Origin of the sequence: Streptomyces sp. ICBB 8177, assembly GCF_003144095.1 — a bacterium.
GTDB lineage: Bacteria > Actinomycetota > Actinomycetes > Streptomycetales > Streptomycetaceae > Streptantibioticus_D.
Map to the genome: position 1 here is coordinate 32,325 of NZ_NSKH01000024.1, position 57,671 is coordinate 89,995.

46 protein-coding genes, 2 pseudogenes and 1 riboswitch (1 of these 49 only partly in view) are annotated in these 57,671 nt (G+C 74.1%); of the genes and pseudogenes, 28 read left to right on the forward strand and 20 right to left on the reverse strand.

The genetic code is table 11. The features are described from left to right. The 4 genes and pseudogenes from CK485_RS26375 to CK485_RS26385 all read left to right on the forward strand — a co-directional run. A partial coding sequence (locus tag CK485_RS26375) for a condensation domain-containing protein (protein ID WP_146214597.1) occupies positions 1 to 2,428 on the forward strand: 2,428 nt, incomplete at its 5' end. Beyond that, complete coding sequence (locus tag CK485_RS26380) at positions 2,425 to 10,032, forward strand: non-ribosomal peptide synthetase (protein ID WP_109454452.1); 7,608 nt, start codon at positions 2,425 to 2,427, stop codon at positions 10,030 to 10,032. The genes CK485_RS26375 and CK485_RS26380, both read left to right, overlap by 4 nt. A 276-nt stretch (positions 10,033 to 10,308) precedes the next feature. After that, on the forward strand, positions 10,309 to 10,485 hold the full coding sequence (locus CK485_RS28855) for a hypothetical protein (RefSeq protein ID WP_158288247.1): 177 nt from the start codon (positions 10,309 to 10,311) through the stop codon (positions 10,483 to 10,485). 323 nt (positions 10,486 to 10,808) lie between these two features. Further along, positions 10,809 to 10,964 (forward strand): annotated as a pseudogene (locus CK485_RS26385) (radical SAM protein); the annotation flags it as partial. Here the strand turns inward: CK485_RS26385 and CK485_RS26390 are convergent. After that, on the reverse strand, positions 10,942 to 12,417 hold the full coding sequence (locus CK485_RS26390; protein ID WP_109454453.1) for a tetratricopeptide repeat protein: 1,476 nt from the start codon (positions 12,415 to 12,417) through the stop codon (positions 10,942 to 10,944). The pseudogene CK485_RS26385 and the gene CK485_RS26390 sit on opposite strands and share 23 nt — an antisense overlap. A 209-nt stretch (positions 12,418 to 12,626) precedes the next feature. On the opposite strand from CK485_RS26390, the gene CK485_RS26395 reads away from it, so the two are divergent. From CK485_RS26395 to CK485_RS26405, 3 genes are all read left to right on the forward strand, one after another. Next, positions 12,627 to 13,469, forward strand: a complete 843-nt coding sequence (locus tag CK485_RS26395; RefSeq protein WP_109454454.1) for a neprosin family prolyl endopeptidase — start codon at positions 12,627 to 12,629, stop codon at positions 13,467 to 13,469. Between the two features lie 211 nt (positions 13,470 to 13,680). Further along, positions 13,681 to 14,487 (forward strand): alpha/beta hydrolase, encoded by an 807-nt coding sequence (locus CK485_RS26400; protein WP_109454455.1) that lies wholly within the window; start codon positions 13,681 to 13,683, stop codon positions 14,485 to 14,487. Next, positions 14,477 to 15,748 carry a cytochrome P450 gene (locus CK485_RS26405; RefSeq protein WP_109454456.1) on the forward strand — a complete coding sequence of 424 codons (1,272 nt, stop codon included), beginning with the start codon at positions 14,477 to 14,479 and terminating at the stop codon, positions 15,746 to 15,748. The genes CK485_RS26400 and CK485_RS26405 overlap by 11 nt, the downstream gene beginning before the upstream one ends. 28 nt (positions 15,749 to 15,776) lie before the next feature. On the opposite strand, the gene CK485_RS26410 is transcribed toward CK485_RS26405, so the two are convergent. Continuing rightward, positions 15,777 to 16,676: a sigma-70 family RNA polymerase sigma factor gene (locus CK485_RS26410; RefSeq protein ID WP_109454457.1), complete on the reverse strand. Its 900-nt coding sequence runs from the start codon at positions 16,674 to 16,676 to the stop codon at positions 15,777 to 15,779. Positions 16,677 to 16,904: 228 nt separating this feature from the next. Between CK485_RS26410 and CK485_RS26415 the strand changes: the two genes are divergently transcribed. Together CK485_RS26415 and CK485_RS26420 are read left to right on the forward strand one after the other, a co-directional pair. Further along, positions 16,905 to 17,978 carry an alkene reductase gene (locus CK485_RS26415; RefSeq protein ID WP_241968626.1) on the forward strand — a complete coding sequence of 358 codons (1,074 nt, stop codon included), beginning with the start codon at positions 16,905 to 16,907 and terminating at the stop codon, positions 17,976 to 17,978. A gap of 41 nt (positions 17,979 to 18,019) precedes the next feature. After that, complete coding sequence (locus tag CK485_RS26420) at positions 18,020 to 18,853, forward strand: alpha/beta hydrolase (protein ID WP_109454459.1); 834 nt, start codon at positions 18,020 to 18,022, stop codon at positions 18,851 to 18,853. 58 nt (positions 18,854 to 18,911) lie between these two features. Here the strand turns inward: CK485_RS26420 and CK485_RS26425 are convergent. The 4 genes and pseudogenes from CK485_RS26425 to CK485_RS26440 all read right to left on the reverse strand — a co-directional run. Continuing rightward, positions 18,912 to 19,331 (reverse strand): annotated as a pseudogene (locus CK485_RS26425) (MgtC/SapB family protein); the annotation flags it as partial. 35 nt (positions 19,332 to 19,366) lie between these two features. Next, positions 19,367 to 21,019, reverse strand: coding sequence for an NRAMP family divalent metal transporter (locus CK485_RS26430; RefSeq protein WP_109454460.1), 1,653 nt, complete (start codon positions 21,017 to 21,019; stop codon positions 19,367 to 19,369). Between the two features lie 328 nt (positions 21,020 to 21,347). Continuing rightward, positions 21,348 to 21,521: riboswitch (M-box (ykoK) riboswitch) on the reverse strand. A 108-nt stretch (positions 21,522 to 21,629) separates the two neighbouring features. Further along, positions 21,630 to 22,376: a class I SAM-dependent methyltransferase gene (locus tag CK485_RS26435; protein WP_109454461.1), complete on the reverse strand. Its 747-nt coding sequence runs from the start codon at positions 22,374 to 22,376 to the stop codon at positions 21,630 to 21,632. Positions 22,377 to 22,381: 5 nt separating this feature from the next. Beyond that, positions 22,382 to 23,356, reverse strand: a complete 975-nt coding sequence (locus tag CK485_RS26440; RefSeq protein WP_109454462.1) for a threonine/serine dehydratase — start codon at positions 23,354 to 23,356, stop codon at positions 22,382 to 22,384. 267 nt (positions 23,357 to 23,623) lie between these two features. Between CK485_RS26440 and CK485_RS26445 the strand changes: the two genes are divergently transcribed. The 3 genes from CK485_RS26445 (at position 23,624) to CK485_RS26455 (ending at position 25,894) form a co-directional block, all read left to right on the forward strand. Continuing rightward, positions 23,624 to 24,175, forward strand: a complete 552-nt coding sequence (locus CK485_RS26445; RefSeq protein ID WP_109454463.1) for an inorganic diphosphatase — start codon at positions 23,624 to 23,626, stop codon at positions 24,173 to 24,175. Between the two features lie 155 nt (positions 24,176 to 24,330). Continuing rightward, positions 24,331 to 24,492, forward strand: a complete 162-nt coding sequence (locus tag CK485_RS26450; RefSeq protein ID WP_146214589.1) for a YqaE/Pmp3 family membrane protein — start codon at positions 24,331 to 24,333, stop codon at positions 24,490 to 24,492. A gap of 76 nt (positions 24,493 to 24,568) precedes the next feature. Continuing rightward, complete coding sequence (locus tag CK485_RS26455; RefSeq protein WP_109454465.1) at positions 24,569 to 25,894, forward strand: geranylgeranyl reductase family protein; 1,326 nt, start codon at positions 24,569 to 24,571, stop codon at positions 25,892 to 25,894. A gap of 30 nt (positions 25,895 to 25,924) precedes the next feature. Here the strand turns inward: CK485_RS26455 and CK485_RS26460 are convergent, their stop codons facing one another. Continuing rightward, positions 25,925 to 26,947 carry an acetamidase/formamidase family protein gene (locus CK485_RS26460; protein ID WP_109454466.1) on the reverse strand — a complete coding sequence of 341 codons (1,023 nt, stop codon included), beginning with the start codon at positions 26,945 to 26,947 and terminating at the stop codon, positions 25,925 to 25,927. 147 nt (positions 26,948 to 27,094) lie between these two features. Beyond that, complete coding sequence (locus tag CK485_RS26465) at positions 27,095 to 27,364, reverse strand: hypothetical protein (RefSeq protein ID WP_109454467.1); 270 nt, start codon at positions 27,362 to 27,364, stop codon at positions 27,095 to 27,097. A gap of 373 nt (positions 27,365 to 27,737) precedes the next feature. Here CK485_RS26465 and CK485_RS26470 point away from each other — a divergent pair, with 373 nt between their 5' ends. Beyond that, entirely contained in the window at positions 27,738 to 29,144 is a 1,407-nt protein-coding gene (locus CK485_RS26470) for a hypothetical protein (RefSeq protein ID WP_199239536.1), read from the forward strand. Positions 29,145 to 29,216: 72 nt separating this feature from the next. Here CK485_RS26470 and CK485_RS26475 read toward each other — a convergent pair whose 3' ends face one another. The 3 genes from CK485_RS26475 to CK485_RS26485 all read right to left on the reverse strand — a co-directional run bounded on the left by CK485_RS26475 (position 29,217) and on the right by CK485_RS26485 (position 32,827). Further along, positions 29,217 to 30,434, reverse strand: coding sequence for a S53 family peptidase (locus CK485_RS26475; RefSeq protein WP_109454468.1), 1,218 nt, complete (start codon positions 30,432 to 30,434; stop codon positions 29,217 to 29,219). Between the two features lie 213 nt (positions 30,435 to 30,647). Next, positions 30,648 to 32,234 carry a glycerol-3-phosphate dehydrogenase/oxidase gene (locus CK485_RS26480; RefSeq protein ID WP_109454469.1) on the reverse strand — a complete coding sequence of 529 codons (1,587 nt, stop codon included), beginning with the start codon at positions 32,232 to 32,234 and terminating at the stop codon, positions 30,648 to 30,650. Continuing rightward, on the reverse strand, positions 32,231 to 32,827 hold the full coding sequence (locus tag CK485_RS26485; protein ID WP_109454470.1) for a TetR/AcrR family transcriptional regulator: 597 nt from the start codon (positions 32,825 to 32,827) through the stop codon (positions 32,231 to 32,233). Before CK485_RS26485 ends, CK485_RS26480 begins: the two co-directional genes overlap by 4 nt. Positions 32,828 to 32,931: 104 nt before the next feature. Here CK485_RS26485 and CK485_RS26490 point away from each other — a divergent pair, with 104 nt between their 5' ends. The 6 genes from CK485_RS26490 (at position 32,932) to CK485_RS26515 (ending at position 39,350) form a co-directional block, all read left to right on the forward strand. Next, complete coding sequence (locus CK485_RS26490; protein ID WP_109454771.1) at positions 32,932 to 34,524, forward strand: FAD-binding oxidoreductase; 1,593 nt, start codon at positions 32,932 to 32,934, stop codon at positions 34,522 to 34,524. Between the two features lie 118 nt (positions 34,525 to 34,642). Beyond that, positions 34,643 to 35,524 (forward strand): YegS/Rv2252/BmrU family lipid kinase, encoded by an 882-nt coding sequence (locus tag CK485_RS26495; protein ID WP_109454471.1) that lies wholly within the window; start codon positions 34,643 to 34,645, stop codon positions 35,522 to 35,524. Positions 35,525 to 36,057: 533 nt separating this feature from the next. Then, positions 36,058 to 37,704 (forward strand): LCP family protein, encoded by a 1,647-nt coding sequence (locus CK485_RS26500; protein WP_109454472.1) that lies wholly within the window; start codon positions 36,058 to 36,060, stop codon positions 37,702 to 37,704. A gap of 48 nt (positions 37,705 to 37,752) precedes the next feature. Beyond that, positions 37,753 to 38,091: a metalloregulator ArsR/SmtB family transcription factor gene (locus CK485_RS26505; RefSeq protein ID WP_109454473.1), complete on the forward strand. Its 339-nt coding sequence runs from the start codon at positions 37,753 to 37,755 to the stop codon at positions 38,089 to 38,091. An 88-nt stretch (positions 38,092 to 38,179) separates the two neighbouring features. Next, positions 38,180 to 38,698: a GNAT family N-acetyltransferase gene (locus CK485_RS26510; RefSeq protein ID WP_109454474.1), complete on the forward strand. Its 519-nt coding sequence runs from the start codon at positions 38,180 to 38,182 to the stop codon at positions 38,696 to 38,698. An 88-nt stretch (positions 38,699 to 38,786) separates the two neighbouring features. Then, a complete protein-coding gene (locus tag CK485_RS26515; RefSeq protein WP_109454475.1) occupies positions 38,787 to 39,350 on the forward strand; it encodes a hypothetical protein in 564 nt (187 codons plus the stop codon). A gap of 43 nt (positions 39,351 to 39,393) precedes the next feature. Here CK485_RS26515 and CK485_RS26520 read toward each other — a convergent pair whose 3' ends face one another. Both CK485_RS26520 and CK485_RS26525 read right to left on the reverse strand, forming a co-directional pair. Further along, complete coding sequence (locus tag CK485_RS26520; RefSeq protein ID WP_158288248.1) at positions 39,394 to 40,317, reverse strand: PD40 domain-containing protein; 924 nt, start codon at positions 40,315 to 40,317, stop codon at positions 39,394 to 39,396. Between the two features lie 222 nt (positions 40,318 to 40,539). Then, the gene (locus tag CK485_RS26525; protein WP_109454772.1) at positions 40,540 to 41,463 is read right to left on the reverse strand and encodes a DMT family transporter; all 924 of its coding nucleotides are present in this window, start codon (positions 41,461 to 41,463) and stop codon (positions 40,540 to 40,542) included. A gap of 423 nt (positions 41,464 to 41,886) precedes the next feature. Here CK485_RS26525 and CK485_RS26530 point away from each other — a divergent pair, with 423 nt between their 5' ends. Then, a complete protein-coding gene (locus tag CK485_RS26530) occupies positions 41,887 to 42,744 on the forward strand; it encodes an SDR family NAD(P)-dependent oxidoreductase (protein WP_109454477.1) in 858 nt (285 codons plus the stop codon). Between the two features lie 18 nt (positions 42,745 to 42,762). On the opposite strand, the gene CK485_RS26535 is transcribed toward CK485_RS26530, so the two are convergent. Beyond that, positions 42,763 to 43,935, reverse strand: a complete 1,173-nt coding sequence (locus tag CK485_RS26535) for a galactosyldiacylglycerol synthase (RefSeq protein ID WP_241968627.1) — start codon at positions 43,933 to 43,935, stop codon at positions 42,763 to 42,765. 187 nt (positions 43,936 to 44,122) lie between these two features. Here CK485_RS26535 and CK485_RS26540 point away from each other — a divergent pair, with 187 nt between their 5' ends. Then, positions 44,123 to 44,818 (forward strand): polysaccharide deacetylase family protein, encoded by a 696-nt coding sequence (locus tag CK485_RS26540; protein WP_241968663.1) that lies wholly within the window; start codon positions 44,123 to 44,125, stop codon positions 44,816 to 44,818. Between the two features lie 267 nt (positions 44,819 to 45,085). Here CK485_RS26540 and CK485_RS26545 read toward each other — a convergent pair whose 3' ends face one another. Then, on the reverse strand, positions 45,086 to 46,114 hold the full coding sequence (locus tag CK485_RS26545) for an aldo/keto reductase (protein ID WP_109454773.1): 1,029 nt from the start codon (positions 46,112 to 46,114) through the stop codon (positions 45,086 to 45,088). A 114-nt stretch (positions 46,115 to 46,228) separates the two neighbouring features. Here CK485_RS26545 and CK485_RS26550 point away from each other — a divergent pair, with 114 nt between their 5' ends. Next, positions 46,229 to 47,167 carry an AraC family transcriptional regulator gene (locus CK485_RS26550; RefSeq protein ID WP_109454480.1) on the forward strand — a complete coding sequence of 313 codons (939 nt, stop codon included), beginning with the start codon at positions 46,229 to 46,231 and terminating at the stop codon, positions 47,165 to 47,167. 135 nt (positions 47,168 to 47,302) lie between these two features. Then, positions 47,303 to 47,830: a hypothetical protein gene (locus CK485_RS26555; RefSeq protein ID WP_146214590.1), complete on the forward strand. Its 528-nt coding sequence runs from the start codon at positions 47,303 to 47,305 to the stop codon at positions 47,828 to 47,830. A gap of 5 nt (positions 47,831 to 47,835) precedes the next feature. Here CK485_RS26555 and CK485_RS26560 read toward each other — a convergent pair whose 3' ends face one another. Both CK485_RS26560 and CK485_RS26565 read right to left on the reverse strand, forming a co-directional pair. Beyond that, positions 47,836 to 48,885, reverse strand: a complete 1,050-nt coding sequence (locus tag CK485_RS26560; protein ID WP_109454482.1) for a glutathione S-transferase C-terminal domain-containing protein — start codon at positions 48,883 to 48,885, stop codon at positions 47,836 to 47,838. 179 nt (positions 48,886 to 49,064) lie between these two features. After that, a complete protein-coding gene (locus CK485_RS26565; RefSeq protein WP_109454483.1) occupies positions 49,065 to 49,271 on the reverse strand; it encodes a cold-shock protein in 207 nt (68 codons plus the stop codon). Positions 49,272 to 49,514: 243 nt separating this feature from the next. Between CK485_RS26565 and CK485_RS26570 the strand changes: the two genes are divergently transcribed. Beyond that, a complete protein-coding gene (locus tag CK485_RS26570) occupies positions 49,515 to 50,003 on the forward strand; it encodes a nuclear transport factor 2 family protein (protein WP_109454484.1) in 489 nt (162 codons plus the stop codon). A gap of 31 nt (positions 50,004 to 50,034) precedes the next feature. Here the strand turns inward: CK485_RS26570 and CK485_RS26575 are convergent, their stop codons facing one another. From CK485_RS26575 to CK485_RS26585, 3 genes are all read right to left on the reverse strand, one after another. Then, positions 50,035 to 50,895 carry a LytR C-terminal domain-containing protein gene (locus CK485_RS26575; RefSeq protein ID WP_109454485.1) on the reverse strand — a complete coding sequence of 287 codons (861 nt, stop codon included), beginning with the start codon at positions 50,893 to 50,895 and terminating at the stop codon, positions 50,035 to 50,037. 91 nt (positions 50,896 to 50,986) lie between these two features. Then, the gene (locus CK485_RS26580; RefSeq protein ID WP_109454486.1) at positions 50,987 to 52,399 is read right to left on the reverse strand and encodes a HAMP domain-containing sensor histidine kinase; all 1,413 of its coding nucleotides are present in this window, start codon (positions 52,397 to 52,399) and stop codon (positions 50,987 to 50,989) included. Continuing rightward, positions 52,396 to 53,127 (reverse strand): response regulator transcription factor, encoded by a 732-nt coding sequence (locus CK485_RS26585; RefSeq protein WP_109454487.1) that lies wholly within the window; start codon positions 53,125 to 53,127, stop codon positions 52,396 to 52,398. Before CK485_RS26585 ends, CK485_RS26580 begins: the two co-directional genes overlap by 4 nt. 141 nt (positions 53,128 to 53,268) lie before the next feature. Here CK485_RS26585 and CK485_RS29885 point away from each other — a divergent pair, with 141 nt between their 5' ends. From CK485_RS29885 to CK485_RS26610, 4 genes are all read left to right on the forward strand, one after another. Next, complete coding sequence (locus CK485_RS29885) at positions 53,269 to 53,820, forward strand: hypothetical protein (protein WP_241968628.1); 552 nt, start codon at positions 53,269 to 53,271, stop codon at positions 53,818 to 53,820. Positions 53,821 to 53,999: 179 nt separating this feature from the next. Further along, positions 54,000 to 54,824, forward strand: coding sequence for a CAP domain-containing protein (locus tag CK485_RS26600; RefSeq protein ID WP_109454490.1), 825 nt, complete (start codon positions 54,000 to 54,002; stop codon positions 54,822 to 54,824). A gap of 372 nt (positions 54,825 to 55,196) precedes the next feature. Continuing rightward, the gene (locus CK485_RS28860; protein ID WP_158288249.1) at positions 55,197 to 56,660 is read left to right on the forward strand and encodes a hypothetical protein; all 1,464 of its coding nucleotides are present in this window, start codon (positions 55,197 to 55,199) and stop codon (positions 56,658 to 56,660) included. Positions 56,661 to 56,809: 149 nt separating this feature from the next. After that, positions 56,810 to 57,671 carry the 5' portion of a deoxyribodipyrimidine photo-lyase gene (locus CK485_RS26610; RefSeq protein ID WP_109454491.1) on the forward strand. 515 nt of this gene lie beyond the right edge of the window, so 862 of the gene's 1,377 nt are visible here — the first part of the coding sequence; the start codon lies at positions 56,810 to 56,812; its stop codon lies beyond the right edge, outside the window.

Consider the following 57,671-nt stretch of genomic DNA (forward strand, 5'->3'; position numbering starts at 1 on the left):
CACCTGGCACACCGAAGTCCACAACCTCTACGGACCCACAGAAACCACCATCGACGCCACCGCACACCACATCACCCCACAAGACACCGGCCCCGCCATCCCCATCGGCCACCCCATCTGGAACACCCACGCCCTCATCCTCGACCACCACCTACAACCCGTACCCCCCGGCACCACCGGCGAGCTCTACCTCACCGGACCCGGACTCGCCCACCACTACCTCAACCAACCCACCCTCACCGCAACCCGCTTCATCCCCAACCCCTACGGACCACCCGGCACCCGCCTCTACCGCACCGGCGACCAAGCACGCTGGACCCACGGACACCTCCACCACACCAACCGCACCGACGACCAGATCAAACTCCGCGGCCACCGCATCGAACCCACCGAAATCACCACCACCCTCACCACCCACCCCCACATCACCACCACCCACACCCAACTCCGCGAAGACCAACCAGGGGTACGCCGCCTCGTCGCCTACGTGGTGACCCGCGACGGCCGCCCCGCCGACGCCGCCGGCCTGCGCGCCCACCTCGCCGAACGGCTGCCGGAGTACATGATCCCGTCGGCCTTCGTCACCCTCGACGCCCTCCCCCTGCTCCCCAACGGCAAGGTGGACCGCCGCGCCCTGCCCGCCCCGGACCCGGTGGCGGAACGCACCGGGGCAAGGCCGCCGCGTACCGATGCGGAGCGGGCACTGTGCGCGGCGTTCGCCGAGACCCTGGGGGTCGCGGAGGTCGGCGTGGACGACGACTTCTTCGCGCTCGGCGGCGACAGCATCATGTCGATCCAGGTGGTCAGCAGGGCACGCAAGGCGGGGCTGGTGATCACCGCGCGGGACGTGTTCACGCGTCGCACACCGGAGGCCATCGCCTCGGCGGCCGTGCCGCTCGGTGCGGAGCCTCGGGCGGAGGCGGACTCGGGGGTGGGCCAGGTGCCGTTGACGCCAATCGCGGCGTGGTTCCTGGAGCGCCCCGGGCCGCGGGACGGCTACAACCAGTCGAGTGTGCTGCGTGCGCCGGCCGGGGCGGACGAGGCGTCGATCGCGGCGGCCCTGCAAGCGCTCGTGGATCACCACGACACGTTGCGGCTGCGCGTCACCGGCTCACCCGGCGCGGGCCATGGCCTGGAGGTGCTGCCGCAGGGTGCCGTGCCCGCCCGGGACCGCCTGACCAGGGTCGATGTCGCGGGGCTCGACCGGGAAGAGGTCGATGCCGTGGTGTCCCGGGAGGCCGAGACGGCGCGGCGGAGGCTGCGTCCGTCGCAGGGCGTGGTGCTGGAGGCGGTCTGGTTCGACGCGGGGGCGTCGCGGCCGGGCCGGCTGCTGCTGGTCGTCCACCACCTGGCGGTGGACGCGGTGTCGTGGCGCATCCTCGTCGCGGACCTGGCGACGGCGTGGGAGCACGTGACGGCGGGCGGGACGGGCCCGGCGCCGTTGCCCGCGGTCCTGACCTCGTACCGCCGCTGGGCGGAACTGCTCACGGCCGAAGCGCGCGGTGACGAGCGCGCCGCTGAACTGCCGCTCTGGCTGGAGGTGTTGGGGACGGCGGACCCGCTCCTGGGCTACCGGGCGCTGGACCCGCACCAGGACACGGCGGACCGGACCAGGACGCTGCGGGTCACGCTGCCCGCGCGCTGGACGCGGCCGCTGCTGACCACGGCTCCGGCCGCCTACCGGGCGGGAGTCGACGACGTTCTGATCACGGCGCTGGCGCTCGCCGTGGTGGGCCGCAGGGCCGAGAAGTCAGGGGACGGCGGCTCGGCTGTCCTGCTGGACCTCGAAGGGCACGGCCGTGAGCAGCAGATCGCCGACGGGGTGGACCTGTCGCGCACGGTCGGCTGGTTCACCAGTGTGTACCCGGTGAGTGTCGACCCGGGTCCGGTGAGCCGGTACGAAGCACGGGCGCTCGACGGTGCCGTGGTGGACCGGGCGGTCAAACGGGTCAAGGAGCAGTTGCGCCGGATTCCCGACCGTGGGATCGGCTTCGGGCTGCTGCGTCATCTCAACCCGCGTACCGCGTCCGCCCTGCGCGGCACGGCCCCGCAGATCGGCTTTAACTACCTGGGCCGGTACGCGAATTCGCCCGGCGCGTCGGGTGACTGGCAGCCGATGCCGGACGCCGCGGGTCCGCGTGCGCAGGACCCGCAGGCGCCGGCCGCCCACGTGGTGGACATCAACGCCCACACCCGGGACCTGCCTGACGGCCCGTGCCTGGTGGCGGAGTTGACCTGGCCGGTGGATCTGCTGAAGGAGGAGGACGTGGAGGAGCTGGCCGAGGGCTGGCTGCGGGCGCTGCGTGCGGTCGCGGAGTACGCCCAGGAGCCGGACGCGGGCGGGCACACGCCGTCCGACCTGCCGTTGGTGTCGCTCAACCAGAACCAGATCGACCGACTGCGCAACAAGTGGGGTGGACGCAAGTGACCGGGTTCGAGCTCCAGGACGTGCTGCCGCTGACGCCGTTGCAGGCGGGCATGCTCTTCCACGCGCTGTACGACTCCGAGGCGGTGGACGTCTACACCGCGCAGTTCGTCTTCGACATCGAGGGCCCGGTGGACGCGGCGGCGTTGTACGCGGCGGCCAAGGGGCTGCTGCGCCGGCATGCCAGCCTGCGGGTGGGATTCCTGCACGAGGGCCTGGACGAGCCGGTGCAGGCGGTGGCCGCCGAAGTGGCGCCCGCTTTCGAGGAGCTGGACCTCGCGGCTGAGGACGACGCGGTGCGCGCCGAGCGGCTGGAGGCGTTTCTGGCCGAGGACCGGGTGCGGCGCTTCGACCTGTCCGAGCCGCCGCTGCTGCGCTTCACGCTGGTGCGGATGGGACACCATGACCACCGGCTGGTGCTGACCAACCATCACATCGTGCTGGACGGCTGGTCGATGCCGTTGCTGGTGCGGGAGTTGTTCGAGCTGTACGCGCGGGGCGGCGACGACCGCGGGATGCCTCGGGTGGCCCCGTACCGCGACTACCTGGCGTGGCTGGCCGGGCAGGACCACGCGGCGGCGACCGAGGCGTGGCGCGCGGCGCTGGCGGGGATCGAGGAGCCGACGCTGCTGTCGGGCCGCGGTCCCGCGCCGGCGGCGGGCGCGGACCTGCCGCGGCAGTTCGCGCTGGAGCTGAGCGAGGAGACCACCGCGCGGCTGCGGGAGCGGGCGCGTGGTCACCGGCTCACCCTCAACACCCTGGTGCAGGGCGCTTGGGGGATATTGCTGCACCGTCTCACCGGGCAGTCGGACGTGGTGTTCGGCACCACGGTCTCGGGGCGTCCACCGCAGGTCGCGGGCGTCGAGACGATGGTGGGCCTGTTCATCAACACCGTTCCGGTGCGCGTCGCGGTGCGCCCCGGTGACACGGTGGCGGCGCTGCTCGAGCGGTTGCAGGACGCACAGGCGGGGGTGCTGGGTGCCCAGCACGTCGGATTGACCGAGATCCGCGCGCTGACCGGGCTGGACGAGCTCTTCGACACCCTGGCCGTCTTCGAGAACTACCCCATGGACGCCGAGGCGTTGCGCCGCGCCCAGGAGGACCTGCCGGGGATGGCCATCACGGGTGTGCGCGGCACCGACGCGGCGCACTACCCGCTCACGGTGACCGTCGCACCGGGCGACGGCCTGCGGGTCACCTTCGGGTACCGCGCGGACGCCTTCGGTGAGGAACGAGTCACGGCGCTGGCAGGGCGGCTGCGGTTGCTGCTGGAGGCGTTCGCGGACGGCCTGGAGCGGCCCGTCGAGGACCTGCCGGTGCTGCTCGACGGCGAGCGTGACCGGCTGCTGGCGGCCGGGCGCGGCGCCGGTGAGCCCGATGGCGTGGCGGCTGCGAGCCTGCCGGAGCTGTTCGCGGCGCGAGTGGCCGCCCACCCGGACGCCGTGGCCGTGGGCGGCTCCGGCCGGCAGCTCACCTACGCCCAACTCGACGGCCTCAGCGCGGCGTTGGCCTCCTGCCTGACCGGGCTGGGCGTCGCGGCGGAGGACGGGGTCGCGGTGCTGGCCGGGCGGTCGGCCGCCGTGGTCACCGCGTCCCTGGCCGTCGTGCGCGCGGGCGGTGCCTACGTGCCGTTGGACCCGCGCTGGCCGGTGGAGCGCCTGCGCCAGGTCACCGCAGTCGCGAAGCCGCGCGTGCTGGTGGTCGGCGAGGACCTGGCCGGGCACGCCTGGGTGGCGGAGGCCGGCGTGCCGGTGGTGGTGGTCGACGGCGCGGGGGGTGTGGTGGCCGGCGCACCCGAGGCCCCGGGGCCGCTGCCGGACGTGCCGCCGGGTGGCGAACGGCTGGCCTACGTGATGTTCACCTCCGGGTCGACCGGCGCGCCCAAGGCGGTGGGCGTGCGCCACACGGACGTGGCCGCGCTCGCCCTGGACGGCCTGTGGGACGGCGGGGTGGCCGACGCGGTGCTGATGCACTCCGCGTACGTCTTCGACGCGTCGACCTTCGAGATCTGGGTGCCGCTGCTGCGCGGCGGCCGGGTCGTGGTGGCGCCGCCCGGGTCCCTGGAGCCGCGTGAGCTGGGCCGGATCCTGGAGAGTGAGCGGGTCACCGCGTTGTTCCTCACCACGGCGCTGTTCAACCTCGTGGTGGAGACCGATCCCCGGCTGCTGTACGGGGTGCGGCTGGTGGCCTGCGGCGGAGAGACGGCGACGGCGGGGGTGCCGCAGCGTGCGGCGGCCGCCTGCCCGGGCACGAAGGTCGTCAACGTCTACGGCCCGACCGAGACCACCACGTTCGCCACGGGTCACGTGATCGAACCTGAGGAGGACGCGCCCGGGGGGGCCACCGGGGTGCCGCCGATCGGACGGCCGCTGGACGGGGTGCGCGCGTACGTGCTCGACCGGGACCTGCGCCCGGTGCCGCCCGGTGCCGTCGGCGAATTGTACCTGTCCGGCACGGGCGTGGCGCGCGGCTACCTGGACCGCCCCGCCCTGACCGCCACCCGTTTCGTGGCCGACCCCTTCGGCAAGGCGGGGGGCCGGATGTACCGCACCGGGGACCTGGTCCGCTGGGACGAGCGCGGGCGCATCGCCTACGTGGCGCGCGCCGACGGGCAGGTCAAGCTGCGCGGCCACCGCATCGAACTCGGCGAGGTCGAGGGCGCCGTGCTGGGCGCGCCGGGGGTCGCGGCGGCGTGCGTGGTGGTGCGCGAGGACCTGGCCGGGGACCGCAGGCTGGTGGCGTACGTGGTGCGGGACGGCGGCGGCGGTCTCGACGCGGCGGCCCTCGCGGCGCACGTGGGGCGCACGCTGCCGGGCTACATGGTGCCGTCGGCGTTCGTCACGCTGGACGCCCTGCCGCTCACCCCGAACGGGAAGGTGGACCGGCGTGCGCTGCCGGTGCCGCGCGTGGCGGGCGGGCCGGGCGGGCGGCCTGCGCGCGGCGCGCGCGAGGAACTGCTCGCCGAGGTGTTCTGCGACGTGCTGGGCGCCGAACGGGTGGGCGCGCACGACGACTTCTTCGCGCTCGGCGGGCACTCGTTGCTCGCCACCCGTCTGGTCGGCCGGATCCGTGCGGTGCTGGACGTGGAGCTGGAGGTGCGCACCCTCTTCGACCACCCCACCGTCGCGTCGCTCGCCGTGGCGCTCGACGGCGCGGGCGCGGCGCGTGAGGCGCTGACCCGGCAGGAGCGGCCCGAAGTGCTGCCGCTGTCGTTCGCGCAGCGGCGCCTGTGGTTCCTGGGACGCCTCACGGGTCCTGACGCGACGTACACCATCCCGCTGGCGGTGCGGCTGGAGGGCACGCTGGACGTCGCGGCGCTGCGCGCGGCGGTCGCGGACGTGGTGGCCCGCCACGAGGCGCTGCGCACCGTCTTCCCCGAGCGGAAGGGGACGCCCGAGCAGGTGGTGCTGGCCCCGGAGCGGGTGTACCTGGACTTCGAGGTGGACGACGTCGAGGAGCCGGAGCTGGACGGCCGGATCGCCCGCGCGGTCGCCGAGCCGATCGACGTCCTCAGCCGGGTGCCGTTGCAGGCCCGCCTGCTGCGGCTGGCGGCACGCTCTCACGTACTCGTCCTGACGTTGCATCACATAGCGGCTGACGGATGGTCGCTGGGGCCGTTGGCACGTGATCTGGAGACCGCGTACCGGGCGAGACTGGAGGGCACGGCACCCGGCTGGGAGCAGCTGCCGGTCCAGTACGCGGACTACACGCTGTGGCAGCAGCGGACGCTGGGCGACGAGGCGGACGACAGCAGCCCCCTCGCACGTCAGTTGGCGTTCTGGCGCAAGGCGCTCGACGGGGTACCCGAGGTGCTGCCGCTGCCGCTGGACCGGCCGCGTCCGGCGACGCTCACCCACGCGGGCGACACCCTGTCCCTCGTGCTCGGCGAGCGGGTGCGCGAAGGGCTCGCCGCGTTGGCCCGGGACGCCGGGTGCAGCCTGTTCATGGTGTTGCAGGCAGCCGTGTCGGTCCTGCTGGCCGGGCACGGCGCGGGCGACGACATCCCGCTGGGCACGGCGGTGGCGGGGCGCGGTGACGCGGCGCTGGACGACCTGGTGGGCTTCTTCGTCAACACCCTCGTCCTGCGCACCGACCTGTCGGGCGATCCCACGTTCCGCGAACTGCTCGACCGGGTCCGGGACTTCGACCTCGCCGCCTACGCCAACGCCGACCTGCCGTTCGAGCGCCTGGTCGAGGCGCTGAACCCGGCGCGTTCCCAGAACCACCATCCGCTCTTCCAGGTCATGCTGGTGCTCCAGAACCACGACGCCGACGTCGCCCTCGACCTGCCCGGGCTCACCGCGAGCCCGGTGCGGGTGGGTACCGGCGCGGCCAAGTTCGACCTGTCCTTCGCCTTCGCCGAGACCCGGGACGCCACGGACGGGGCGCGGGTGCTGCGGGCGGACGTGGACTACTCCACGGAGCTGTTCGACCGCGCGACGGTGCGACGGCTGCTCGACCGCCTCGCCGGACTGCTGGCACAGGTGGTGCGCGATCCCGACCGGCCGGTGCGCGCCTACGATCCGCTGACGGCGCCCGAGCGCACGACACTGCTGGAGGAGTGGGGGCGCGGTCCGGTGCGCACTCCGGCGCCGTCGACGGTGCCGGAACTCTTCGCCGAGCAGGTCGCCCGCACACCGGACGCGGTCGCCGTCCGCGACGACACGGAGGAGCTGACTTACCGTCAACTACATAAGTTTGTAGGGGGTTTGGCGGGCCGCCTCGCGGCGGCGGGCGTGGGTCCGGAGGACGTGGTGGCGCTCGCGGTGCCCCGGTCGGCCCGGATGGTCGTGGCGATGCTGGCGATCCTCACGGCGGGCTCCGCCTACCAGCCGGTCGACCCGGGCTATCCCACGGCGCGCGTCGCCTTCATGCTCCAGGACGCGGCTCCGGCCCTGCTGATCACCACGTCGGCGCTGCGGGCGGAGCTGCCGACGCAAGGCGTACCCGTCATCGCACTGGACGACCCGGACACGTGGCCGAGCCCGAACGCAGCGAGCCGGGCGCGGTCGCCACTGCTGCCCGCGCACCCCGCGTACGTCATCCACACCTCCGGTTCGACCGGCAGGCCGAAGGGCGTCGTCGTCACCCACCGGGGCGTGGCCGCCATGGTGCGCACACAGGTGGAACGGCTGGGCGTCGGCGTGTCCAGCCGGGTGCTGCAACTGGCGTCGGTGAGCTTCGACGCGGCCTTCTGGGAGACCTGCATGGGGCTGCTGACCGGTGCCCGCCTCGAACTGGCTGAGCGGGAGCGGTCGTTGCCCGGCCCGGCGCTGGCCGGTCTGCTCGCCGAGCGCGGGGTCACCCATCTCACGCTTCCTCCGGCCGCGTTGGCGGTGATGCCGACCGGGGCCGGGGTGCCGGAGGGCACCACGCTGGTGCTCGCCGGAGAGGCCTGCCCGCCCGCGCTGGTCGACCAGTGGGCGCCAGGCCGCAGACTCGTCAACGCCTACGGGCCGACCGAGTCGACGGTCTGCGCGACCATGAGCCCGTACCAGACCCCCCAGGCCACACGGGCCGGCGGAGGACCGGGGCGGAGGGTGCCGATCGGGGTGCCGGTCGACAACACGCGGGTCTACGTCCTCGACGACCGGCTGCGGCTGGTGCCGCCGGGCGTCACGGGCGAGTTGTACCTCGCGGGCGACGGGCTGGCCCGCGGCTACCTGCGCCGTCCCGGCCTGACCGCCTGCCGCTTCGTGGCCGACCCGTTCGGCCCCGCCGGAGGCCGGATGTACCGCACCGGGGACGTGGTGCGCTGGAACGGCGACGGGCAGCTGGAATACCTCGCGCGCGCCGACGACCAGGTCAAGGTGCGCGGCTTCCGCGTCGAACTCGGCGAGGTCGAGGCGGCGTTGGCCTCGCTGCCGGGCGTCGGCGCGGCGTGCGCCACCGTCCGGGAGGACCGGCCGGGCGACCGCAGGCTGGTCGCGTACGTGACACCGCGCGACGAGGCGGTGGGCGGCCCGGCGGACTCCGGCGCGTTCCGCGAGGCGCTGGCCGCGGTGCTGCCGGACTTCATGGTGCCGTCCTCGTTCGTCACGCTGGACGCGCTGCCGCTCACCCCCAACGGCAAGGTCGACCGCAGGGCGCTCCCCACCCCTGGCCCCGACACCGCGGGCACGACCTCGCGCGCCCCGGCCACGGAGCGCGAGAAGGCGCTGTGCGAGCTGTTCGCGGAGGTCCTGGGCCGCGAGACGGTGGGCGTGGACGACGACTTCTTCGCGGCGGGCGGGCACTCGCTGCTCGCGGTGCGGCTGGCGCAGCGGATCGAGGCGCGGTTCGGCGTGAGGCCCGGAATGCGGGAGCTGTTCGCCGCGCCCACGGTCGACGGCGTGCGGCGGCTGCTCGACGGCGCCGCCACCTCCCACGACCCGGTGGCGGACGGGCGTGCGGCGGCCACCGTGCCGTTCGACGCGGACACCGCGGACCCGGAGCGCGACGTGACGCTACCGCCGGATGTCCGCCGGGCACCGTCGCCCCTGCTGGTCACGTCGCTCGGTGAACGGCGACCGCTGCTGACGGGCGGCTCGGGCTTCCTCGGCGCGTTCCTGCTGCGCGATCTGCTGGAGACCTCGCAGAGCCCCGTCGACTGCCTGGTGCGGGCCCGTGACGAGGCCCAGGGGCTGGAACGGCTCCGTTCCGCGCTGGAACGGTACGGCCTGTGGCGGGCGGGTTACGCCGACATGATCCGGGCCCTGCCGGGGGACCTGGCGGCGCCGGGGCTGGGGCTCACCGACCGGACCCGGACGGCGCTGCGACGCGGGCTCGGCACCGTCTTCCACAACGGCGCCCACGTCAACTTCGCCGCGCCCTACGGCGAACTGCGCGACGCCAACGTCGGCGGCACCCGGGAACTGCTGCGCCTGGTGGCCGAGTCGGACGCGAGCGGCCTGCACTACGTGTCGACCACCGGCGTCTTCGCGCCGGGCGAGCCAGGCGACGGGCCGGTGACCGAGACGACGCCGACCGGCCCGGTGAACGGGCTGCCGGACGGGTACTCGCGCAGCAAGTGGGTGGCCGACCGGATCGTGGGCCTCGCCCGCGAGCGCGGCGTCCCGGTCGCCGTCTACCGCCCCGGGCGGGTGTCGGGCGACTCGCGGACCGGGGCCTGCCAGGACCGCGACCTGTTGTGGCTGCTGATCAAGGGCTGCCTCCAGGCGGGCGCGGCGCCCCGGGGCGGGACCGAGTCGACCGGCTGGATACCGGTGGACTACGTCAGCTCCGCGATCGTGGCGCTGGCGCGCAGCGGTGCGGCGGCCGACGGCTCCGTCTTCCACCTCACCCATCCGCAACCGCCGACGCTCGACCAGGTCTTCGCGGCGGCGCGGACCATGGGGTACACCGTGCGGGAGCTGCCGCTCGACCGCTGGCGCAAGCGGATAGCCGAACAGCGGGACAACGCGGCGCAGTTGTTCCTGGGCGGCAGGCAGGAGGGGCCGGGCGACCGCGCCCACCGCGCGCACCGGTCGTTCGACTCGTCGCTGACCCACCGCGCGGTGGCGGCGTCGGGCCCGAACCTGCCCGCGCTGACGGAACGGACACTGCTGACGTACTTGTCGTACTTCGTCGGCACGGGCTTCCTGCCCGGTCCCGGGCGATCCGTGTAGGCGCGGCCTGCGCACAGGTCGTGGCCGCCCCGCTCAGCGTTCGCGGGCGGCCACGACCGCACTTCGGCCCGCCCGGACCATGGCCGCCTTCGACCCGGGCCATGGACGCCTTCGGCCGAGGTCACGGGCCACCTTCGGCCGAGGTCACGACGGCCTTCGGCCCGGGTCACCGCCGTACGGGGGCGGGCGGCGGCCTGGATCGCGGCGGGCGGGGCCGCGGGTTAGCCTGGCAGGAGGCACGCCCTCACGCGGACCGCTCCTTCCGAGGGGGACAGCATGATCGCTCTGGAGACCATCGGCGTCTCCCTGGCAGTGATCGCCTTCGTGGCCGGCACGATCGTCTTCATGATGGGCGGTCTGACCTACCGAGGCGACCGCCACCGCGACGAAGGCGACTCCGGCCGGGACGACGGCTCCACCTCGGACGCACGGCCTTCCCCTCGCGGCACCTGAGCGCGACGCCGGTCGGGCGCACGCCACGACCGCCTCGTTCCAGCCCACGCCACGACCGCCCCGCGGGACGCTTTCGCGCTCGTCCCGTTCCGGTCCGCGCCCGTGTCGACTTGACCGAGATCAAGGGCATCGTGGTCGACTAGGTGGCGCGGCCCGCGTCCGACTTCGACGTGGCCGAGGTCGGCTGGTGGATGAACGCGCGGGAGTCACGCCGCCGCCACCTCGTGCAGTCGCTGCTCCAGGCCGAGGGGCTGGCGACGGCCTCGTACCGCGAACGCTTCGGCGCAAGGCCCGAGGACGACTTCGCGGCCGAGCTGGAGCCGTGCCCGCTCGGCGTGTGCGACTGCCACATCGGCTACGTGCACCTGGAATCGCTGCCGTTGTACGACGTCTTCGCGGGCGGTGTGCTGGAACGCGTGCCACGGGACTGGCCGCGACGGGTGGGCGTGGCCGGCGTCACCGCACCGGCCGGGAGGTGACGGGCGGCGGGGCGGGGGCGGGGCCGAGGGTCGTGGTGCCGGGGCGGGCCAGGCCGGTCAGGCCGCGCCGGTAGGCGGCGATGGCGTCCTCCAGGCGGCCCTGCCGCTCCAGCAGGTCGCCCAGCAGTCGCGCGGTGTCGGCGAGATCGCCCGCGGCGTCGGCCTCCTCCTGGAGCGGCAGCGCGGCCCGGTAGTGCCGTTCCGCGTCGGCCAGGTCACCTCGCTGCTCGCGGATCAGGCCGAGCAGCCGGTGCGCGGCGGCGGCGTGCACGGCGCCGTGGCCGGGACCGAGCCCGTCGAGCAGCGCGGTGAGGAGGTGCTCCGCGTCGGCGCCGTGGCCGCGCCTGAAGCGCACGTCGGCGAGTTCGACCTCGACCTGGGCGGCGTAGAACGCGGCGCCCGTGGAGCGCAACATCCCCAGCGCGCGCGTCAGTTCGTCCTCCGCCTCGGCCAGGCGGCCGTGCTGCGTGTGCAGATAGCCGCGCATCCAGTGGCACTGGGCCAGTTCGGCCCGGATCTGCCACTGCTCGTAGACCTCCTGCGCCTTGACGAGGTACGCCTCGGCCTCGTCGAACCGTCCCCCGCCGGCCAGGGTGCGGGCCACCGAGCGGTGCAGTCCGGCGACCGCCACGGGGTCGGCGACGCGGGGCGCGAGGTCGAGGGCGAGATCGGCGGCCTTGGCGGCGCGTTCCAGGGCACCCATGTCGAGGTACGGGGTGATGATCGTGGCGTAGAGCAGGAGCAGCGCGGCCGGGTCGGGGAGCCCACCGCCGTTCAGCTCGTCGATGGTCTGCTCCAGCAGGTAGCAGGAGTAGCGGATGTCGCCGCCGAGCTGGTGCGCGATGGCCTGGCCTCGGATGGCCCGGACGCGGGCGGGCAGCGGCTGGTCGGCCAGCAGGGCCAGGGCGCGGTCGAAGCACTCGCGGGCCTCGGCGAGCCCGCCCCGGCGCAGCATGCAGTGTCCCAGGGCGACGTTGATGTCGGCCTGGATGTCGGGGAGTCCGTGGCGCGCAGCGCGTTCGAGGAGGTCTACGAGGGTCTGCTCCGCGCGATCGCCCGAGCCCTCGTCGGCCAGGCGGTCCGCCTCGCCGAGGCCTTCGCGCAGCTCGGCGCGCAGGCCCGCGGGGACGCCTTCGGCGAGCTGTTCGTAGGTCGTCCCGAGCCGTTCGGCCAGATAGCGCAGGGCGGTCTGCGAGGCGCGGGCCTTGCCCGCCTCCACGGTCGAGACGTAGGCGGCGGTGTACCGCGTCCCGGCGAGCTGACGCTGCGTCAATTCTTGTTCACTGCGCAGGCGTTGGATGCGGGCGCCGATCTCCTTGGCGCTGGACCGCGCGTCGGCGGACGGCGCGCCGGAGGGTGTACCGGATGGTGTGCGGGGCCGCGTCCCGGACGGAGCGCCGGATCGCGCCTGGGAGCGCCAGTCCTCGCCGCAGTCCCCGCTTCCCGTGGACATGGCCACCCCTCCCCTTCCCGGCCGGGCCTGTGCGGACCGGAGTCCCAGCGGAAACCTTGTCAGCCGCCGCCTTCCGGTCTAGCTTAACTCCCTATGTAAGTGAAGTTAGTTGAGCACTTACATCCGCTTTCCGGCGCGTCCGGTCACCGCCCGCCCGGCGCCTGACCCGCCGCCCTCCTCTCCCCCCATCCGACCGACGGAGACCCCTCATGCGCATACGCACTCGCCTCACGGTGGGGCTGACCGCCGCCGCTGCCGCGCTCACCCTGCTGACCGGCCCGTTCGCGCAGGCCGCGCCCCGGCCACTGCCCTCCGCTCCCCCGGCCGCCGGGGCGGTCAGCGCGGGGACGGACAACCCGACGTGCTGGTACGGCGCTTGCTACGACTACGTCTACGGTCGCCAGATCACGGACGCGACCGGTGCGAGCGTCCGCATGGAGATCGCCGAGCCAGTGGTCGACCCCGGCCGGCAGGACGAGCACTCGCTCCAGGAGCTGGCCCTGCAGAACACCGGACAGACCTCCACCGTGGAGGTCGGCTGGACCGTGGACCGCCAGGTGAACGACGGCGACGGCAGGCCGCACCTGTTCGTCTACCACTGGGTGGACGGCCAGGAGTCCTGCTACAACGGCTGCGGCTTCGTGCAGGTCTCGCACACCGTCACGCCCGGTATGCCACTGCCGCCCGGCCACGCCGGGAGCTTCGCCATCCGCGAGCTGGGCGGCGACTGGTGGATCTTCTACGACGGCCACGCGGTCGGCTACTTCCCCGGTTCGCTGTGGAACGGCACGTACACCAGCGCCCAGAAGATCACCGCGTTCGGCGAGGTCGCGGCCGACGCCTCCGACGTGCCGTCCTGCACCCAGATGGGCAACGGCCGTCCCGGCACGTCGTGGCGGTCCTCCTGGATCGCCGGATTCCGGCTGTACGGCAGCGCGGACCACCCGGCCCTGACCGTGCAGACCACCAGCCCCGACTACTACGACGCGGGTTCGGTCACCCGCACCTCCTTCCACCTGGGCGGCCCGGGCAAGGGCCGCTGCGGTTCCTGACCGCCCTCAACCTGGACGGACGCGGCCGTCCGCGGCGCTCGCGGATCCGCAGCCGGCCCCCGCCCGCGGACGCGAGGGCCGTGTGGCCGCGGCGGACGCGGCCACACGAACGGGCTCTTGCGCTGCGGGACGGCGGGCGCCACCGTGGTGGCGACGCGGCAGCGCGGGCGGTGCCGGGCCGTCCGGGGCGCGTACGGCGACGGGAGTCGGAGTGAGCCCACTGGTCCTGCCCCACTCACTGCACGGTGCCGGTCCGCACAAGGTGATCGCCGTCCACGGATGGTTCGCGGACCGGTCCGCGTACGATCCGCTGCTGGCCGACCTCGACCGCGAGGCGTTCCAGTACGCGATGGTGGACCTGCGCGGCTACGGCGAGGCCCGCGACGCGCCCGGCGCGTTCACGACGGCAGAGGGCGCAGAGGACGTGATCGCGCTCGCCGACCACCTGGGGTGGCGACGGTTCTCGGTGATCGGCCACTCGATGGGCGGCAGCGTCGCGCAGCGCGTGGTGGCGCTCGCGCCGGAGCGGGTGCGCCGGCTGGTCGGTGTCTCACCGGTCCCGGCGTCCGGACTGCCGCTGCCGCCGGAGCAGCACGAGTTGTTCGACGGCGCCGCTCGTTCGCCGGGCAACCGCCGCGCCATCATCGACTTCACCACCGGCAGCCGCCGTCCCGCCGCCTGGCTCGACCGCATGGTGCGCGGGTCGATGGAGCGCAGCGACCCTGCGGCCTTCCACGCATGGTTCGCGTCCTGGGCGGGCGAGGACTTCCACGGCGGCGTCGACGGCTCCACCGTGCCCGCGCTGGTCGTCGTGGGCGCGCTGGACCCGGCGCTGACCGCCGGGGTGCAGCGCGGGACCTGGATGCGCTGGTTCAAGCGCGGCGAACTCGTCGAGCTCGTATCGGCAGGTCACTACGCGATGGACGAGACGCCGCTCGAACTCATCCGTGCCGTCGAGGACTTCCTGCGCGCCGACGACGCGGAGGAGCCCGGCGGGGGCGGCGGTCGTGCGGGCTGAGGTCCGGCGAGGCGCGGTGCCGGACGTCTTCGACCCCCGGCGGTACGCGCGCGGCGTGCCGTACGGGCGGTACCGGTTGCTGCGCGACCACTGCCCGGTGGCCTGGCAGGACGAGCCGGAGGTGCTGGGGTGGCCCGCGGGTCCCGGCTTCTGGGCCGTCACCCGGCACGCCGACGTGGTGCGCGTCCTGAAGGACTCGGCCACGTACTCCTCGTACCTGGGCGCCACCCAGATCCGTGACCCCGACCCGGCCGACCTGCCGTTCATCCGGCGGATGATGCTCAACCAGGACCCGCCACACCATCTGCGGCTGCGCAGGCTGGTGAGCCGGGCCTTCACGCCCGGGCGGGTGGCGCGCTTCCGGGAGGCGGTGCGCGAGCGGGCCCGCTTCCTGGTGGCCGGGGCCCTGGCGCAGGCGCGGGCGGGAGACGGCACGTGCGATGTGGTCGCGCGGGTCACCGACGAGTACGCGCTGCTGAACCTCACCGATCTGCTGGGGGTGCCGCCGACCGACCGGGGTCTGCTGCTGCACTGGACACGGCGGGTCATCGGCTACCAGGACCCCGACGAGGCCGCCGACACGCCCACGGCGAGCGGCCGGCCGGTCGATCCCCGCTCGCCGTCCGCGCTCGCCGACATGTTCGGCTACGCGCGCGAGTTGGCCGCCCACAAGCGCCGCCACCCGGGCGAGGACGTGCTGACGGCGCTGGCCGCCGACGCCGAACTGACCGTCCGCGAGCTGGAGATGTTCTTCTTCCTGCTGGTCGTGGCGGGCAACGACACCGTACGCTCCGCCGCTCCAGGCGGCCTGCTGCTGCTCGCCCGGCACCCTGACGCGTACCGGAAGCTGTGCGACGGCGAGGCGCCACTGGGGACGGCGGTCGACGAGTTGCTGCGGCGCCATCCCCCCGTGCTGTCCTTCCGGCGCACCGCCACGCACGACACCACGCTGGCGGGAACGCGGATCCGGGCGGGCGAGAAGGTGGTCGTCCTCCACGCCTCCGCCAACCACGACGAACGCGTCTTCCCACACCCGTACCGCCTCGACCTGACCCGCTCCCCCAACCCCCACGTCTCCTTCGGCGACGGCCCCCACGTCTGCCTGGGCGCCCACTTCGCCCGCCTCCAACTCGCCGCGCTCTACGACGAGTTCCGCACCGCGCTGCCGGCACCACCGCGCCTGGCAGAGCCTCCGCGCCGTCTGACGTCCAACTTCATCAACGGCCTGAAGGCCCTGAGACTGGAGCTGCCCACCGGGTGACGTAGGTCACCTTGCGCCGCCCACGTGGTCAGGCGTCCAGTACCGTAACGTCGACGCGAGCCAGGCGGACAGGGTCGGCGATGACCTCGTACGCGGCCACGCGGCCGGCCTCGACGGTGATCCGGAGCACCAGAAGGAGCCGTCCCGCCGGCGCGACCACCACGCCCACGGCACCGTCCACGAGTGCCACATCGGCGTACCGGGCGCGGCGGCCGAAGACCAGAGTCTCGCGGGTGACCGCATGGGCTCCGCGCGAGACCGGCGATGCGCCGGGCGACAGGGCGACGGCGTCCGCCGTGCGCTCGACGTCCGGGGCCAGCACAGCGAGCAGGCCTTCGACGTCGCCCTCGCGCGCGGCGGCGAGGAAGGCCTCGACCACCCTGCGATCGGCGGCAAGCCCCGGCGAGCCGGAATCGGCGGCGCCGCGTACCCGGACACGTGCCCTGCTGGCCAGCTTCTTGGCGGCGACGGGTGTGCGTCCGACCACCGGGGCGATCTCCTGGAACGGCACCGCAAACATGTCGTGCAGAACGAAGGCGATCCGCTCCGCGGGAGCCAGCCGTTCCAGTACGACGAGCAGTGCCCGGCTCACCGACTCGGCGAGCAGCGCTTCCTCCTCCGGATCAGTGGCGCTGCCGGGAGTGGTGTGCCCCGCGCGGTCCGGTAGCCCGTCCCCGGGGAACTCCTCCCGGCGCCTTTGGCACGCCCGCAGCATGTCGAGGCAGATGCGGGCGACGACGGTCCTCAGCCAGCCGCCCAGGTTGTCCACCTCGGTGGGGTCCACCCGGCTCAGCCTCAGCCACGTCTCCTGGACTGCGTCGTCAGCCTCGGTACGCGAGCCGAGCATGCGGTAGGCGACTGACCGCAGCAGCCCGCGATGCTCCTCGAAGCGCTCCGCCAGCGCGTCCTGATCGTCCCGCTCACCCATCGGTCACCTTTCCTCGGCGCGAGCCGTCATACGGATGACGTACCGGATAGGGCAGAGGTGACCGCCCAATGGCCGGCACCACACCGTTTCGCGTACCGCGACCTGCCCAAGCTCGCAGATCACAAGCCCGATCACGAGGAACACACCACGATGTCCACGGCTATGACCCCCACGACGACAAGCGCTTCGGCACCGGCACCACATGATTCCGTCGCCAACGACCAACCCTTGCTGCGACCGCTCGATCTCGGCGCGCTGCGGTTGCCGAACCGAGTGGTGATGGCCCCGCTGACCCGCGCCCGGGCGACCGGCGGAGAGTCGGTTCCGAGCGCGCTGCACGCCGCGTACTACGGCCAGCGGGCGAGCGCGGGACTCATCGTCACCGAGGGCACTTGGGTCAGCCGGCAGGCCATGGGCTTCGTCGACGTCCCCGGCATCCACAGCGAGGCACAGGTCGCCGCCTGGCGTGAGGTCACCCGCGTGGTGCACCTCCTGGGCGGACGGATCGTCCTGCAACTGTGGCACTGCGGCGCGGTCTCGCACCCCGATCACCTCGTTGGCGAGTTGCCCGCGGGCCCCTCGGCCGTCAACCCGGACGAGATGTCGTTCACACGCGACGGTTTCAAACCCACCCTCACTCCTCGTGCCATGACGGCGCGGGACATCCACCGGACGATCGAGGAGTACACGCTCGCGTCACGCAACGCGCGGCGCGCCGGGTTCGACGGGGTCGAGGTCGCGGCCCACGGCGTCTTCCTGCTGGCGCAGTTCCTCAATCCCCGGCTCAACCAACGCGACGACGCCTACGGCGGCGACCAGGTGCGTCGCCGGCGACTACCGCTGGAGGTGATCGACGCGGTCGCCGAGCCGTGGGACGGCAGAGGCGTCGGGGTGCGCCTGTCGCCGTACCTGGCTTCCGGCCCGCACTTCCGGGCCGACGAGGACACGCTGGCGGACCACGACGCGTTGGTGGCCGCGCTCGCCGATCACCCGGTTGCCTACCTTCATCTGCGGGGACGGGACGCCGCGTGGCCGGACGGAGCGCCCGACATGGAGGCGCTCGCACGCTACCGGCGGCTCTTCGCGGGACCGCTCATCGCTAACAACGGCTTCGACCGGGGGTCCGGCAACGCGGCGATCGAGTCGGGTGTGGCCGATGCCGTGTCGTTCGGACGGTACTTCGTGGCCAATCCCGACCTGGTCACCCGCTTCGCGTTCGGACGCTCACCGGAGCCCGGCGATCCGGGCACCTACTACGGGGGCGGCCCGGCCGGTTACACCGACTATCCGGTGAGCGTCTGAAACGGCTTGCCACGCCGTCGGCGAGTCCCCAGGATGGGCTCATGCCGATCTTCCGCGCCGATGACGGAACACCGCTCGCCTTCCATGTGCGGGGCGGCGGTGAGTCGTTGCTGTGTCTGCCCGGTGGGCCCATGCGGGCCTCCGCCTACCTCGGGGATCTCGGGGGGCTGGACGCGCGCAGGCGGCTGGTCATGCTGGACGCACGGGGGACCGGGGGCTCCGGGCTGCCTGCCGATCCGGGGACGTACCGCTGCGACCGGCTGGTGGACGACGTCGAGGCGCTGCGGCGCCACCTCGGGCTGGAGCGCGTGGACCTGCTCGCGCACTCGGCGGCGGGGGACCTCGCGCTCCAGTACGCGGGCCGTTACCCGCACAGGGTGCGCGCCCTGTGCATGATCACCGCCAGGGCCCGGGTGCTGGGGGTCGAGTTCACCACCGCCCACCGTGCTCAGGCTGCCGACCTGCGGGCCGGTGAGCCGTGGGCGGCGGGCGCCAGGGCGGCGTACGACGCGATCTGGGCGGGCACCGCGACCGACGCCGACTTCGACACCGCCGCGCCGTTCTTCTACGGACGCTGGGACGAGGCCGCACGGGCGCACGCGGCGAGCGACGCCGAGCAGACCAACGACGCGGCGGCTCAGGCCTACACCGCGCCCGGCGCGTTCGAGCCGCTGACGGCGGTGCCGGACGTGCCGGTGCTGGTGCTCGCCGGTGAACTGGACAGCGCGCCGCGCCCGGCGGTCGCCGAGGAGATCGCCGGGCGGTTCCGGCGGGCCGAGGTGGTCGTCCAGCCCGGGGCCGGTCACTACCCGTGGCTCGACGACCCGGCTCGCTTCAGCGGCGCGGTCGAGGCGTTCCTCGGACGGCACAGCTGACGGCGCGTCACATCGCCACCCGCTCGACGGGGTCCTCGTCCCGCTCGACGCAGGACGTCGGCGCGGGGTCCAGAAGGCGTCCTGCGGGGCGCAGCACGAGGTGGATGCCGAGCACCGCCAGTGTGCCCAGCACCGCGAACCCCGTCCTGCCCGACGCGGCCAGCACGCCCACGGCCGCCGAACACCACAGCGTGGCCGCCGTGTTGAGCCCGCTCACCCCGCCGCCGTCGCGCAGGATGACACCGCCGCCCAGAAAGCCGATGCCGGAGACGACGTAGGAGGCGACCCGGGTCGGGCCGGCCGTGTCGCCGGCGGCGACGCTGTAGAGCACGAACAGCGTCGCGCCCGCGGCGACCAGGGCGTTGGTCCGCAGGCCCGCCATCCGGGCGCGCCACTGCCGTTCGACGCCGATCAGCGCGCCGCAGGCCACCCCGGTGGCCAAGCGGGTCAGGAAATCGAAGGTGGTCAGGGTGTGCACGGTGCACCTCCTCCTCGTCCGCAACGGGCCCGGGCTCAGTGGGCCAGGGCCGCCTGCACGATCTTGATGACCACCAGCACCATGGCCACCAGCAGGTACGTGCGCAGCGCGGTCATGCCGACCTTGTAGCCGGAGGACAGCACGGGCCTGGCCAGCGTCTCCAGCGGCGGCATCCGCCAGTCCGCCCGCCCGGTGCGGTCGACGCCGCGCCCGGTTCGGGCCCAGCCCTTGCGGCGGCGCCGCGCCTCCGCGTAGCCGATGGCGATCACCCCGGCGACACCGCAGGCCGCCATGATGTCGAGGATCGCCCCGGCGGAGATGTCCGGGAAGAGCACGGACGCGGTCAGCACGATCGACAACGTGATCAGCACCCCGACCACCGCGGAGATCAGCGCGTTGGTCCTCGGTCCGTTGACCCAGGGGCCGAGCACGGCACGGTCGTTGCACAGCAGCAGCAGGAAGACCGACGCCGACGGCAGCAGGACCCCGGCGAGCGTCTGGACCCCCTCGGTCAGCAGGCCGAGCGGTGAGCCGGGCAGGAGCACGATGACCGCGGCGGCGGCGACGAGCCCCGCGTAGACCGCGTAGAAGCCCTTGGCGCCGGAGATGCCGCGATGCAGCGAGTGCTTGAGCCCGAGGACGTCCCCGATGGCGTACGCGGTCGACAGCGACACCGCGAACGCGCCGATGACCGAGGCGTCAAGCAGCGCGACGGCGAACAGCACGCCCGCCACCTTGCCCGCGTGGGCGGCGAGGCCGTGTGCGACACCCGCGGTGTCGGTGAAGTGGCCGGCCGCGTGGCTGCCGGCGAAGGCGGCCGCGGTGAATCCCATCATGGCGCCCGCGCCGACGACGACGACCACGATGCCGATCCACAGGTCGGCCTTCTCGTACGACATGAAACGCGGCGTGATGCGCTTGTCGATGACGTAGGACTGCTGGAAGAACAGCTGCCAGGGGGCGACGGTGGTGCCGACGATCCCGATGATCAGCAGCATGACGGTGGACAACTGGCCGCTGCCGCCCGGCATTCCGGGCACCACGAAGTCGTGGAGCATCCGGCCGGTCGCCGGGTGCGCCATGAAGTAGACCGGCACCAGCAGCAGTGAGGCCGCGCACAAGGTGATGGCGATCCGCTCGAACCGCTGGAACGAGCCGGTGAACGCGGACGCGATGATGACGCCCGCCGCCAGCACCACCGCGGCCGTCTTCGGCAGTCCCAGGTATCCGGCGGCCATGGTGATGCCGATGAACTCGGTCACCAGGGTGAGGGCGTTGAGCAGGAACAGGTCGATGACGCTGAACGCGCCCCAGAACCGGCCGAACCGCTCCAGGATCAGCCGCGCGTGGCCCACCCCGGTGACCGCGCCGAGCCGCAGCACCATCTCCTGGTTGGCGTAGAGGACCGGGACCAGCAGGAGCAGGGTCCACAGCAGATGGGTCCCGTAGTTCTGCCCGGCCTGCCCGTACGTGGCGAACGCGCCGGCGTCGTTGTCGCCGACCATGACGATCAGGCCGGGCCCGACGATGGCGAGCAGGGTCTTCAGCCGCGCGGACAGCCCGGTGCGCGGCGCGGTGTCGTCGAGCCTGACGGTGCCGAGGGCGCCGCGGATGTCGCCGACGTGGGCGTCGTCCAGGACGGCGGAGCGCGGCGCGGCGACCGTGGTGTCGAAGGTGGTGTCGGTCATGAGGTACCTCCCAAGTCCCCCCACGCGGGGAGGTGTTGGGGGCGTGCGGAATCCCCTCCGGCGCGGGCGCAGGCGTCGTCGGCCCGGCGCGTGGGCGCAGGGCTGTGATCCGTCACGGCGTTCGGGCCGTGCGGATGGCGGGGACGCGGGTCGTAGCCGCGCGGGGGAAGGTGTTACCGCGTGCCGGAAGAATGCGAGGACATGCGGGATGCGGGCCTACTGTGGCCCGGACTACTACTGGAATCCATGCGTCTCTCGCCTCCTTCCGGTCAGGGCGCGACCGCGCGCCGTGCGACTCGGCAAGGGAGCAGACCGGTCCGATGCGACCGGCTCACCCCAACTCGTCAGAGCTTTGGCACTCCACGGCGTAATCTCCCTGCGGGAGAAGCCACTTGGGGTCACCCCTTAGGCCGGGGAGACCTGTCCTGAACCTGGGCGTCTCTCGACGTCGTCGGGTCAGTGGCCTGTGTCCGTGAAGACGCCTCACCGAACGAGGTGCCTGTACAAACTTCTCACAGCATACCCCCGGCGTACGGCCGCCAGGACACGCCGGGACGCCTTGACGGGGATTTGACGCGGGTCCGCGACGCCGACGCCGGCCCTTGCGGTGTCAGGCCTGCGCCACCACCATGCGGCACCGCGGGGTGCCGTCGGGCCGCCGCCCCAGGGCGGGCAGTGCGACCAGCCGCACCGTGAATCCCGCCCGGGTCAGCTCCTCGCGCACCGAGCCGAGCCGGAAGGGGCGGTAGTACATGACGAAGGGCGGCCGCCACAGGAGGTTGCGCACTCGCATCGCGACGTCGAAGGCCAGCAGGGACCAGTAGAGGGGCGAGCCGGGCGGCGCGGGCGCCGGAAGCGGGAAGACGAAGCGCCCGCCGGGCCTGAGCACCCGTCGCACACCCGCGAACAGCCCGGGCCACTCCCTGGGCAGGAAGTGGCCGAAGGCACCGAAGCTCACGACCAGGTCGAAGGCGCGGCCGAAGGGCAGGGCCCGGGCGTCGGCGCGTACCCAGCGCGGCGTGGGTGTGTCGCCGTTCCGGGACACCGCCGCCGTCGCCTGCCCGTACGCGCTCCGCGCCACCGTGAGCATGCCGTCGCTCAGGTCCACGCCGGTCACGCTCCTTCGGCACACGGCGGTCAGCACCCGGGCACCGGCGCCGGTGCCGCAGCACAGGTCGAGGCCGTCGTCGACCGGGCCCATCGCGCCCAGCGCGTCCCGCACCGCGTCCAGCACGGGGGCGGGAGTGCGGAACGGCGTGCGGTCGAACTTCGGCGCCAGCAGGTCGTAGCCCCGTTCGACGGAGGAGAGCGCCTGCGTGGCCAGCTCGCGGACGGTGGGGCCCTCGGGGGTGAACACCGTTCTCAGCCCCGGTCCCGGCCGGTCAGGTCCCCGGGGTCGGTGTTGGCGCCGCACAGCACGACGGCCACCGTCTCGCCCGCCGCCGGGGCGTAGGCGCCGCGCAGGGCGGCCAGGGCCGTGGCGGCGGCGTGTTCGACGGCGATCCGGCGCTGGTTCCACAGAGCCTGCCGGGCGCGCACGATCTCGGCGTCGGGCACGGTCACCGTGCGTACGTCGTCCCGCCGCGCCACCGCCAGCGCCATCGGCCCCACCCGCCGGGCGCCCAGGGAGTCCGCCGCGACGGAGTCGATCTCCACGTCGACCGGCTCACCGGCGCGCAACGCGGCGTCCAGCGCACGGCAGTTCTCGGGCTCGACGGCGACGGTGCGGATCCCGTGCTGACCGGCGGCGGTCGCGACCCCGGCGAGCAGCCCGCCGCCGCCGACGGCCACAACCACCGTGTCAAGCGCGGGAATCCGCTCCCGAATCTCCGTCAGCAACGTCCCCGCGCCCGCAGCGATCAGCGGGTGGTCGTAGGCGTGGCTGGCCAGCGCGCCACTGTCGGCCGCGAACTTCTCGCACGCCACCAGCGCGTCCGCGTACCCCTCCCCTGCCAGCCGGACCTCGGCGCCGTACGAGCGCAGCCGGGCGACCTTGACGGCGGGCGCGGTCTCGGGGAGGAAGACGGTGGCCCGCACGCCCTGCTCCCTGGCCGCCCAGGCGCAGGCCAGGCCCGCGTTGCCGCCGGAGGCGATGGTCACGCCCGCGGGCGGGAGGGTGCCGGCGGCGCGGTGGGCGAGCAGGAAGTTCTGCGCGCCGCGCGCCTTGAAGGAGCCGGTGTGCTGCATGTACTCCAGCGCGAACCACACGTCGGCCGGGGCCTCGACCCCGTAGGAACGGGTCTCGTCGGGGTCGAGCCGGGCGACGGCGACGGTGCGCACGCGTCCGGCGACGCGCTCGGCGGCCGACTCGATGTCGACGTGGGTGAGTTGGGGCACGGGCTGCTCCTGCGGTGCGGTGGGCGGCGGCCGTTCCAACGTAACGCAGCACCCGGCGCGGGCGGGCCGGGCGCCGGTTCCGGTCACCGCGCCTCATCCCTTCGGGCGGCGCCTCGTCCGTATCCAGACATCGGCGCGACGATGGGGAGGAAACTCGCTGTCCCGCTGATATCGTGCGATTCGCCTGCGGCAGTGGGGTCACCCATGCGGGACCGAACGACGGCATCGAGCGAGATCGAGCGGCGTCAGACGACGAGGAGACCGGCGATGGCTGCACCGGATGAGTTCGACGTGGTGGTCGAGATTCCCCAAGGCTCCCGTAACAAGTACGAGATGGACCACGAGACCGGCCGCATCCGGCTGGACCGGCTGCTGTTCACGGCCACCAAGTACCCGTCGGACTACGGGTTCGTCGACGGCACCCTGGGCCGGGACGGCGATCCGCTGGACGCCCTGGTGCTGGTCGGCGAGCCCACCTTCCCCGGCTGCGTGATCCTGTGCCGGGCCATCGGCATGTTCTGCATGACCGACGAGAACGGGCCGGACGACAAGGTGCTGTGCGTCCCGGCCCACGACCCGCGGTACGCGTCCGTGCAGGACATCGAGGACATCTCCGCGTTCGACCGGCTGGAGATCACCCACTTCTTCGAGGTCTACAAGGACCTGGAACCCGGCAAGTCGGTCGAGGGCTCGCACTGGGAGGGCCGCGTCAGCGCGTACGACGAGATCGAGGCGTCCCGCAAGCGCGGCGCCGAGCACGCCGGACAGCGCGGGACGGGCGGGCTCGCCGATGGCGGCCGCCGCGATCACAACCGGTGACCTGCCGTGACGCTCGGGTGCCGGTCCTGGGCCTTCGCTGGGGGCCTCCGGCGCTCGGGCTGGTGCGGCGGGTCTGAGACGGGCCGGGCGGGGTACCGGGGAGACGACGCGGCGGGTTCCGGCCGCCGCGGTCGTTCCGGCCGTTGGGAGTGATCATGTTCAAGGTGCTGCTGGTACTGCTGTGCCTGGTGCTGCCGTGGCTGGCGGTGCTGATCAAGCAGGGGCCGAGCCTGAAGGTGCTGTGGGCCTTCCTGCTCCAGTTGCTGGGCCACGTACCCGGTGTGATCTACGGGATCTACCAGGTGGTCAAGGACTGAAACGGTCCGGGCGTGGCATGCTGCGACCACCGCGACCCTCGCGGACGACCTGCCCGACCACGCCGAAAGGGCCGCGATGCCACCGACGACGCCCCAGCCGAAGGACCGCGACGACGCGGCGGTGATCGTGGTGGGCGCGGGTCCCGCCGGGTCGGCCACCGCGTACCACCTGGCCCGGGCGGGGGTGGAGGTCCTGCTGCTGGAGAAGGCGACGTTCCCGCGCGAGAAGGTCTGCGGGGACGGGCTGACGCCGCGCGCCGTCCACCAGTTGATCCGGATGGGCGTCGACGTCGACGGGCCGGGGTGGGCGCGCTCCCGGGGGATGCGCTGGGTGGCCGGCGGGCGCTCCGCGCTCATCGAGTGGCCGCGGCTGGGCCGCTACCCGGACTTCGGGCTGACCCGCACGCGGCACGACTTCGACGACCTGCTGGCCCGGCACGCGGTCGGCGCCGGCGCCAGGCTGCGCACCGGGACGAAGGTCACCGGCGCGCTGACCGACCGCGCGGGGCGGGTGATCGGCGTGCGGGCCCAAGTGGGCCCGGAGCGCGAGGCGGTGGAGTACCGGGCCCGGGTGGTGGTCGCGGCCGACGGCGCGTCCGCGCGGCTGGCGTTGGGCCTGGGCCTGCGGCGCGACGAGCGGCAGCCGATCGCCACCGCGGCGCGCCGCTACTACCGCAGCCCGCGGCGCTCGCAGGAGGAGTACCTGGAGCTGTGGGCCGACCTGCGGCTGCCGGGCACCGACCGCTACCTGCCGGGCTACGGCTGGATCTTCCCGATGGGCGACGGCCGGGTCAACGTCGGACTGGGCGCGTTGCCCAACCGCCGCAACGGCACCGTCGACCTGCGCGCCACGATGGACCACTGGCTGGCCCGCACCCCCGCGCACTGGGGCCTGCGGCCGGGTGAGGGTGAGGCGGCGGAGGGCCAGGTCCTCAGCGCGGCGCTGCCGTTGGGCTTCAACCGGCATCCGCAGTACGGGCGGGGCCTGCTGCTGGTCGGCGACAGTGGCGGCATGGTCAGCCCGTGGAACGGCGAGGGCATCGCGCAGGCGCTGGAGGCGGGCGAGGTGGCCGCCGAGGCCGTCGCGATGGCGCTCACCGTGCCGGACGGCCCCGCGCACGAACGGGCCCTGGGCCGCTACCCGGTGGAGATGGCCAGGCGCTGGGGCCGCCACTACCGGCTGGGCAACGTGCTGACGAAGCACGTGTTCTCCCGTGCCGGCTTCCAACCCCTGCTCAACGGCTGGGTGATGGGGTCGCCCGCGGTGCTCGACGGGATGGCACGGCTGCTGGTGGGCCTGACCGACGATCCGCCGCGGGACCGGGTGGACCGGGTGCTGGGAACGCTGATCCGGCTGGTGCCGGAGCCGAAGCCGAGCCGAGGGCGCCATCCGGCCGGCTGACCGGATCAGCACACCGGCTCGGCCGGCGGGTCAGCCGACGGCCCCCGCCAACTCGGCGGCGGTGGCGCGCAGTCGGCGGTGCAGGTCGCGGTGCGGGGTGCCCGGCGGCAGCCACTCCTTGCGGATCTTGGCGACCGCCGTGTAGTTGGTGTCGCAGACGTTGGCCAGCGGGGACTCCACGGCCTGCGTGAGGAACTGGTACGCGTCCAGTTCCTCCAGCCCGTAGTCGCGCACCAGCCACTGGACGAGGTCGAGTTGGGCGATGCGGAAGGCGTCCTCCAGCGGGCGGGCCGAGCCGGTGGAGATGATGTGGGTGTCGGACTCCAGTCGTGGCCAGGGGGTGGCGACGCCCTTGAGGAGTTCGACCACGACGACGGTGTTCATCGCGCACTCCACCGCGACCCCGCAGGTCTCGCCCTCGCCCTGGCGGGCGTGGCCGTCGCCGAGGCTCAGCAGCGCGCCCTCCACGTTGACGCCCAGGTAGCAGGTGGTCCCGGCACGCATCTCCGGGGTGTCCATGTTGCCGCCGTGCGCGTCGGGCACCAGCGCGGAACGCACCTCCAGGTTGGCCGGGGCCACCCCGACGGTGCCGTGCATGGGCTCCATCGGCAGCTCCAGCCGCAGCCCCTCGCGCCGCGTGGTGAACGCGCAGGTGCGGCGGGCACGGTCCAGCTCCCACATCCACACCACCTCGGGCAGCGGCGGCTGGAGCGTGGCGGTGGCGTGCGTGGAGGTGAGCGCGCCGAACAGCGGGACGGTGGTGGACGCGGCCCAGTCGCGGGCCGGTTCGACCGACACGAAGTGCACCGCGACGGTGTCGCCGGGCTCGGCCCCCTCGATGTGGAACGGGCCGGTCTGCGGGTTGAGGAACGGGAACTCGCACACCTGGGAGACCAGGTCCTTCTCCGAACGCACCCGGCCCGCGAAGCAGTCCTCGGTGTACAGGTCCAGCACGGTCCCCGGCGCGATCCTGGCCACCGGCGCGGCCCCGCCGAAGGTCCAGGCGTAGGAACCCGCCTCGGGTCGTACGGTGATCACTCGCGGATCGCTCATGGCGCCAGCGTAGGCGCTCCGGAACGTGAGGGAACCCCCGCCGCGGGGACGACGGGGGTTCCGGACGCCGGACGGGCCGTCAGGAGCGGCGCTCACCGGGTGCGGCGGGCCGCTCGGACGACGGGTGCCCGGCGGGTCGCGCGGGAACTAGCGGACGCAGACCAGGCGCGGCTTGTGCCAGGTGCGGGTCCAGTAGCCGGCGTGGCGCCTGCCGTGGTGGTCGCGGTAGGCGGGGTGCCAGGTGCGCGTCCAGTAGCCCTTGGCCTCGTGGCACCGAGAGTGGCTCACGTGGTGGGCCGGTGCGGGGTGGTGGACCGGGGCGGCGGAGGCGACACCGACCGAGGAGAGCACGGCCCCGCCGGCGAGCGCGACGGTGGCGGCGCCCAGAGCGAGCACTCGCTTGAACCCTTCAGCCATAAAGCATCGTGCCTTTCAAGTTGCTGTGATGCGGATTCCCGAGCCGTTTCCGGCCGGGCACGCATCACGATGCACCCGCGCCACCGGCTCCACGGGGGAAACGCCGCGCATGTTACAGAATCTAGACAGACCAAAGACAAACGCATTAATCACACAATTCACCCATCAGTGTCATATCGCTTGGCACGTGAGCCCACTGCCTCCTCGCACAGTTCGAATGATCCTCACGGCGCCGAGCGACCGGTGCGCGCCCCCGTGCCGCCACCAGCGACCGGCGCGCACCCCGCCCGCCGTCGCGAGCCGTTGAACGCCTCACCCGCCACGCCCGTAAGAAGGTTGACGTGCACGCGTTGACTACGGGACGAGGTCATTCATGCAACAGGAGCACGACGACGGGCGCAGGCGGCAGCGGCGGCACACGCGACAGCGCCTACGACGGCGCCGGGTCGTGCGGCGGCGGCTGTCGAAGCTCACGCTGACCCTGGCCGGGCTGCCGCTGCTCATGGGCGGGATCGCCGGGACCGTGTTCGCCTCCCAGGGCGCGAGCCCTGCGGCGCAGGCCCACGGCTCCCCGGCGCAGCCGAACCCCAACTGCACCCTCGTGGTCCCGGCGAACCCGCTCACCGCCAAGGGACTCACGACGCCCTACAAGCTGACCGCCACCGACCCGGCGCAGGGCCCCTGCCACGAGGCGAACCCCGCGCAGTCGGCGTTCGTCGAGGCGGCGATCCTGACGAAGACCGGCGGCCTCACGCTCTACGACCCGCTGGTGACCGACGCGGGCCGCAGACCGGGAGCGCCCCCCGTCCCCGCCACGGTGCCGGCCGGCTCCACGGTGGGCATCTGGTTCGGGTTCAACGGCACCGACCTGACGCTGCGTTCGGCCGCGGGCACGAGCGCGCTCACCAGCGGCAAGTGCGTGGGCGGTCTGAACGGCTCGGTCTTCGGCCAGTTCGCCTACTGCGACGCGCCGGCCTTCTTCAAGGCCGCGAACGCCCGTGTCGCGGCGAAGCAGTTGAAGCTGCCCGCGCTGGGGACCGCGAGGGACGGCATGCCGTGCCCGACCACCCGGGACTTCTCGGTGGTGGACCAGGACCAGAGCGACAACGTGGTGACCCACTACCTCGCCGACGGCCGCGGCCGGACCGCGCAGAACGACGCGGCGGGCCGCGCCGCGCTCCCGGGCGCCACCGACCTGGCCAACGCGAGCGACAACCTGCTGCTCGCCCAGTTCGTCGACCCGGCGCTCGGCTGCACCCCGCCCACCGCGCCGGACCAGTCCAGTGACGGGCAGCCGAGCGCCGCGCTGCCGCTGGACGAGTTGGCGGCGGCGGCCGGGCAGCGGGCGCCGATCGCCCTGGTCCCGCTGAACGACCCGATGACGCTTCGGGGCGCGAGGCCGAGCACGACCAAGACGAACCTGTACCGGGCCGGGGTGGACCAGCCCCCGCTGGGCGCGACCGACGACGGCGACGGCGCCGCGTACTGCCGGAGCATGTTCGGCGATCCCGCGGGCGTCCAGCGGATCTTCCGCGACCGCGCGCTGTTCTCCGCCGCACCCTCGGCGGACGCAGGGATGGCCGCCAACCTCTTCGCCTTCCTCGCCCTTCGCGCCGGCCAGTCGTTCACCAACCTCGGCTGCGGCGCACTGCTGGGCGTCCCCGATCCCATCACCGTCACGACGGACGCCAACGGCGTGGCCACCGACGCGACGCTGGCCCCGCTGGGCGGTTCACCGGGCCCCGCGCCGAGCGCGTCCCCCCGGGCGCGGCACTGGTGACCGGCGGGCGGGAGGACTCCGCCGCTGCGGCCGGGTGACGAGGCCGCCACCCGGCCGGATGCCGTCAGCCCGTCAGCCCGCGAACGCCGTCGTGCCGTTCGGCGTGCCGAACCCGGTGGGGCCGTCGTAGCCCGGCACCGCCGTGCACAGGTAGGCCGGGGTGCAGGCGCCGTCGGAGCCGGTCGTGATGTCGTTGAGCGCCGAGGCGTGCGCGTACGGGAACGCCGCGGGCGAGCTGTTCGCGCTCGGCGGGCCGGCGAGCGCGTAGACGGCGGCGATCAGCGGCGCGGAGACGCTGGTGCCGCCGTAGACGTTCCAGCCGCCCGCCTGGTACGTGTCGTAGACGGCGACGCCGGTGGCCGGGTCGGCGACCGCGGAGACGTCCGCGATCGTGCGCCGGGCGCAGCCGGTGTCGTGCTGCCAGGACGGCTTGGGCTCGTACTGCGAGCAGCCCGCGCCCGCGCCCTGCCCGGCCTTGGTGCCGCCCCACGCGGCCTCCGTCCAGCCCCGGGTGTCGGGCCCGCGCTTGAGGCTGGTGCCGCCGACGGCCACCACGTCGGGCGAGGCCGCCGGGTACTGCGTGCCGTAGCCGGAGTCACCGGAGGCCGCGGTGATGACGACGCCGGGATGCCGGAAGTACTTGCCGTCGGCACTGGTCTCCGAGGAGCTCTCGCCGCCGCCGTAGCTGTTGGAGACGTACTTGGCGCCGAGCGCGACGGCCTCGTTCTCCGCGGCGCCCAGGTCGTCGAGGTCGGCGGACTTGGCCTCGACGAGCAGGATGTGGGCGCGCGGCGCGACGGCGGAGACCATGTCGAGGTCGAGGGAGATCTCCCCGGCCCAGCCGGAGTTGCCCTCGGGGTACGTGGTCCCGCCGGTCTGGTCGGTCTTGCGCAGGCAGCCGCTCGCCGTGGTGCACTCCGGCAGGCCGAACTGCTTGCGGTAGGCGGCCAGGTCCTTCTCCGCGTTGGGGTCGTCGTAGGCGTCCACGACGGCGACGGTCTGTCCGGCTCCGCCGTCCGCGGGCAGCCCGTAGGCGGCGCGCAGGTCGGCCGGTCCGTATCCGCCGGGCGTGTCGCCGGGACCCAGCATCGCCTTGACGGTGACGTCGGTGCGCGCCAGCGCCGTGCAGGCCATCACGCCGGGGCGGGCCGCTTGCGAGCACAGGCGCTTGGCGGCCGGGCCCGAGGGGCGGGCATGGGCCGCGGCGGGGCCGGTCGCGGTGAGCGCGAGGGCCGAGACGACGGCGGCTGCGGCGTGGCGCAGCCTGCGGGTGGAACGGGATGCGGACACGTCAGCGCCTTCGGTAGCGGGGGCGGTGGGCGGACGCGGTGCGCCCCTGCGGCCGCACCGCCCCCGCAAGCTAACCGAAAAGCCTTGTAATGCCGCGAACGCGACACGCGCGACGGAGTGCGGTGACCACCCGCGGCGGCGCCTGCCCGGCGGCGCGATCCCTCCGAACGGCGGACCACCCGAACGGTGTACCGCCCGACGCCCGCACGTGTCTCACGCCCCGGCGCGCGACTGCGTTCCGGCGTCCAGCGCCTCGCGTGCGGCCGGCAGCGCCTCGGCGCGGTCGGCGGGGACCAGGCCGACGCGGGTGCGGCGGTCGAGGAGGTCGGACTCGTCGAGGGCGCCCTCGTGTCGTACCGCCCACAGCAGTTCGGCGCGGGTCACGTCGCTCCCGGAGGCGACCGGCTCGCGCAGCGACGGGTCGGCGTCGCCCAGCGCCCGGACGGCCGGGGCCTCGGTGCCGTAGCGGGCGACGAGGCGGCGCGGCGCGGGCAGTCCCGCCAGCGTCGCGGGGGACGCGGCGCCGACCAGCGGCAGCCGGGTGGTACGGCACGGACCGGCGGTCAGGCCGCGCGCGGACACCGCGGCGTCCACCGCGTCCTGGGCCATCCGCCGATAGGTCGTCAGTTTGCCGCCGACGACGGTCACCACGCCTTCGGGCGAGGTGAGGACGGCGTGCTTGCGGGAGATGTCGCTGGTGCGGGCGGTGCCGTCGCCGGAGGTGTCGAGCAGTGGGCGCAGCCCGGCGAACGCGCCGACCACGTCGCGCCGGTGGACCGGGGCGTCCAGCGCGGTGCCCAGGATGTCGAGGAGGAAGCCGATGTCGGACTCGGGCACCTCGGGCACGTCCGGGACCGCTCCGTCCACCGCCTCGTCGGTGAGGCCGACGTAGACCCGGCCGTCGCCCTGCGGCAGGACGAGCACGAAGCGGCTGGTCTCGCCGGGGACGGGCAGGTGCAGTCCGGAGGCGAGGCCCGCGAGGCTCTCGGCGCGCAGCACGAGGTGGGTGCCGCGGGAGGGCCGCAGCCGGATGCCGCCGACGAGCTGGTCGGCCCACACCCCGGTGGCGTTGACGACGGCGCGCGCCTTGACGGTGAGTTCCTGGCCGGTCGTCTCGTCCCGCACCCGCGCTTCGCCGCCGCCGACCGACAGCGCGCGCACGCGGGTCAGGACGTTGGCCCCGAGCCCTGCCGCGGTGCGGGCGATCGCGGTCACCAGGCGGGCGTCGTCGGTGAGTTGACCGTCCCAGGACAGCAGTGAGCCGCGCAGCCCGTACGGCCGCAGCACCGGCGCGGCGCGCAGCGTCTCGACCGCCGACAGCCGTCGGGGGCCGGGCAGCGTGCCGCGCCGGGTTCCGGCCGCGAGGCGCAGCAGGTCGCCGGCGCGCAGTCCCGCGGCGGCGAGCGCGGCGCCGCGGTGTCCGGTCAGCCGGGTCAGCGGCAGCACGAACGGCTGGGCGCGCACCAGGTGGGGGGCGGTGCGTTCCATCAGCACGCCCCGTTCCACCGCGCTCTCGTGCGCGACGTCCAGTTGCCCCGAGGCCAGGTAGCGCAGGCCGCCGTGGACCAGTTTGGAGCTGAAGCGGGAGGTGCCGAACGCCAGGTCGTGGGCGTCGATCGCGGCGACGCTCAGACCGCGTGCGGCGGCGTCGAGGGCGACCCCGGCGCCGGTCACGCCGAGTCCGACGACCAGCACGTCCACCGTGGCCCCGTCGCCGAGCCGGGACAGCTCGCGGGCGCGGCGGCCCGCCGTGAGGGAGTGCGGCAGGGGGCGGGCGTCGGCGTCGAGGTTGGCGCTCACGGGGCGAGGGTCCTCTCCAGGATGTGCCGCAGCTCCTCGTGGAAGGCGGCTTCGGCGAGTTCGGGGTCGGCGTCGTCGGTCATCGTCCGCAGCGACAGCGCGAAGGACTGCACCACCAGCAGGACGGAGCGGGCCTGCCGCACCGGGTGATCGGGGCGCACCGAGCCGTCCTCGTGCCCCCGGCACACCGCGTCGACCAGGACCTCCAGCAGCGCGTCCTGGCTGGCGCCGCGCCGGTCGACCAGGTAGGGCAGCAGCAGTTCCGGGTCGACGTCCAGGATCTTGCGCAGCAGCGGGTGCTCGCGGAACGCGCGCAGCCCCTCGACCAGCCCCTCGACCAGCTGGGCGCGCACCGGAACGTCGCTGTCGGGTTCGGGCGCGGCGCCGAGCGCGACGGCCACCCATTCGCGTGTCATGACGTCGCCGACCAGCGCCCGCACGTCCGGCCAGCGCCGGTAGATCGTCATCCGGGACACCCCCGCCCGGCGCGCCACGTCGGTGAGGGTGGTGCGGCGCACGCCCACGGCGAGTACGCAGTCGCGGGCCGCGTCCAGCACGGCGTCGTCCCGACTGTTGTGACGAATAGGCGTCATGTGTAACAGTGTAACGAACGAGATGACGGCGGCAAGCGGCGGCCCACGCCGCGCGGTCGCCGGGCGGCGCGACGGAGCAGGTGGTGCGGGTGGACGCTGAGGACATGCTGTGGAGCGGCTGGGGCGACCCCGCCCAGGCCGCCCCGCTGCCGGATTCGGTGGTGGGGCTGCTGCGCGACCTGCTGGGCGTCCGGCCGGAACAGGCGCCGTCCAAGGCCCTGGAGGCGATCGAGCCCGCGCCCTGCCGTCTGTCCGCCAAGGCGCTCGACGCGCTGCGTGACGCGGTCGGCGAGACCCACGTGCGCACCGACGACGTCAGCCGGGTCCGGCACACCCGGGGCAAGTCCACCCCGGATCTGCTGCGCATCCGCGCCGGCGCCGTCGCCGACGCGCCGGACGCGGTGGTGCTGCCCGCATCCCACGACGAGGTGCTGGCGGTCTTGCGGGCCTGCGCCGAACACCGCGTCACCGTCGTCCCGTTCGGCGGCGGCACCTCGGTCGTCGGCGGCCTGGCCCCCCGCGCCCACGACGGCTTCGTCGCGCTCGACCTGCGGCGGCTGGACGGCCTGCTGGAGGTGGACCCGGTCTCGCGCACCGCCGTGCTCCAGCCCGGGTTGCGCGGGCCCCGCGCGGAGGAGCTGCTCGCCGAACACGGCTTCACCCTGGGCCACTTCCCGCAGTCCTTCGAGTGGGCGACCATCGGCGGCTTCGCGGCGGCCCGCTCCAGCGGCCAGGCCTCGGCGGGCTACGGTCGCTTCGACGACATGGTGATCCGCCTCCAAGTCGCCACCCCGCAGGGCACGTTGGACATCGGGCGGGCGCCGCGCTCGGCGGCCGGGCCGGACCTGCGGCAGCTGGTGCTGGGCTCGGAGGGCGCGTTCGGCGTCATCACCTCGGTCACGGTCCGGGTGCGCCCGGTGCCGGAGGCGAAGGTGTACGAGGGCTGGCGGTTCGCCTCGTTCGCCGACGGGCAGGCGGCGCTGCGGCGGCTCGCGCAGGACGGCCCGCTGCCGACCGTGCTGCGGCTGTCCGACGAGGCCGAGACGCTGATCGGCCTGGCCGACCCGGACGCCATCGGCGGCGGGCTGTCGTCGAACGCGGGCTGCCTGGCGGTCGCCGGGTACGAGGGCAGCGCGGCTCAGGTCGCGGAGCGCAGGGAAGGCGCCCACGCCGTGCTGCGGGGAGCGGGAGGCGAGTTCCTGGGCGAGGAGCCCGGCGCGAAGTGGGCACGCGGCCGCTTCTCGGCCCCATACCTGCGCGACGCGCTGCTGGACGCCGGGGCGTTCGCCGAGACGCTGGAGACGGCGGCGGTCTGGTCGCGTGTCCCCGAGCTGTACGAGGCGGTGCGCACGGCGCTCACCGACACCCTCACCGGCGCCGGCACGCCCCCGCTGGTGATGTGCCACGTCAGCCACGTCTACGGGGCCGGCGCGTCGCTGTACTTCACGGTGGTCTCCGCGCAGGGCGAGGACCCGGTGGCGCACTGGGCACCGGCCAAGCACGCCGCGTGCGACGCGATCCTCGCGGCCGGCGGCACGATCAGCCACCACCACGGGGTCGGCACCGACCACCGCGACTGGTACGCGCGGGAGATCGGGCCGCTCGGGGTGGAGATCCTGCACGCCGTCAAGGACCGGCTGGACCCGGCGGGCGTCCTCAACCCCGGCATCCTGTTGCCCCCGCTCTACAACCGCTGACACACCCGCAGGCCCCCGGCGGGCGTCGGCCACCGCCGCCCGCCACTCCACTCCGCGCCGCGAAGTCCACTGCGCGAACCACCGCGAAGTCCACCGAAGTCCCCAACGGAGCGCCTCCATGCGACAGTTCACCGCCGTCGTCAATCCCACCGCGGGCGGGTCCCAGGGCGCGGCGGCGCTCATCCCGCTCGCCCGCCAGCTGCGGGAGGCGGGCGGCGAGGTCGAGGTGGAGTACAGCCGGGGCCTGGAGCACGCCCGCGAGCTGGCCCGCGACGCCGCCGGGCGCGGCCGGGTGGTGCTGGGCGTGGGCGGTGACGGCATGGCGGGGTGCGTGGCGGGGGCGCTGGCGGGGACCGACGCGCTGGTCGGCATCGTCCCCGCAGGACGCGGCAACGACTTCGCGCGGGCGCTCGGCCTGCCGACCGATCCCGCGTCGCTGGCGCAGGTGCTGTTGCACGGGGAGCCGAGGAGGGTCGACGCGATCGAGGTGGAATCCGCGGCACACGACCGCGTCGCCGTCCTCGGCAGCGTCTACGCGGGTGTGGACGCCGTCGCCAACGCGCACGCCAACGCCTCGCGGCTGCTGCGCGGGGCGGCCTCGTACTACCTGGGCGGTCTGCGTGCGGTGGCGATGTGGCGCGCGGCGGACTACCGCGTCACCGTCGACGGCACGACCTACCGGCGCAAGGGCTACACCGTGGTGGCCGCCAACTCCGGCTACTACGGCTTCGGCCGGCTGATCGCGCCCGGGGCCGCGGTGGACGACGGACTGCTGGACGTCGTGGTGATCCACGACGCGCCGCGCCCGCTGTTCTTCGCGGTGATGAACGAACTCAAGGACGGCCGGCACGTGCGGCGCCCGCAGGTTGAGGTCCTGCGCGGCCGCGAGGTGCGCATCGAGGCGGACCGCGCGCTGCCGTACGGCGCCGACGGCGAGGTCGACGCCACCTTGCCGGTGACCGCGCGGGTGCTGCCGGGTGCGCTGCGGCTGCTGGCCTGAGCGCGGCGCATGCCATCGCACCGGTCCTCGGCATTCGGCGCATCGACGCCGATAACGGACGGCGACCGAAGGGGATGTCGCCCATCTCACACGGAAGGGTTTCGGCCGCGCGAGGCCGGGACGCGGCGGTCGCGCGCCGTGGTGACCCACGTCACCGCTCGCCGGCCGGTCACGATGTGGCGCTCGTCTCGCCGGACGTCACAGGTTCCCCGCATACACTGCGCGCTCCGGCCCCGTCGCGCGAGCGGCACGTCCCCGGCACGGCGGGCGCCGAACCCTGGTTCCGCTCGCGGGCGGTGGCAGCGGGCTCCGTAAGGCAGCCATCCCGTTGCGAAGGGCCGCGACGAGGCTGTTCACAGCGGTCTCACGTCCGCTCCACAGATACTCGATACCTTGCGCAATCGTGCAACCTTCGGCTTGGATCGGTCGTCTACCACCAGGGGTGCACACGAAGACGCGATTTCGTCGCGTCGCCATGTGCCGTCGGCGCCGACCGGGGCGCCGGGCTCGACTCGATCGCGTAAGGGTGTGGCATGACCGAGGTATCGCACCGCCGGGGTGCGTCGGCGAAGAGCGGCCGGGCGGCGGTCCCGCCTGCCAGGCAGCCCCAGCCGTCCGGACACCGGTCGGGCCGCTCCGGTCCTCCCGGACGCGAGCGGTCCCGCCGCAAGCGCCGCAGCTGGCCCAAGCGCCTCGCCATCGTCGCGTCGGTGCTGGTCCTCGTCGTCGCGGGAGCGGGCGCCGCCCTCTACGAGCACCTGAACGGCAACATCAAGGGCGTGGCGATCTCCGGCGGCGGCTCGGAGAAGGCCGACGCCTTCGGCCGTACCCCCATCAACGTGCTGGTGATCGGCTCGGACGCGCGGGACACCGCGGCCGACTGCAAGCTCGGTGGCGACTGCAACGACGGCGGTGCCAACGCAGACGTCGAGATGGTCCTGCACGTGTCGGCGGACCGTTCCAACGCCACCGTGATGAGCGTGCCGCGCGACACCGTGACGCAACTGCCCGCCTGCACCGACTCCAAGACCGGCCAGCAGGTCCCGGCGCAGACCGGGATGATCAACAGCGCGCTGGAGCACGGACCTTCGTGCCAGGTCGCCGCGGTCCACCAGCTCACCGGGATACCCATCGACCACTTCATGATGGTCGACTTCGGCGGCGTGGTGAACATGTCCGACGCCATCGGCGGTGTGCCGGTGTGCGTGGACAACAACGTCTACGACACCTACTCGCACCTGAAGCTGTCGAAGGGCACCCACACCCTCAAGGGCGTCTCCGCGCTGGAGTTCCTGCGCTCCCGGCACGGCTTCGGCACCGGCAGCGACCTGGGCCGCACGGTCGCCCAGCACATCTTCCTGTCCTCCATGGTCCGCACCCTCAAGAGCGCGGGCACCCTGACCAACCCGTCCGACCTGTACGGACTCGCGAACGCCGCGACCAAGGCGCTGACCGTGGACACCGGTCTGGACAGCATCACCAAGCTGCTCGGATTCGCCGACGACCTCAACAAGGTGCCGTCCGACCGGATCACGTTCGCCACCATGCAGACCGAGCCGGATCCCAGCAACGACGACCGTGTCGTCGTGGCCCCGTCCGCGCAGAATCTGCTGAACGCCATCGCCAACGACCAGTCGCTCACCACGGGCAGCGGTGGCAAGTCGGCCGCCGCCGGGGCCACTGCCTCGTCCGCGCCCGCCGTGCCCGACTCGCAGATCGCCGTCACGGTGGAGAACGGCGGCGGCATCACCGGCCGCGCCTCGGACATCGCCACCGCGCTGGTCGACGACGGCTTCAGCCCGCAGACCGGCTCCGCCAACGCTCCGGCGCCCGCGTCGACCACGTCCGTGCGGTACCCGGCCGGCAAGCAGGCCGAGGCGCGGGCCGTGGCGAGCGCGCTGCGCATCCCGAGCAGCGCGCTGCACCAGGACAGCGGCGTCTCCGGGGTGACCGTGCTGATCGGCTCCGACTGGAGCAGCGGCACCACCTTCCCGGCCGGTTCCGGAAAGCCGGCCCCCGCCGACACCAAGGCCGCCGTCCAGGGCGCCAACGCGCAGAACGCGGGCTCCTCCTCGTGCGCCCAGGTCAGCACGTTCAAGACGGTCGAGGTCAACGGCGTCCCGATGACACCGAGCCAGGCCTACGCGGCCAGCCCCGACGTCCCCAACTCGGCACCGTGAGGCGGACGCCGGGAACCGGTCGACGGTGACGAAGGGGGGACGGGGACGATGCCGGACGACAGAGCCGAGGGGCTGACCGAGACCACGCTGCAACAGGCGGCGGAGGCCTTCGGGCTCCTCGCCTCGCCGGTGCGGCTGCACATCGTGCACACCCTGCTGGAGGCGGACAGCGACGTCTCCCGCATCGCCGACCGGGTGGACGCCGCGCTGCCCGCCGTCAGCCAGCACCTGGCCAAGCTGAAGCTGGCCGGCATCGTCCGCTCCAGCCGCCGGGGCCGCCACCACGTCTACTCCCTGACCGACCGCCGCATAGGCGCCATCACGGCCCTGGCCATAGCCCTGACCACAGACCCCAACACCCCACTGGCCACCCGCCACACGGCCTGAGCGGCCGGCGGCCTCATGCCACGTCCGACCGTGACCTTCGCCGGAAACCCACCGGACGAGCGGTGCTGCCTTCGGCTACGGTGCCGGGATGGTGTCGGTGCGCGAGATGACGGAGGCGGACATCCCCGCCGTGAGCGCGATCCGGGTGGCGGGCTGGCGCTGCGCGTACGCGGACATCGTGCCGCGCTCCTACCTCGACGCGATGTCGGCCGAACGGGACGCGGAGCAACGGCGTTCGTGGTTCGCCCGCACGCGCGGGCGGGTGACCGATCTGGTGGCGGTGGATGACAGCGCCCAGGTCACCGGCTGGGTCTGCCTGGGTCCGTACCGGGACGACGGCCCGTCACCGGAGGGCGTTGGTGAGGTCTACGCGCTCTACGTGCGGTCGGACCTGATCGGCACCGGCGTCGGCCGCGCCTTGATGTACGCAGCGCACCTGCGCGCCGCGGAACTCGGCTTCGACACCACCTTGTTGTGGGTCCTGAAGGACAACGCCCGGGCGCGGCGCTTCTACGAACGCGCCGGGTACACCGCGGACGGCGTGGTGACCGGCGACGACTACGACGGGACCTCCCTGGACGAGGTCCGCTACGTCCGGCACCGCTGATTTCCCCCCGCCGACGGGCGCCGTCGGCGGCTTCCGTTCTGTGGGGTGGGGCTGGTAGAGATGGGCGGTGCGTTTTCAGAGTGTGCCCATGCCTCCGGCTGTCGGGGAGCGGCCGCGGGACGGCCGCGGGTATCCGGTTCCCGCCATCACACCGTGGGAAGGGGACCAACCGCAGTTCGCGCTCACCGACTTCGAGCGCAGCGCGGCCTGCGCGCGACAGCGGCGGTGCTCGGTGTGCGACCGTCCGATGGCGCGGGGACCGGTGTGGCGGGTGGCGGGCGCCTCGGAGACCGCGGCGATCGCCGAAGCGCTGGACGCGGGACGGCCGTACCGCAACCTCGCGCCGACCTCGGAGGGCCCGGGCCACCGCGCCTGCATGCTGTACGCCTCGATGGTGTGCCCCTACCTCGCCCGCCCCAACGCGCGGCGCACCACGTCCGCCGAGCGGGCCGACGACCTGACCGCCCACGTCGTACGGGGCGCCGCGCGCGGCGCGACGGGGGCGGTCGTGGGATTCGCCGAGTACGAGTACGCGGTCACCGCCGACCAGGTGCTGTTCCGCTTCCTGCAGGTCGTGGAGTTCCTGCCGCACGACACCTCCGACCGCCACCTGGACGAGCTGCGGGCCGAACTCGCCCGGCCGGCGCGGTGATCGCGCCTGCCGGGCGGGTCCGGCCCGTCCGGGGTCCGTGGGCTCAGCGCCGGTAGGCCGCCAGCCCGGTCACCGAGGTCGCCTTCACGGGGCTGCCGGAGCCGTTGGCCGCCATCGTCACCGTGCCGCTCGGCGTGCGCACCGCGAGGGTCGTGCCGTCCGGGGACCAGGCGGGCTCCGTGTAGTCGACGGTCGTGTCGTGCGGGGTGAGGTCCTTGACGGTGGCGTGGTCGAGGTCCTCGCTGAAGAGGTGGTCGTGGCCCGCGACGGACCGTACGAAGACCACCTCGTCGCCGTCCGGGGACAGCGCGGGCTGCGAACCCGCGGCCAGGGCCGACCCCATCTGCCGCAGGTTGTCGTCACGCACGTAGACGTCGCCGGTCGTGCTGTTGGCGTAGACGGCGGTCCCGGCGGTGCCCGCCGCGCTCGGCCACTGGTTGCCGGTCTGCGGCAGCGCCTTCTCCCCGAACTCGGAGTTCAGCGACAGCGCCTTGGGCGTGCCGTGGTGCGCGGTGGCGGGCACGGTCTCCAGCCTGTTCACGCCCTTGACGGACGCGGTGAAGATGAGGTTGTCCTTCGCGGCCAGGCCCTCGCCGGGCACCGCGGGAGAGACCTGCCAGGTGGGGTGCGACCAGGTCTGGCCGCCCGGGTTCACCGCGACGACGACGCGGCCGGCGCCGGTCGGACCGGAGACGACGAGGTTGCCGGAGCCGTCCACGAACGCGGCCTTGGAACCGTCCGGGGACCACGACAGGTCCCTGACGACCACCCCGAAGTCCACCCACTTGCCACCGATCAGCACGTTCTTGGTGCCGTTGCTGACGGTCAGGGTGCCGTGCGAGGCGGTGGCGGTCCTCGCGACGTTCTGGGCCTGCGCGGAGCCGGCGTTCAGGAAGACGCCACCGGTGACGGCGGCGGCGACCGCGATGGCGACCGCGGTGGTACGGATACGGGTGCGAGCGGACATCATGTGGTTCCCCCCGGGGACGGACGGCCGTGGTGTGTGGAACGAGCGTGACAGCGCGCGGTTCCCGGACTGTCCGGCCGCTGTCACAGGATCGCAACAGCGGCTCCACGGTCGCGGGCGGCGCCAACGCGGGGATGACCTGGACGGCCGGCTCGTACGGACCGCCGCCGCCCGACCGCCCCCTGCCGCGCGCCCCCGCCGGACCGCCGGGGGCGCAGGCGCTCAGGTCCGCCGCGCGGCCGCGTCCTCGGCGCGGGCGCGAGGGGCCGTCTCCTCGGTCTCCACGGTCAGCAGCGGCGAGCGGGCCAGCACCAGCACCGAGGCCACGATGAGGGCGGCGCCCAGCAGGGCGAAGGCGGTGTTCCACCCCCCGCGCACGTTCTCGCCGAAGACCAGTACGCCCCACAGCACCGACAGCAGCGGGTCGGAGAGAGTCAGCCCCGGCTGGGCGGCGAGCAGGCGTCCGGCGTGCATGGCGGACTGGAGCAGAAACATCGCCACCAGCCCGGTCACCGCCATGGCGTACAGCTGCCAGGCGGTCAGGATCGCGGTGAACCCGTCCGTGTAACGGCTCATCGCGCCCTTCATCAGGGCCGCCGCGAGGCCGAAGAGCGAACCGGCGGCGACCCCGAACGCCGCGGCGGCCCGGCTACCGGAGGCGGGGTCGTCACCCGCGGACTCGGCGCGACGGCCCCAGGCGACGGTGCCGCCCGCCACGGCGAGGGTGAGCAGCACGGCGGTGAGCCACACGTAGGGGCTCACCCGGTTGGCGTCACCGCCCGCCGGGGCGAGGAAGTAGAGCATCACCGCGAGCCCGGCCGTCATGCCCAGGACGCAGGCCCACTCCCTGCGGTGCAGCCGCCCGTGGAAGACCCGGGAGGCCAGCAGCAGGGCGAGCGGCAGCTCGCAGACCAGGACCGGTTCGACGACGGCGAGCGCGCCCACGGTCAGGGCGGCGGCCTGAAGGACGAACCCGGCGATGACGGCGAGGAATCCGCAGATCCACACCGGGTCGCGCAGCAGGGGGGCGACCCGGGTGAGACTCAGGCTGCCGTGCTCCCCCAGGCCCCGGTTCGCCTTGCGCTGGAGCACCGACGCGGCGGCGTTGGCGCACGCGGCGAGCAGGGCCAGGACGTAGGTGAGCACGCGGGTGGTCTCCCTCGGCATCCCTTCGGGACCGGCCGGCGGCGCCCGGCGTGTGCGCCGCGCTGTGCCGGGGACGGGTCCTCGCGGCCGGGTCGCCGTGCTCACCCGACCGGACCGCGCCCGTCTTCGCAGTATTCCACCGGCTGCGATCCACGCGACTCGGCGAGCGAGAGCCGGGCCCGACGGGCCCGTGCCAGGGCCCCGACCGGCTCCCGGCCGGCTGCCGCCCTGACTCCCGCTCGGCTTCCACTCCGGCTCCGGTTCGGCTCCCGCCCTGACCCCCGCTCGGCTCCCACCCGGCGAGAACGCCCGTTCTTGCCTAGCGTGGTGACCGTCCGCGCCCCGAGCCCGGCCGATCGCCTCGCGGCGGTCGGGAGCCGGAGCCGGTGCGCGGGGAGTCCGGTGCGGGACCGAGGAGAGCCGATGACCCACCATCTGTCGACGGGCGACGCCGAATCCGGGACCGCGGCCGGAACGAGGGCGGCGACCCGTTCGCTCCCCGGGGCGCTCCCGCGCCGTACCCCGGGCGCCACACCGCCGCCCGCCGTCCTGGTCACCGGCGCCTCCTCCGGCATCGGAGCGGCGGTGGCCCGACGGCTGGCGGCGGCCGGAGCGTGCGAGCTGCTGCTCAACGGCCGGGACGCGGAACGGCTGTCGGCGGTCGCCGCCGCGACCGGCGGGGTGGCGATGCCCGGCGACCTGACGACATCGGCGGGCGCCCGCGAGCTGGCGGAACGCGCGGAGCGGCGGTTCGGGCGGCTGGACGTGCTCGTGGCTTCGGCGGGCGTCGGCTGGTGCGGGCCGTTCGCCCAGATGCCGCCCGACGCGGTCGAGCGCCTGATCGCGGTGAACCTGGCGGCGCCGCTGCACATGGTGCGCGCCCTGCTGCCCGGCATGCTGCGGCGGAACGCGGGCCATGTGGTGCTCGTCGCCTCGATCGCGGGTGCGGTCGGGGTCGGGGAGGAGGCGGTGTACTCGGCGACCAAGGCCGCGTTGTGCTCCTTCGCCGACGGGCTGCGCTACGAACTGAGGGACACCGGGGTCCGGGTCTCGGTGCTGGTGCCGGGCGCGGTGGACACACCGTTCTTCGCCCGGCGCGGCGCGCCGTACACCCGGCGCCATCCGCGCACGGTGCCGCCGGAGCGGGTGGCCGAGCAGGTCCATCGCGCCCTGCTGCGCCCGCGCGACGAGGTGTTCGTGCCCGGCTGGCTGCGGTTCCCGGCCCGGTTGCACGGGGCCGCGCCGGTCGTCTTCCGCAGGCTGGCGGAACGATTCGGCTGAGCGCGGCGACGAGACCCGTCAGACGGCGGCCGGGCCCTGCGCGTCCTTGGTCAGCAGCCGCTCCGCGTCCGCCGCGACCCGTGCCGCGTCGGCGACGAACAGCTCCCGGCCCGCCGCCACCCGCCGCTCCCGTTTCCGGCTGTCCGTGGTCAGCACGTCCAGCTCGCGCAGCAGTTCCCACTCGTCACGCGCGTACGAGGTCAGCCCGGCCTCGGCCATGCGGCGGGCGCCGTCCGCGCCGTGACCGGGGATGGGGCGATAGCTCACCACCGGAACCCCGGCCGCCAGCGCCTGCGCCGCGGTCTGCCCGGCCGCGTTCTCCACCACGGCCCGCACGGCGGCCAGCAGCGCGGGCATGTCGGTCACCCAGCCGAGGCCCAGCACGCCCCGCACCGCGTTCATCCGTCGCCGCAGGCGTTCGTTGCGCCCGCACAGCACGACCGGCAGGTAGCCCGCGGCGGCGAGCAGTGCCGCGGTGCGCTCCAGCCGTGATCCCACGCCCCACGCTCCGCTGGAGACCAGCACCGGCACGCGGTCCGGCGCCGCTCGCGCGAACCGCCGTTCGTACGCGCCCGCCGCCACCGCGTCCGGGGGCGCGAGGAAGGCGGGGGGCACCACCGGGCCGACCTGGACGGGATGCCGCCCTCCCCTGCGCGAGACCAGGCCGGCGGCTTCGCGGGTGGGGCACAGGTGGACGTCGTTGCCGGGGTGCAGCCACTGCCGGTGCACGGCGAAGTCGGTGATCAGCACGACGCTCGGTGCCCGCAGCACGCCGCGCTCGCGCAGGCGTCCGGCGATCTGTGCGGCCAGGTGGAAGGTGGAGATCACGGTGACCGGCGGCCGGCCCCGCAGCGCGCGGGCGAGCGCCAGGGCGGCGGGCGCCACGACGGGCCCGGTGCCACCGCGCAGCCGTCCGCGCGGCACGAAGAACGCGCGGTAGATCGCGTCGTAGACCAGCGGCACGTGGCCGACCACGCCCGCGTAGAAGCAGCGCAGTCCGGTGCCGAGACCGAACGGGAGCATCCGCAGGACGTCCGCGGTCTCCACCGAATGGCCCTGCCGGATCAGCCGCCGGGCGAGTTCGGCGGCGACCGCGTCGTGCCCGGCGCCCATCCCCGCGCTGAGGATGACGAACCTGCGTTCCACCTGCTCACCGCCCTGCCGGCCCGGGATCTGACACCGCGTAGCCACGGCGGTCCTGGGGCCCGGAGGCAGCCCGGCGCGGCGCGCGACTGTCCCCATGCTGGTGCTTCCCGCTCGCGACGGCCAGCGGACCGGCCCCCGGGCGCGCCACACTGGGGACGTGGACCTCCCTCCCCCGGCCGGCGGCCGCCGCCTCCTTCCCGGCGCCGTCGCCGCCCCCGCCGCGCTCACCGCGCTGGGCGTGGGCGCCTGGCACGTGCTGCCCGCGGCCACCTGGCTGCCGCCGGTGCGGCGCGCCGTGTGGCCCGCGCTGCACGGCGTGGGCGACCCCGGGCACGTAGCGCTGACCTTCGACGACGGGCCGGACCCGGACAGCACGCCCCGTTTCCTGGACACGCTGGACCGGCTGGGTGTGCGGGCGACGTTCTTCCTGCTGGGCTCGGCGCTGGCGCGGGCCCCGCAGGTCGGGCGGGCGCTGGTGGCCGCGGGCCACGAGGTGGCGGTGCACGGCTGGGAGCACCGGCGGCCGTGGCGCCCGGCGCCGTCGCGGGACCGGCAGGAGGTCCGCAGGGCCGTGGAGACCGTGCGGGAGGTCTGCGGCACGGAGCCGCGCTGGTACCGGCCGCCGTACGGCGTCCTCACCGGGAGCCTGTGGACGGCCTCGCGGCTCGCGGGGCTGCGGCCGGTGCTGTGGTCGGCGTGGGGCCGCGACTGGGAGGCGGGGGCGACGCCCGCGAGCGTGCTGCGCACCGTGCTGGGCGAGCTGCGCGGCGGCGGGACCGTGCTGCTCCACGACACCGACCACACCTCGGCCCCCGGCTCCTGGCGGGTCACCCTCGCGGCGCTCCCGCCCCTGATCGACCGCTGCCGCGAACACGGCTGGCGGGTGGGCCCGTTGGAGGACCACCTGGGCGGGGCGCGATCGGCGTGAGAGGCCCGCGGGCGGCGAGGGCGGCCGCCCGCCGCCGGTGACGGCCGGGCCAGGTGGTCTTGGGACAGCCGGTCACCGGCGACGACGGCAGCAGCAGGGCCTCGTGCGGGTCGAACGCCCGGAACCGCTTCCCCTGCCCCCGCCGCACGTGCCCGGGGCGGCTCCACCGGCTCGGCATCGAAGGCCCGTGCCCATCACGCATACCGGGACTGTCCCGCACGAATGATCACGAGACACCGGCGGGTTGCCGGCTGCCGGGACAGGCTCCTAGGCCGCGGCCCGCTCCCCCTCGGGCCTCCGCCGCAGAGCGGCGCGGGTGACGGCCGGGGGCTGGTACGCCATGTCCAGGGTGCCGACGTCCGTACCGGGCGGCACGATCTTGTCGATCCGGTCCAGGAGTTCGTCGTCCAGCGCCACCTCCGCCCCGGCCAGCAGATCGTCCAGCTGCTCCATGGTGCGCGGCCCGATCAGGGCGCAGGTGACGCCGGGGTGGGCGATCGCGAAGGCCGTCGCCAGGTGCGTCAGCGCGATCCCCGCCTCCTGGGCGAGCGGGATCAGCTGCTCGACCACGTCGAGCCGGCGGTCGTCCTTGAGGTGCTGGAAGCCGTAGTGCGAACGGTGGGTCTCGGCCTCCCGCCCCTTGCGGTAGCGGCCGGTCAGCATCCCGCCGCCGAGCGGCGACCAGACCAGCGTCCCCATCCCGAACTCCTGCGCCAGCGGCAGTACTTCGCGCTCGATGCCGCGGTTCAGGATCGAGTAGACCGGCTGCTCGGTACGCGGCCGTGCCAGCCCCCGGGACTCGGCCACCCAGTGCGCCCGGACGATCTGCGAGGCCGGCAGCGCGGAGGTGCCGAAGGCACGGATCTTGCCCGCGCGCTGGAGGTCGGTGAGCGCGCGGAGCGTCTCCTCGATGTCCGTCTCCGGGTCCGGCCGGTGGATCTGGTAGACGTCGACGTGGTCGGTGCCCAATCGGCGAAGCGAGTCGTCGAGCGCCTTGACCAGCCAACGGCGGGACGCTCCGCGGTGGTTGGGGTCGTCGTCCATCGGCAGGCCCGCCTTGGTCGCCAGTACGACGCCGTCGCGGCGGCCGCGGAGCGCCTTGCCGACGATCTCCTCGGACTCGCCCCCGGAGTACGCGTCGGCGGTGTCGACGAGGTTGATCCCGGCGTCCAGCGCTCGGTGGATGATCCGGACCGACTCCTCGTGATCGGGGTTGCCGATGGCGCCGAACATCATCGCGCCCAGCGCGAAGGGGCTGACCTGGAAACCGGTGCGGCCGAGACTGCGGTAGCGCATGTCCATCTCCTGGTGATCGGTGATGCGTCCAGCTTCCCTCGCCCAGGGCGTACGATGAATAATTGTCCATTCGGATTTCTTTACCGAGAGTACGCCGCGCCGAGAGGACAGAGCATGGGCGCTGAATGGCTGTCCGGAGTGTTCGACCTCGTCGCGGTGCGCGGCGTGCTCACCGGCGGGATCGCCGCGCGCGGGAACTGGTGGTCCCGCGGAACGATCGGCGACCCGGTGAAGTTCTTCGCGATGGTGAACGGCCGCGCCCGGCTCTCCACCGACGGCGTGGACGGGGCGATCGACATCGGGCCCGGCGACGTGGCGATCCTCAACGGCCGCTCCTGGGTGGCCTTCGAGGCCGGCCGCGCGCCCCGGCGCGAGGTGCGCCCCGAGGAGGACTTCTCCTCCGCACGCTTCACCGGCTCGGACCGCGCCGCCGACGACATCCTCCTCGGCGGCTGCGTCGACCTCGACGAGGTGGGCCGGACACTGCTGCTGGGCTCGCTCCCACCGCTCGCCCACGTCCGCGCGTCCGACGCCTCCGACGGCGACTCGGACCGGCTCTACTCCTGCCTGGTCCGGCTCTTCGACGAGGCGACCGCCGGCCGACCCGGCGCCGCCTTCGCGGTCCGGCAGTACGGGCAGCTGCTGCTCCTGGAGGTCCTGCGCACGTACGCCGGCCAGGCGGAGCTGCGGCCGGGCCTGCTGCGCCTGCTGTCCGACGAGCGGCTGCGCCCCGCCCTCGACCTCATGCACGCCGACCCCTCACGCCCCTGGGGCCTCGAGGAGCTGGCGCAGTCGGCGGCCATGTCGCGCACGTCCTTCGCCGAGCGCTTCCGCGAGGTCGCCGGCCTGCCGCCGCTCACCTATCTGGTCCGCTGGCGAATGGCCCTGGCCCAGCGCGCGCTCCGCGACGGCGACGTCCGCATCGGCGCTCTGGCCGCCGATCTGGGCTACGGCTCGGAGAGCGCCTTCAGCACGGCCTTCAAGCGGGTGGTCGGCGAGTCGCCACTGCGCTACCGACTACGCGTCCGCGCGGAGTCGGTAGCGATCCCCTGACGCGGCCCACGGCCCCCGGTGACCGTGGCGGAGGCGAGGCGGGCCCGCCTCGTCGAGCCCGTGCGGGTGTTCGCCCGGGCGCGTCGCGGGGGACCCGGGTCGGCGCGCCTCGGGCGTGGTTCGCATAATGCAACGATGAACGCGAATGGCGTACGCACCCGAACCACTGTCGTCGCCGTGGTGGTCGCCGCCCTGGTGCCTCTCGCGGCGGGCTGCTCGCGCAGCGAGCCCGACACCGCCGGGTCGACCGTCCCCACCGGCCAGGTGACCGAGGGAGCCTCCACCCCCGGCCGGATGACCGTCAAGGAGAACGGCGCCGATCTGTCGATCACCGACGCGGTGGCCCATCTCGACGGCAAGGGTGACGGCCGGCTGACCCTGAAGGTGCACAACCTCGACGGAGTACCGGAGCACCTGGCCATGGTCGGCGTCCCCGACGGCGGGCGCGGCACCCTCGTCGGAGGGAAGCACGGCAACGGATCGATCTCCACCGCCGGGATCCTGGTGGAGGACGGCACCACCGTCGACTTCGGCGCTCCGGGCGGCCCGCAGATCCTGCTGAACGGCGTCCAGGGCGTCACCTCGGCGCACACCCTGCCACTGGCCGTGCAGTTCGGAGTGGCGGGCATGATCCACCTCCAGGCGCGCGTCAGCGCTTCCTGACGCGTTCAGACGGCCGCCGCGCCGGGCGGCCTGCCGGACTCGGGCACGCGCTCGGCGACCGGCGGCGGCCCCGGCGGCGTGCCGTCGCCGAACGGCCTGCCGCCCAGCGCCTCCCGGCCGTGCGGCGTCAGCCAGCCGGTCAGGTCGGGCCCGACCGGCACGATCCGGCGCGGGTTGATGCCGGTGTGCACCATGTAGTAGTGCCGCTTGATGTGGTCGAAGTCGACCGTGTCGCCGAAGCCCGGCGTCTGGTAGAGATCGCGGACGTAGCCCCACAGCACGGGGTCCTCGGCCAGCTTGGAGCGGTTGCACTTGAAGTGGCCGTGGTATACGGCGTCGAAGCGCACCAGCGTGGTGAACAGCCTGATGTCCGCCTCGGTGATGCTGCCGCCGACCAGGTAGCGGCGGTCCGCCAGCCGGTCGGAGAGCCAGTCGAGACGGCGGAAGACGTCGCGGTAGGCGCCCTCGTACTCCTCCTGGCTCACGGCGAAACCCGCGCGGTAGACGCCGTTGTTGACGTCCCGGTAGACGCCCTCCATGACCTCGTCGATCTCGTCGCGCAGCGCCTGCGGGTACAGGTCGGGGGCGCCCGGCCGGTGCAGGGCGGTCCACTCGGTCGCGAAGTCCAGGGTGATGCGCTGGTAGTCGTTGGTCACCAGCTCGCCGCTGGGCACGTCCACGATCGCCGGGACGCTCACACCCCCCGGGTAGTCCTTCTCGCGGGCGTCGTACGCCTCGCTGAGGAAACGGATGCCCAGCACGGGGTCGCGCCCGTCGGGGTCGAGGGTGAAGCGCCAGCTGCGGTCGTCCTGCAACGGGTCGACGACGGCGAGTGAGATCGCCTCCTCCAGACCGAGCAGCCGCCGGGAGACCAGGGCCCGGCTGGCCCAGGGGCAGGCCCGGCTCACCACCAGGCGGTAACGGCCCGCCTCGACCGGCCAGCCGTCCCGGCCGTCCGCGGTGATCCGGTCGGCGAAGTGGCTCTTCGACCGCTTGAAGCTCTTCCTGCCGTACTCGGTGTTGCCGTCCTCGCCCGGGGTGTCCGACGCGCTCATGGTTCGCTCCTCACCTCACACGGTCCGCTGCCCAGTCTGGTCCCGGGGATGCGCGCGAGCCGCCGGGCGGGGGCCGACCGCGTGGCGGGGCCGATCGGTGTTCCGGTGCGGTCCGGTCCGTGAACGCGGTCCGGCCGCGTCCACCACGGGGGTGGACGCGGCCGGAGGCCGAACGCCGGTCAGCTGCTGCGGATGATGTTCTCCGCCTGCGGGCCCTTCTGCCCCTGCGTCACGTCGAAGGTGACGCGCTCACCTTCGACCAGCTCGCGGAAGCCGGTCGCGCTGATGTTGGAGTAGTGCGCGAAGACGTCCGGGCCGCCGTCGTCGAGAGAGATGAAGCCGAAGCCCTTTTCGGCGTTGAACCACTTCACCGTGCCACTGGCCATGCTGTTCGTGTCCTTCGTCCAAGCAGGGGGCCGACCCGGTCCCGGGCCCGGCCCCAGGCGCCTTCTTAGACGCCCGGATGCCTTACTACCCCGTCGGCCGCCGCATCTATCCGGATTCCACGCTTCAGCGTCGACGGATACGCGACGTCATGGCGTGGCCCTGGCGCCCCCTGTCTGTACCTACTAGTATGCACAGACAGGGGGCCCCTCCCCTCCTGCCGACACGACCGACGGAGGTCACCCATGATCGAGAAGACGGCCCTCTCCCTCGGGCCGGCGTCACGCGACAGGCTCGGCGAGGCCGAAGACCCGGGCCCGCGGGGAGCCGACGCCGCACTGGAGTCGTTCTACTACGCCCTCAACCACCGCGATCTGACGGCGTTGCGGGCGGGCTGGGCCGACGATCCGCTCGCCCAGCTCGACAACCCGGTGGGCGGGATCTTGTGCGGCGGTGACGCCATAGCCGGCCTCTACGCGAAGGTCTTCGCGGGCACGCTGAACGTACAGGTGACCTTCGGCGACGTGGTCGCCTACCGGGGAGAGGGGCACGCCGTCTTCGCCGGGCGCGAGTCGGGCGGGTACACCCGTCCGGACGGCACGCCCGCCGCGCTGGAGATCCGCACCAGCCGCTACTTCCGCTACGACAGCGGCGGTTGGCGGCAGTACCACCACCACGGCAGCATCGACGACCCGGACGCGTTGCGCGCGTACCAGCGAGCGGTGCGCGGCTGACCCGGAGTCAGGTTGCGGCGGGAGCCGGGGTTCAGCCGCCCAGCGCCCCCGGGGAGCAGCCCGTCGGCGTACTCGGGGCTGAGGGACGCGCCAGGGGCTTGCCGACGCCCTGGAAGTCCCTGCCGAGGGTCAGGGTCATCGGATCGCGCAGGCCTGTGCCCTTGCCGGTGGCGTGGAAGGCGGAGGCCGGCAGGCGCATGGCGGCGGCGAGGGTGCGGGCCTGGTCGGCGTGGTCGGGGGCGTAGACCACGGAGGTGGTCGCGGTCTGCCTGGTCAGGCCGCCGTTGCTGGTGCGCAGGAAGCCCGCGGTGTTCTGCATCCACGTCAGCACGGTCTCCGCGGAGCCGAACTGGCCGCTGCCGTCCAGCACCGTGACGCGGACGTTGATCGGCTGCGCCTTCGGGCCCGCCGGAATGCCGCTCGGAGCACTGGCGGCCGGGGAGGCGGCGGGCGCCGCGGAGCAGCTCGGCGGGGCGGCGCCGGAAGGCTTGGCGTCGGTCCGGCCTCCGCCTCCCAGGGTGAGGTAGCCGACGGTCCCGGCCAGGGCCAGCGCCAACACCACCGGTACGCCGACCGCCCAGCCGCGGTTGTTCCGCCCACGCGGGGCCCGTCGCGAACGCCCGCCCTGTGCCGCCGCCCTGCGGTGCGACCGGCCCTGGGGGTCGACGGCGCCCTCGGAGGCGGTGGACGCGGGGTGGGCGGGGGCCGCGTGTCCGGGCGCCGGGGCGCCGAACGCGTCGGACGGGCTGGAGGTGTGCGGGGAGTCGGACGGATCCAGGGGTGCCGCCGCCCGCTCGCCCGGCAGCCGCAGGCGGTACTCGCCGGTGGCCGGGTCGAGGACCCACTGGTCGGCGGGATCGGTTCCGTCGCCGCTGGTGTGTGGTGGTTGCACGAGTCGTCGTCCCCTTCGCGTCCTGCACGGCTCACCGCCGGGCCGGTGCACGGCTCGCGCCGGCCGGCCCTCCCCCGCCGCGCCCATGATCTCAGTCGTCCCTGCGGCGGCCGCGCCGCCGCCTGCGCAGGGCGCGCGGCACCCTCCCGGAGGCGGGCGCGGCGGCGAGGCCGAAGGTCACGACGACCCGGGCCCCGCCAAGCCTGGCACTGCTGCCTATGTGCACCGAACCGCGCGTCGCCGCGGCGGCGCGCCGGGCGATGTCCAGGCCGAGTCCGGTGGACGCCGCGCTCGCGCCGCGCGCCATCGCGCCGTCCGGATCGGGGATGCCGGGCCCGGCGTCCTCCACGGTCAGGGTGACGGACTGCGCGGCGCGCTCCAGCCGTACGGCGAAGGCGGTGCCGGGACCGGTGTAGCGGAAGACGTTGCCGACCAGCGCGTCGATGACGGCGGCGAGATCGTCCTCCGGCAGTTCGACCGGGGCGTCCTCCGGGGTGACGGTCACCTCGCAGGCGCGGTCCTGCTGCTGGGCGAGCACGGACCAGAAGCCCGCCCTGCGGCCGACCACCTCACCGGCGGCGCAGCAGTCGGCGGGCAGCGGGGCGCGGGCACCGAGCAGCGGCCTGCGCCTGGCGGCGGGAGCACGCAGGTTGAGGCCCATCGGTCCGACCGCGAGCGGGGTGCGGGCGGTCGTGATGATGGAGTGCAGTTCGGACTCCAACTGGTCGATCGCCGCGGTGATCCGGGCGGAGTCCGCCGTCGGGCCCATCCGTTCGACGGCGAGGTGCAGCACGGTCAGCGGGGTGCGCAGCCGGTGGGAGAGGTCGGCGACCAGTTCGCGTTCGGTGGCGAGCAGTTCGAGCATCCGGTCGGCCATGGCGTTGAACGCCAACCCCGCTTCGTGGAGTTCGGGCGGCCCGAGCGGTTCGACGCGGGTGTCGAGGTCGCCGCGGCCCAGTGCGAGGGCGGCGCGCGACAGCCCGCGCGAGGACCGCACGACGCGTGCCGCGAGCCGGTCGGCGACCAGCACCGAGCCGACCACCAGACCCAGGGCGAGCACCGCCATCACGCACCACGAGGCGGCGACGCCCCGGGTCAGGTCGGAGTGCGGCACGAACTCCTCGACCACCGCGACCCGGCCCTGCCCGAGCACGACGGGTTGCAGGTAGTCCCAACCGGCGGGGATGGTCTGCGCGATGGACTCGCTGTCGTGCTCGGCGCGGGCCAGCAGCGCGGGGGGCGCGTGGCTGGTACCGATGAGCCGGCTGCCGGGCAGGTGGATGCTGAGGTGGTCGGAGGGGTCGACCCCGAAGGCGGCTTCGCGCAGTTGAGGGGGATCGGTGGTGAGGGCAAGCACGGGGGCGACGGCGGCGGCGCGCTGCTCGGCGGCGGTGATGCTCTGGTTGCGCGCCTCGGAACGCACCAGCAGCGCCAGCGGTATCAGGAAGGAGAGCGCCACCATCGTGGTGACGGCGAGCGCGACCCCGGCGAGGGTGCGTCTCAACGCGGCTCCACCAGCTTGATGCCCACGCCGCGCACGGTCAGCAGGTAGCGGGGGCGGGAGGCGGTCTCCCCGAGTTTGCGGCGCAGAGCGGACAGGTGCACGTTGACGGTCTGGTCGTCGACGTAGGGCTCGCGCCACACCTCGGTCAGCAGGCGCTGTTTCGACACGACCTGCCCGGCGTGCGCCGCGAGGTACGCGAGCAGGTCGAACTCCCGCCTGGTCAGCTGGAGTTCGCGGTCGGACAGCACGGCGGTGCGGGCCAGCGGGTCCACCAGCAGGTCGCCGACGCGTACCGGCCCGCGGCCCGCGGCGGGCGCTTCGTGCAGCGGACCGCCCGCCTCCGGCACCCCCCCGTATCCCATGGCCTGGTCCACCCGGCGCAGCACCGCGGCGAGCCGGGCCGCCAACTGGCCGCCGGAGAACGGCTTTACGAGGTAGTCGTCGGCGCCCGCGTTCAGCAGCCGGATGATCTCGGCGTCCTCGTCGCGCGCGGTCACCACCAGCACCGGGACCTGCGAGATGCCACGGATCATCCGCAACGCGTCGCTGCCGTCCAGGTCCGGCAGTCCGAGGTCGAGGATGACGGCGTCCAGCCTGCCCTGGGTCACCTCGCGCAGCCCGCCGAAGGCGTCGGCCGCACTGCGCACGACGTGCCCGCAGCCGGTCAGCACCTCGATGAGCGAGGTGCGGATCCCCGGGTCGTCTTCCACGACAAGGACGCTGGCCATGGCGCACAAGGTAGCGGATCGGCCCCGGTGCCACCGCCCCGGCCGACAGCCGCCCGAAATGGGATTCCACGGGGGATTCGGCGGGGCCCGTGCGGGGGGACTCGTCGGCGCGCGGCGCGCGGCATCGGCCATCATGGGCGCGTGCCCCGGTCGTTGAGCTACCTCCTGGTCTGGCTGTCCTGTACGGCCCTCACGGTCACCGCGGTCTTCCTCGCGGTGCGCTTCGTGGTGGGGTCCACCTCGCCCCTGCCGCCGACCGCGCCCGCGGTGCCCAGCGCGCTCGCGGGCGCCTCTGCGTCGCCGGAGATCGGCACCGCGGTGGCGCTGCCCAGCAGGTCGGCACCGGTGTCGCCGTCGGCGCACCCGGCGCCGTCCAGCCCCCCGCCGTCCCGTCGCCCGCCCTCGCCGCACCCGTCGTCGGCGCCGTCCTCGCAGGGGTACCAGGGCGCCGACTGCGACGGCGGGGTGGGCGTGCACACCGTGCAGTCGGTGGGCGGCCAGGTCACCGTACGCATGGGGTCGAACGCGGTCTGCCTCATCTCGGCCGTGCCCGCGCAGGGGTTCACCACGAGCACGGCCCAGTCGGGGCCGGACTCCCTGGAGGTCACCTTCTCCAGTACCGACCACCGTTCCGAGATCACCGCCTCGATCGACCCGCAAGCGCGCCTGGCCACGCGCGAGACGTCATGGTGAACCCCCCGCCCTACCTGACGGCCCGTCACATCCGTCCGAGTTACGGGCAGTAACGAAGCAGGGCATGCGGCCTTCCTTAGCGGAACCTAAAGTTGTCCGATCCATCCCATTCGTTCTCGCCGGAGGGCCTAGGTTCGGTCACCTCAGACACCCCCGAACTCGCTGAGGTAACCCCCGCCATGACCTCTGACCCCCGCGCCGGCTCCCCCGCCGGTCAGCCCGCACGGCACCGTGCCCGGCGCAGGCCCCGCACCCGGATCGTGCTGGCCGGGGCGGCCGCGGTCGCCGCGCTCGGTGGCGGCACGGCCTTCGCCTGCATGGGCGGCTCGTCCGGCGGCCACTCGGACGCCGCGCACCACCCGGACCCGGCGGTGCGCCTGATACCGGCGTCCCAGGCCCCCAGCGCGCCGCCCGCGCAGATATCCGCCACCCGCAGGCCTACCGCGCACCCGGCCCCGTCGCACCACCGCGCCACCCCCGCGGCGACGCCCACGCGCACCCCGACCACCCGCCCCACGCCGGTCGACTCGCCCACGACGGACGGGGGTTCCGGATCGGGAGGCAGCGGCGCCACGGCGAACGGGGCCGCCGTGCAGCAGGTCCTCGCACTCGTCAACAAGGCCCGCGCCGCCCAGGGCCTTCCGCCCTACACGCTCCTGAGCGGCCTGTCCCGCGCCGCGGCGGCGCACAACCAGGTGATGGCGGACGGCTGCGGTCTGTCCCACCAGTGCCCGGGCGAGCCGCCGTTCTACGACCGCGACCGCGCGCAGGGCGTCTCGGCCGGCGCGGGCGGCGAGAACATCGGCGAGGGCGGACCGATGGACGACACCCAGCAGGCGATCGCCTCGATGGCCGTCAACCTCACGCAGGGCATGCTGAACGAGCAGCCCCCGGACGACGGGCACCGCCGCAACATCCTCAGCTCCACGTACACCCACATCGGCATCGCCGTCCTGCGCGACAGTTCCGGAACCGTCTGGATGACGCAGGACTTCTCCCAGTAGCCGCCGACGGCCCTGAGACACCGGGCGCGGTTCGCGTCGAGTCGTCGTGACCGGACGGACTCCGCTGATCGGGTTCGAACCCCCCACCGAACCCCCGCCCCCCACCCCCGGCGTCCTCAGGGCCGATCGGCATTTCCCTCGTCCTGCGCGCGCACCCGCGTACCCCGCGCGCCCCGTGCCCTTCGTACCGCCGCACATGTGCCGCGCCTTCGCACCCCCGGCCGCGCCCGCCACGGACGCGGGTGGCCCCTTGCCCCCGGAAGCCGTGAGAGTCCCAGAAGCCGTGAGGAACAAGCCAGTTCGAGGGGGGAGCCGGCGGTGAGCCCGGGCTCCGTTGCGGCGGGCCGGGCGGTTACCGGATACCGTGCGGGTATGGGGATCAATGGGGGTCCGGGAGCGGCTCTGCTGGTGGCGGCCTCGCCCGTGGGGCGGGCCCGGCTGATGGACGCGTCGGCGGCGCTGCCGGCGCTTGCGGCGGTGCCGCCCCAGGTGCTGTGCGGCAGCGTTCCGGGCGCCGGCGTCGTGGAGTTGGTCGATCCGGTCGACCCGCACGTGGTGCTCTCACACCTGCGCACCGCCGCCGCGACCCCCGGTCCGCTGCTGGTGCACTTCGCCGGGCCCTTGCTCTTCGACTCCCGGCAACGGCTGCCGCACCTGGGCCTGGCCCGGACCACGCCCGCGACCGTGCGCTACAGCGCGCTGCCCTGGCACCTGCTCGTCGCCGAACTCCGCGACCGGGGCCGCGACCGCCCCACCGCCGTGGTGGTCGACCTGGTGGCCGACGCCCGGGCGTGGCCCCTGCTGGCGCGACAGCCGGATCTCCTGGCGCGGGACGTGGAGCTGTACGGCGTGGTGAGTCCGCCACCCGCCAGGAAGTCCGTCGCGCAGCCGCTCTACAGCCGGGCGCTGGCCGAAGCGCTGCGCGCGGTCGCCGAACGGCCGCCGCTGGACGAGCTGCACGCGTACGTCGTCGGGCAGGCGCTCACGGCCGGGCTGGACGAACGCGCGCTGCGTTTCGGCGGAGGCTCTGGGCGGGCCGCCACCGGTGCCGTGCCGACGGGGGCTCGTGTCCCCTCGTACGGCCAGGTGTCGACGGGGGCGGACGCGCCGGTCGTGCCGGACGCGTCCTGCGGGGTGCCGGAGCCGCGCGCGGCGGGGGCGGCGACACCCGTTCCGTTCTCTCCGGCGGCACCGGCCGCGGCGATCCCAGCGCCCGTTCCGGCGTCGCCCACGACCGCCGGCCAGGCGCAGGCCATGAGCCCCGCGCCCTCCTTGGCGCCGGTCGCGCCCCCGCTGCCCGCAGGGTCCGGTTCCCGGCCGCGGCCGGTCCCGTCCGGCGCCACCGTGCGGGGCGCCGCGCCCGCGGCCCTGCCCGCCCGGCCGCCCCGGCCCGCCGTGGAGGCGGCTTCGCCGCCCGACCCGCATCCCGTCATCTGGGCCGCCGCGCACGCCGGACGGCACACGGAGGCGGCGGCCGTCGTCGCGGCCTGGGAGCAGCAGGCGTGGCGGACGTACGGGGCCGGGTCACCGGAGGCGATCCACTGGATTGAAGTGCGGGCAGTGCTGGCCAGGATCGCGGGTGACCCGGGGAACGCCTGCGAGTTGTGGGCCGCCGCGGCCAACGCCCGCCTGGCCCGTGGTGAGTCGGGCCGGCACCCCGAGGTGCTGGGCGCTGTCGACCGGGCCCAGGCCGAGTGGCAGGAGATCCGCGATCCGGACCGCGCCCGGGCCCTCGCCGCCACGCTGGTCCCGCTGCGGCGTGCCGCGCCCGGCGGACGGCCGGAGGCGCTGGCCGTGCTGGAGCGCCAACTCGCGTCCAGGTCACAGGGGTTATGACCCGGCCTCACACCCGAGCGCGGACGCCCCCGGCAGGCCGACAGGCCCGGGACGCGTCGCCTGCGCCGCGTAGGGCGGGAAATGCCTGACACTACGACGCGACGGGGAGCGCCCCCACTCCGCTCCCCCGTGGCTTCGAGGAGCAGCGCATGAGCGTCTCGGTCGTCCTGTTCACCTGCGACCTGCGGCTGCACGACCATCCGCCGTTGCGTGCCGCACTGCGCGCGGCCGACTCCGTGGTTCCGCTGTTCGTGTACGACCGCGACATGCGGCGGGCGGGCTTCGCCGCCCCCAACCGCCGGGCCTTCCTCGCCGACTGCCTGACCGCCCTCGACGCGGGCCTGCGCGACCGTGGCGGGCGTCTGGTCGTCCGCGACGGCGACGTGGTCGAGGAGGTCTGCGCGGTGGTCGCCGAGGCGGACGCGACCGAGGTGCACGTGGCCGCCGACGTCAGCGCGTACGCGCAGCGACGCGAACGGCGCCTTCGGCGGGCGCTGGGGTCGCGGGGGTGCGCCCTGCACGTGCACGACGACGTGGCCGCAGCCCTCGCCCCCGGCGCGGTCGCGCCGGTCGGCAAGGACCACTTCGCCGTCTTCACCCCGTATTTCCGCCGCTGGTCGGCCGAGCGGCAGCGTGACGTCATCGGCGCGCCGCGTTCGGTCCGCGTGCCGAAGGGCGTCGGCTCCGGCGAGGTGACCCGGCGTGACGGAGTCTCCGGCGTGTCACCGGGTCTGGCGGCGGGCGGGGAGGACGAGGCACGCAGGCTGCTGACCGCCTGGCGGCGCGGCGGGCTCGTGGCGTACGCGGACCGCCACGACGACCTGGCCGGTGACGCCACCTCGCGCCTGTCACCGCATCTGCACTTCGGCACGCTCTCCCCGGTGGAGGTCGTCGCCCGGGCCAGGGAGGCGGGCGGACCGGGCGCCGAGGCGTTCGTGCGGCAGATGGCCTGGCGGGACTTCAACCGGCAGGTGCTGGCGGCCCGTCCGGACGCCTCCCGCGACGACTACC

Bases quoted from the DNA above. Each gene is read 5' to 3' on its own strand.
- CK485_RS28855 (WP_158288247.1), top strand. From the start codon at position 10,309: ATGATCGCTCTGGAGACCATCGGCGTCTCCCTGGCAGTGATCGCCTTC.
- CK485_RS26390 (WP_109454453.1), bottom strand. From the start codon at position 12,417: ATGTCCACGGGAAGCGGGGACTGCGGCGAGGACTGGCGCTCCCAGGCG.
- CK485_RS26395 (WP_109454454.1), top strand. From the start codon at position 12,627: ATGCGCATACGCACTCGCCTCACGGTGGGGCTGACCGCCGCCGCTGCC.
- CK485_RS26410 (WP_109454457.1), bottom strand. From the start codon at position 16,676: ATGGGTGAGCGGGACGATCAGGACGCGCTGGCGGAGCGCTTCGAGGAG.
- CK485_RS26420 (WP_109454459.1), top strand. From the start codon at position 18,020: ATGCCGATCTTCCGCGCCGATGACGGAACACCGCTCGCCTTCCATGTG.
- CK485_RS26430 (WP_109454460.1), bottom strand. From the start codon at position 21,019: ATGACCGACACCACCTTCGACACCACGGTCGCCGCGCCGCGCTCCGCC.
- CK485_RS26445 (WP_109454463.1), top strand. From the start codon at position 23,624: ATGGCTGCACCGGATGAGTTCGACGTGGTGGTCGAGATTCCCCAAGGC.
- CK485_RS26450 (WP_146214589.1), top strand. From the start codon at position 24,331: ATGTTCAAGGTGCTGCTGGTACTGCTGTGCCTGGTGCTGCCGTGGCTG.
- CK485_RS26455 (WP_109454465.1), top strand. From the start codon at position 24,569: ATGCCACCGACGACGCCCCAGCCGAAGGACCGCGACGACGCGGCGGTG.
- CK485_RS26460 (WP_109454466.1), bottom strand. From the start codon at position 26,947: ATGAGCGATCCGCGAGTGATCACCGTACGACCCGAGGCGGGTTCCTAC.
- CK485_RS26465 (WP_109454467.1), bottom strand. From the start codon at position 27,364: ATGGCTGAAGGGTTCAAGCGAGTGCTCGCTCTGGGCGCCGCCACCGTC.
- CK485_RS26470 (WP_199239536.1), top strand. From the start codon at position 27,738: ATGCAACAGGAGCACGACGACGGGCGCAGGCGGCAGCGGCGGCACACG.
- CK485_RS26485 (WP_109454470.1), bottom strand. From the start codon at position 32,827: ATGACGCCTATTCGTCACAACAGTCGGGACGACGCCGTGCTGGACGCG.
- CK485_RS26490 (WP_109454771.1), top strand. From the start codon at position 32,932: ATGCTGTGGAGCGGCTGGGGCGACCCCGCCCAGGCCGCCCCGCTGCCG.
- CK485_RS26495 (WP_109454471.1), top strand. From the start codon at position 34,643: ATGCGACAGTTCACCGCCGTCGTCAATCCCACCGCGGGCGGGTCCCAG.
- CK485_RS26500 (WP_109454472.1), top strand. From the start codon at position 36,058: ATGACCGAGGTATCGCACCGCCGGGGTGCGTCGGCGAAGAGCGGCCGG.
- CK485_RS26505 (WP_109454473.1), top strand. From the start codon at position 37,753: ATGCCGGACGACAGAGCCGAGGGGCTGACCGAGACCACGCTGCAACAG.
- CK485_RS26510 (WP_109454474.1), top strand. From the start codon at position 38,180: ATGGTGTCGGTGCGCGAGATGACGGAGGCGGACATCCCCGCCGTGAGC.
- CK485_RS26515 (WP_109454475.1), top strand. From the start codon at position 38,787: ATGCCTCCGGCTGTCGGGGAGCGGCCGCGGGACGGCCGCGGGTATCCG.
- CK485_RS26520 (WP_158288248.1), bottom strand. From the start codon at position 40,317: ATGTCCGCTCGCACCCGTATCCGTACCACCGCGGTCGCCATCGCGGTC.
- CK485_RS26530 (WP_109454477.1), top strand. From the start codon at position 41,887: ATGACCCACCATCTGTCGACGGGCGACGCCGAATCCGGGACCGCGGCC.
- CK485_RS26545 (WP_109454773.1), bottom strand. From the start codon at position 46,114: ATGCGCTACCGCAGTCTCGGCCGCACCGGTTTCCAGGTCAGCCCCTTC.
- CK485_RS26550 (WP_109454480.1), top strand. From the start codon at position 46,229: ATGGGCGCTGAATGGCTGTCCGGAGTGTTCGACCTCGTCGCGGTGCGC.
- CK485_RS26555 (WP_146214590.1), top strand. From the start codon at position 47,303: ATGAACGCGAATGGCGTACGCACCCGAACCACTGTCGTCGCCGTGGTG.
- CK485_RS26560 (WP_109454482.1), bottom strand. From the start codon at position 48,885: ATGAGCGCGTCGGACACCCCGGGCGAGGACGGCAACACCGAGTACGGC.
- CK485_RS26565 (WP_109454483.1), bottom strand. From the start codon at position 49,271: ATGGCCAGTGGCACGGTGAAGTGGTTCAACGCCGAAAAGGGCTTCGGC.
- CK485_RS26570 (WP_109454484.1), top strand. From the start codon at position 49,515: ATGATCGAGAAGACGGCCCTCTCCCTCGGGCCGGCGTCACGCGACAGG.
- CK485_RS26585 (WP_109454487.1), bottom strand. From the start codon at position 53,127: ATGGCCAGCGTCCTTGTCGTGGAAGACGACCCGGGGATCCGCACCTCG.
- CK485_RS26600 (WP_109454490.1), top strand. From the start codon at position 54,000: ATGACCTCTGACCCCCGCGCCGGCTCCCCCGCCGGTCAGCCCGCACGG.
- CK485_RS28860 (WP_158288249.1), top strand. From the start codon at position 55,197: ATGGGGATCAATGGGGGTCCGGGAGCGGCTCTGCTGGTGGCGGCCTCG.